The 56,203-nt window shown below is 62.7% G+C and carries 52 protein-coding genes and 2 tRNA genes (1 of these 54 cut by a window edge); 22 read left to right on the forward strand and 32 right to left on the reverse strand.

Annotated features, from left to right (window positions below; translation table 11 throughout):
• Positions 1 to 152: 152 nt before the first annotated feature.
• The 4 genes from AC1RRC_RS16070 to AC1RRC_RS16085 all read right to left on the reverse strand — a co-directional run bounded on the left by AC1RRC_RS16070 (position 153) and on the right by AC1RRC_RS16085 (position 2,808).
• Positions 153 to 656: a hypothetical protein gene (locus AC1RRC_RS16070; RefSeq protein ID WP_493056520.1), complete on the reverse strand. Its 504-nt coding sequence runs from the start codon at positions 654 to 656 to the stop codon at positions 153 to 155.
• Between the two features lie 67 nt (positions 657 to 723).
• Entirely contained in the window at positions 724 to 1,119 is a 396-nt protein-coding gene (locus tag AC1RRC_RS16075) for an ankyrin repeat domain-containing protein (protein ID WP_493056521.1), read from the reverse strand.
• A gap of 527 nt (positions 1,120 to 1,646) precedes the next feature.
• A complete protein-coding gene (locus AC1RRC_RS16080; RefSeq protein WP_493056522.1) occupies positions 1,647 to 1,991 on the reverse strand; it encodes a hypothetical protein in 345 nt (114 codons plus the stop codon).
• Positions 1,992 to 2,463: 472 nt separating this feature from the next.
• Positions 2,464 to 2,808 (reverse strand): hypothetical protein, encoded by a 345-nt coding sequence (locus AC1RRC_RS16085; RefSeq protein WP_493056523.1) that lies wholly within the window; start codon positions 2,806 to 2,808, stop codon positions 2,464 to 2,466.
• A 324-nt stretch (positions 2,809 to 3,132) separates the two neighbouring features.
• Here AC1RRC_RS16085 and AC1RRC_RS16090 point away from each other — a divergent pair, with 324 nt between their 5' ends.
• The gene (locus AC1RRC_RS16090; protein WP_493056524.1) at positions 3,133 to 3,288 is read left to right on the forward strand and encodes a hypothetical protein; all 156 of its coding nucleotides are present in this window, start codon (positions 3,133 to 3,135) and stop codon (positions 3,286 to 3,288) included.
• Between the two features lie 391 nt (positions 3,289 to 3,679).
• Here the strand turns inward: AC1RRC_RS16090 and AC1RRC_RS16095 are convergent, their stop codons facing one another.
• Positions 3,680 to 4,147 (reverse strand): hypothetical protein, encoded by a 468-nt coding sequence (locus tag AC1RRC_RS16095; RefSeq protein ID WP_493056525.1) that lies wholly within the window; start codon positions 4,145 to 4,147, stop codon positions 3,680 to 3,682.
• 453 nt (positions 4,148 to 4,600) lie between these two features.
• On the opposite strand from AC1RRC_RS16095, the gene AC1RRC_RS16100 reads away from it, so the two are divergent.
• The 3 genes from AC1RRC_RS16100 (at position 4,601) to leuA (ending at position 8,680) form a co-directional block, all read left to right on the forward strand.
• Positions 4,601 to 5,341, forward strand: a complete 741-nt coding sequence (locus AC1RRC_RS16100; protein ID WP_493056526.1) for a hypothetical protein — start codon at positions 4,601 to 4,603, stop codon at positions 5,339 to 5,341.
• Positions 5,342 to 5,542: 201 nt separating this feature from the next.
• Complete coding sequence (locus AC1RRC_RS16105; protein ID WP_493056527.1) at positions 5,543 to 6,538, forward strand: alpha/beta fold hydrolase; 996 nt, start codon at positions 5,543 to 5,545, stop codon at positions 6,536 to 6,538.
• Between the two features lie 444 nt (positions 6,539 to 6,982).
• Positions 6,983 to 8,680, forward strand: a complete 1,698-nt coding sequence (leuA, locus tag AC1RRC_RS16110; protein WP_493056528.1) for a 2-isopropylmalate synthase — start codon at positions 6,983 to 6,985, stop codon at positions 8,678 to 8,680.
• Positions 8,681 to 8,737: 57 nt separating this feature from the next.
• Here the strand turns inward: leuA and AC1RRC_RS16115 are convergent, their stop codons facing one another.
• Entirely contained in the window at positions 8,738 to 9,988 is a 1,251-nt protein-coding gene (locus AC1RRC_RS16115; protein WP_493056529.1) for an NADH:flavin oxidoreductase/NADH oxidase family protein, read from the reverse strand.
• 107 nt (positions 9,989 to 10,095) lie between these two features.
• On the opposite strand from AC1RRC_RS16115, the gene AC1RRC_RS16120 reads away from it, so the two are divergent.
• Positions 10,096 to 10,716 carry a TetR/AcrR family transcriptional regulator gene (locus tag AC1RRC_RS16120; RefSeq protein ID WP_493056530.1) on the forward strand — a complete coding sequence of 207 codons (621 nt, stop codon included), beginning with the start codon at positions 10,096 to 10,098 and terminating at the stop codon, positions 10,714 to 10,716.
• Between the two features lie 13 nt (positions 10,717 to 10,729).
• Here the strand turns inward: AC1RRC_RS16120 and egtB are convergent, their stop codons facing one another.
• Together egtB and egtD are read right to left on the reverse strand one after the other, a co-directional pair.
• A complete protein-coding gene (gene egtB / locus AC1RRC_RS16125) occupies positions 10,730 to 11,890 on the reverse strand; it encodes an ergothioneine biosynthesis protein EgtB (protein ID WP_493056531.1) in 1,161 nt (386 codons plus the stop codon).
• Positions 11,887 to 12,891 carry an L-histidine N(alpha)-methyltransferase gene (egtD, locus tag AC1RRC_RS16130; RefSeq protein ID WP_493056532.1) on the reverse strand — a complete coding sequence of 335 codons (1,005 nt, stop codon included), beginning with the start codon at positions 12,889 to 12,891 and terminating at the stop codon, positions 11,887 to 11,889. The genes egtB and egtD overlap by 4 nt, the downstream gene beginning before the upstream one ends.
• Positions 12,892 to 13,039: 148 nt before the next feature.
• Between egtD and AC1RRC_RS16135 the strand changes: the two genes are divergently transcribed.
• The 6 genes from AC1RRC_RS16135 to AC1RRC_RS16160 all read left to right on the forward strand — a co-directional run bounded on the left by AC1RRC_RS16135 (position 13,040) and on the right by AC1RRC_RS16160 (position 17,525).
• Positions 13,040 to 13,906, forward strand: a complete 867-nt coding sequence (locus AC1RRC_RS16135) for a putative selenate ABC transporter substrate-binding protein (RefSeq protein WP_493056533.1) — start codon at positions 13,040 to 13,042, stop codon at positions 13,904 to 13,906.
• The gene (locus tag AC1RRC_RS16140; RefSeq protein WP_493056534.1) at positions 13,907 to 14,728 is read left to right on the forward strand and encodes a phosphonate ABC transporter ATP-binding protein; all 822 of its coding nucleotides are present in this window, start codon (positions 13,907 to 13,909) and stop codon (positions 14,726 to 14,728) included. It begins immediately after the preceding gene.
• Between the two features lie 4 nt (positions 14,729 to 14,732).
• Positions 14,733 to 15,584, forward strand: a complete 852-nt coding sequence (locus AC1RRC_RS16145; protein ID WP_493056535.1) for a PhnE/PtxC family ABC transporter permease — start codon at positions 14,733 to 14,735, stop codon at positions 15,582 to 15,584.
• A complete protein-coding gene (gene phnE, locus AC1RRC_RS16150; RefSeq protein ID WP_493056536.1) occupies positions 15,581 to 16,369 on the forward strand; it encodes a phosphonate ABC transporter, permease protein PhnE in 789 nt (262 codons plus the stop codon). Before AC1RRC_RS16145 ends, phnE begins: the two co-directional genes overlap by 4 nt.
• A gap of 8 nt (positions 16,370 to 16,377) precedes the next feature.
• Positions 16,378 to 17,064, forward strand: a complete 687-nt coding sequence (locus tag AC1RRC_RS16155; protein ID WP_493056537.1) for an ABC transporter ATP-binding protein — start codon at positions 16,378 to 16,380, stop codon at positions 17,062 to 17,064.
• A 173-nt stretch (positions 17,065 to 17,237) separates the two neighbouring features.
• Entirely contained in the window at positions 17,238 to 17,525 is a 288-nt protein-coding gene (locus tag AC1RRC_RS16160) for a hypothetical protein (RefSeq protein ID WP_493056921.1), read from the forward strand.
• 152 nt (positions 17,526 to 17,677) lie between these two features.
• Here AC1RRC_RS16160 and AC1RRC_RS16165 read toward each other — a convergent pair whose 3' ends face one another.
• From AC1RRC_RS16165 to AC1RRC_RS16205, 9 genes are all read right to left on the reverse strand, one after another.
• Complete coding sequence (locus tag AC1RRC_RS16165) at positions 17,678 to 18,148, reverse strand: molybdopterin-binding protein (RefSeq protein WP_493056538.1); 471 nt, start codon at positions 18,146 to 18,148, stop codon at positions 17,678 to 17,680.
• A 63-nt stretch (positions 18,149 to 18,211) separates the two neighbouring features.
• Positions 18,212 to 18,982 carry a GNAT family N-acetyltransferase gene (locus AC1RRC_RS16170; protein ID WP_493056539.1) on the reverse strand — a complete coding sequence of 257 codons (771 nt, stop codon included), beginning with the start codon at positions 18,980 to 18,982 and terminating at the stop codon, positions 18,212 to 18,214.
• A gap of 105 nt (positions 18,983 to 19,087) precedes the next feature.
• Complete coding sequence (locus tag AC1RRC_RS16175) at positions 19,088 to 19,912, reverse strand: hypothetical protein (protein ID WP_493056540.1); 825 nt, start codon at positions 19,910 to 19,912, stop codon at positions 19,088 to 19,090.
• A gap of 60 nt (positions 19,913 to 19,972) precedes the next feature.
• Entirely contained in the window at positions 19,973 to 21,097 is a 1,125-nt protein-coding gene (locus AC1RRC_RS16180; protein WP_493056541.1) for a response regulator, read from the reverse strand.
• Positions 21,094 to 24,657 carry a response regulator gene (locus AC1RRC_RS16185; RefSeq protein WP_493056542.1) on the reverse strand — a complete coding sequence of 1,188 codons (3,564 nt, stop codon included), beginning with the start codon at positions 24,655 to 24,657 and terminating at the stop codon, positions 21,094 to 21,096. Before AC1RRC_RS16185 ends, AC1RRC_RS16180 begins: the two co-directional genes overlap by 4 nt.
• Positions 24,657 to 25,448 carry a substrate-binding periplasmic protein gene (locus tag AC1RRC_RS16190; RefSeq protein ID WP_493056543.1) on the reverse strand — a complete coding sequence of 264 codons (792 nt, stop codon included), beginning with the start codon at positions 25,446 to 25,448 and terminating at the stop codon, positions 24,657 to 24,659. The genes AC1RRC_RS16185 and AC1RRC_RS16190 overlap by 1 nt, the downstream gene beginning before the upstream one ends.
• Positions 25,449 to 25,542: 94 nt before the next feature.
• Positions 25,543 to 27,003 carry a Ppx/GppA phosphatase family protein gene (locus AC1RRC_RS16195; RefSeq protein WP_493056544.1) on the reverse strand — a complete coding sequence of 487 codons (1,461 nt, stop codon included), beginning with the start codon at positions 27,001 to 27,003 and terminating at the stop codon, positions 25,543 to 25,545.
• An 80-nt stretch (positions 27,004 to 27,083) separates the two neighbouring features.
• On the reverse strand, positions 27,084 to 28,274 hold the full coding sequence (locus tag AC1RRC_RS16200; protein ID WP_493056545.1) for a GGDEF domain-containing protein: 1,191 nt from the start codon (positions 28,272 to 28,274) through the stop codon (positions 27,084 to 27,086).
• A gap of 72 nt (positions 28,275 to 28,346) precedes the next feature.
• Positions 28,347 to 28,622 carry a hypothetical protein gene (locus tag AC1RRC_RS16205; RefSeq protein WP_493056546.1) on the reverse strand — a complete coding sequence of 92 codons (276 nt, stop codon included), beginning with the start codon at positions 28,620 to 28,622 and terminating at the stop codon, positions 28,347 to 28,349.
• A 165-nt stretch (positions 28,623 to 28,787) separates the two neighbouring features.
• On the opposite strand from AC1RRC_RS16205, the gene AC1RRC_RS16210 reads away from it, so the two are divergent.
• The 3 genes from AC1RRC_RS16210 (at position 28,788) to AC1RRC_RS16220 (ending at position 32,867) form a co-directional block, all read left to right on the forward strand.
• Positions 28,788 to 29,576, forward strand: coding sequence for a spermine/spermidine synthase domain-containing protein (locus tag AC1RRC_RS16210; RefSeq protein WP_493056922.1), 789 nt, complete (start codon positions 28,788 to 28,790; stop codon positions 29,574 to 29,576).
• Between the two features lie 186 nt (positions 29,577 to 29,762).
• Complete coding sequence (locus AC1RRC_RS16215) at positions 29,763 to 32,645, forward strand: bifunctional diguanylate cyclase/phosphodiesterase (protein WP_493056547.1); 2,883 nt, start codon at positions 29,763 to 29,765, stop codon at positions 32,643 to 32,645.
• A gap of 33 nt (positions 32,646 to 32,678) precedes the next feature.
• Positions 32,679 to 32,867: a hypothetical protein gene (locus AC1RRC_RS16220; protein ID WP_493056548.1), complete on the forward strand. Its 189-nt coding sequence runs from the start codon at positions 32,679 to 32,681 to the stop codon at positions 32,865 to 32,867.
• A gap of 137 nt (positions 32,868 to 33,004) precedes the next feature.
• On the opposite strand, the gene AC1RRC_RS16225 is transcribed toward AC1RRC_RS16220, so the two are convergent.
• The 4 genes from AC1RRC_RS16225 to AC1RRC_RS16240 all read right to left on the reverse strand — a co-directional run bounded on the left by AC1RRC_RS16225 (position 33,005) and on the right by AC1RRC_RS16240 (position 34,490).
• Entirely contained in the window at positions 33,005 to 33,484 is a 480-nt protein-coding gene (locus AC1RRC_RS16225; RefSeq protein WP_493056549.1) for an acyl-CoA thioesterase, read from the reverse strand.
• A 66-nt stretch (positions 33,485 to 33,550) separates the two neighbouring features.
• On the reverse strand, positions 33,551 to 33,913 hold the full coding sequence (locus AC1RRC_RS16230) for a hypothetical protein (RefSeq protein WP_493056550.1): 363 nt from the start codon (positions 33,911 to 33,913) through the stop codon (positions 33,551 to 33,553).
• A 132-nt stretch (positions 33,914 to 34,045) separates the two neighbouring features.
• Entirely contained in the window at positions 34,046 to 34,168 is a 123-nt protein-coding gene (locus AC1RRC_RS16235; RefSeq protein WP_493056551.1) for a hypothetical protein, read from the reverse strand.
• 175 nt (positions 34,169 to 34,343) lie between these two features.
• A complete protein-coding gene (locus tag AC1RRC_RS16240; protein WP_493056552.1) occupies positions 34,344 to 34,490 on the reverse strand; it encodes a hypothetical protein in 147 nt (48 codons plus the stop codon).
• 147 nt (positions 34,491 to 34,637) lie between these two features.
• Here AC1RRC_RS16240 and AC1RRC_RS16245 point away from each other — a divergent pair, with 147 nt between their 5' ends.
• Positions 34,638 to 35,486, forward strand: a complete 849-nt coding sequence (locus AC1RRC_RS16245; RefSeq protein WP_493056553.1) for an HpcH/HpaI aldolase/citrate lyase family protein — start codon at positions 34,638 to 34,640, stop codon at positions 35,484 to 35,486.
• Here AC1RRC_RS16245 and AC1RRC_RS16250 read toward each other — a convergent pair whose 3' ends face one another.
• The 5 genes from AC1RRC_RS16250 to AC1RRC_RS16270 all read right to left on the reverse strand — a co-directional run bounded on the left by AC1RRC_RS16250 (position 35,487) and on the right by AC1RRC_RS16270 (position 42,026).
• A complete protein-coding gene (locus tag AC1RRC_RS16250) occupies positions 35,487 to 37,127 on the reverse strand; it encodes a glycoside hydrolase family 30 protein (RefSeq protein ID WP_493056554.1) in 1,641 nt (546 codons plus the stop codon).
• An 8-nt stretch (positions 37,128 to 37,135) separates the two neighbouring features.
• A complete protein-coding gene (locus AC1RRC_RS16255) occupies positions 37,136 to 39,040 on the reverse strand; it encodes a sensor histidine kinase, YfiR-like protein-associated (protein WP_493056555.1) in 1,905 nt (634 codons plus the stop codon).
• Positions 39,040 to 39,684, reverse strand: a complete 645-nt coding sequence (locus tag AC1RRC_RS16260; protein WP_493056556.1) for a TOL_0243 family YfiR-like periplasmic protein — start codon at positions 39,682 to 39,684, stop codon at positions 39,040 to 39,042. Before AC1RRC_RS16260 ends, AC1RRC_RS16255 begins: the two co-directional genes overlap by 1 nt.
• Positions 39,672 to 41,579: a TOL_0244 family TonB-dependent receptor gene (locus AC1RRC_RS16265; RefSeq protein WP_493056557.1), complete on the reverse strand. Its 1,908-nt coding sequence runs from the start codon at positions 41,577 to 41,579 to the stop codon at positions 39,672 to 39,674. The genes AC1RRC_RS16260 and AC1RRC_RS16265 overlap by 13 nt, the downstream gene beginning before the upstream one ends.
• Before the next feature lie 357 nt (positions 41,580 to 41,936).
• Positions 41,937 to 42,026, reverse strand: a tRNA-Ser gene (locus AC1RRC_RS16270).
• 877 nt (positions 42,027 to 42,903) lie between these two features.
• Here AC1RRC_RS16270 and AC1RRC_RS16275 point away from each other — a divergent pair.
• The 6 genes from AC1RRC_RS16275 to AC1RRC_RS16300 all read left to right on the forward strand — a co-directional run bounded on the left by AC1RRC_RS16275 (position 42,904) and on the right by AC1RRC_RS16300 (position 48,474).
• Complete coding sequence (locus AC1RRC_RS16275; protein WP_493056558.1) at positions 42,904 to 44,547, forward strand: methyl-accepting chemotaxis protein; 1,644 nt, start codon at positions 42,904 to 42,906, stop codon at positions 44,545 to 44,547.
• Positions 44,548 to 44,549: 2 nt separating this feature from the next.
• On the forward strand, positions 44,550 to 45,392 hold the full coding sequence (locus AC1RRC_RS16280) for a CheR family methyltransferase (protein WP_493056924.1): 843 nt from the start codon (positions 44,550 to 44,552) through the stop codon (positions 45,390 to 45,392).
• Entirely contained in the window at positions 45,380 to 45,913 is a 534-nt protein-coding gene (locus AC1RRC_RS16285) for a chemotaxis protein CheD (protein WP_493056559.1), read from the forward strand. The genes AC1RRC_RS16280 and AC1RRC_RS16285 overlap by 13 nt, the downstream gene beginning before the upstream one ends.
• Positions 45,914 to 45,933: 20 nt before the next feature.
• Entirely contained in the window at positions 45,934 to 47,493 is a 1,560-nt protein-coding gene (locus AC1RRC_RS16290; RefSeq protein ID WP_493056560.1) for a chemotaxis protein CheW, read from the forward strand.
• 111 nt (positions 47,494 to 47,604) lie between these two features.
• A complete protein-coding gene (locus AC1RRC_RS16295) occupies positions 47,605 to 48,036 on the forward strand; it encodes a YeeE/YedE family protein (protein WP_493056561.1) in 432 nt (143 codons plus the stop codon).
• 9 nt (positions 48,037 to 48,045) lie between these two features.
• Entirely contained in the window at positions 48,046 to 48,474 is a 429-nt protein-coding gene (locus AC1RRC_RS16300) for a DUF6691 family protein (RefSeq protein ID WP_493056562.1), read from the forward strand.
• Between the two features lie 4 nt (positions 48,475 to 48,478).
• Here the strand turns inward: AC1RRC_RS16300 and AC1RRC_RS16305 are convergent, their stop codons facing one another.
• The 5 genes from AC1RRC_RS16305 to AC1RRC_RS16325 form a co-directional block, all read right to left on the reverse strand.
• Positions 48,479 to 51,049 (reverse strand): EAL domain-containing protein, encoded by a 2,571-nt coding sequence (locus tag AC1RRC_RS16305; protein WP_493056563.1) that lies wholly within the window; start codon positions 51,047 to 51,049, stop codon positions 48,479 to 48,481.
• 359 nt (positions 51,050 to 51,408) lie between these two features.
• A tRNA-Ser gene (locus tag AC1RRC_RS16310) sits at positions 51,409 to 51,499 on the reverse strand.
• A gap of 83 nt (positions 51,500 to 51,582) precedes the next feature.
• Positions 51,583 to 52,872 (reverse strand): serine--tRNA ligase, encoded by a 1,290-nt coding sequence (gene serS, locus AC1RRC_RS16315; RefSeq protein WP_493056564.1) that lies wholly within the window; start codon positions 52,870 to 52,872, stop codon positions 51,583 to 51,585.
• A gap of 200 nt (positions 52,873 to 53,072) precedes the next feature.
• Positions 53,073 to 53,276 (reverse strand): hypothetical protein, encoded by a 204-nt coding sequence (locus AC1RRC_RS16320; RefSeq protein ID WP_493056565.1) that lies wholly within the window; start codon positions 53,274 to 53,276, stop codon positions 53,073 to 53,075.
• A 187-nt stretch (positions 53,277 to 53,463) separates the two neighbouring features.
• Positions 53,464 to 54,894, reverse strand: coding sequence for an aminotransferase-like domain-containing protein (locus tag AC1RRC_RS16325; RefSeq protein WP_493056566.1), 1,431 nt, complete (start codon positions 54,892 to 54,894; stop codon positions 53,464 to 53,466).
• 198 nt (positions 54,895 to 55,092) lie between these two features.
• Here AC1RRC_RS16325 and AC1RRC_RS16330 point away from each other — a divergent pair, with 198 nt between their 5' ends.
• Positions 55,093 to 55,425, forward strand: a complete 333-nt coding sequence (locus tag AC1RRC_RS16330; protein WP_493056567.1) for a DUF2917 domain-containing protein — start codon at positions 55,093 to 55,095, stop codon at positions 55,423 to 55,425.
• A 198-nt stretch (positions 55,426 to 55,623) separates the two neighbouring features.
• On the opposite strand, the gene AC1RRC_RS16335 is transcribed toward AC1RRC_RS16330, so the two are convergent.
• Positions 55,624 to 56,203, reverse strand: the 3' portion of a protein-coding gene (locus tag AC1RRC_RS16335; protein WP_493056568.1) for an alpha/beta fold hydrolase. The gene runs 281 nt beyond the window's last position; only the last 580 of its 861 coding nucleotides appear in the window; its start codon lies beyond the right edge, outside the window; it ends in the stop codon at positions 55,624 to 55,626.

Consider the following 56,203-nt stretch of genomic DNA (forward strand, 5'->3'; position numbering starts at 1 on the left):
CATCGCCAAAGTGGCGAGCATGGCGCACAGGTAAGAAAAAATCGCAGATCGTCTAGATCGCATAAGTAAAAAATTCTGAATTCATTAGCTACCGTAAGAAAGCCCAACGTGAAAATTCAGCCGCGCCGTCAGGCGTCGGCTGCAATGCTTGGTTAAGCCTGACATCTCGGTCTCATTTCACGGCCGGTCGGATCAGTTTCAAGCACTGACTCATGTAAACCAGCAATTGGCTCGCCGTAAGGTGCATCCTCTTCGTTGACCCTAAACAGGCTCCACTGAATATGCTCCAGTCCAGGCTCCGGATAAGCAGGGCCATCAAGCAGATATCCAATATTAAACAGTGTTTGAGCTTGCAGGCAGCGACCGATCTCAGCGATGTCTTCGCGAGATACGCCAACGGCCAACATTCTTTTCAAAGCAAGACCTAGACCTGAATATGGTTCGGTTGGTCGAGCGTCGGCTCGTTCTATTTCTTCGTCGATCCAGGCGACTTCTCCTTCTCCTATGATTCGCTCCCAGGCTTGCTTAAGAAAAAGATACCTGGAAAGTTGAGGCTCAGGATCAGATACGAGATACGAAACCCACTGCGCAGGTGAATGTGCACCTAGCGACCGAAACAGCGCGGCGAGCTCTTCTTCAGAATCGGGATATGCCACGGTTTTCTCCTGCATGCTTAACGTGATTGTTCAGCGGGCGCCGAAGGCGATCCGCTGGAATAAGAGGTTAGGCGCCATTGATGCGCACCCATTCGGCCATCGACTCATGTTTCCATTCAAGCAGGTAAAGAACGATATCTTGGTCGTTCTCGTCGACGACGCGCAAATCAACGCCCTTCTCCACGAACCACGAGAACAGGTCCTTATACTCCAACGAGGCTACCTCAAAAATAACAGGCGTTCCGAATTCGTTCTTGGTATTTAGGTCGGCCCCGCGTGACCATAGCCAAGCCACAGCCTCAATGTCGTTTTCAACAGCGAGAAAATGAAGGGCAGTTTCTCCTATCCCATTCGTAAGATGCAACAACGACGGCTGTTCCTTCAACAGGGCCTCCGCCCGCGAAAAGTCCTTCGCGAAAAGTGCATTTCGAAACTGGTACCAAATTTCGGGAGTCGAACTCATCCAAGCCTAACGTTATTGAATTAACCGGTGCGCTTCAGTGCATCCGGTTGAATGAATTGTTCGGCGAGATAGTCCGTCTTCTATGGCTTTTGACCACTTCGAAACTCACTTATCAATGTCCAGGCTGTCATTACAATTGCTATAGCGGCTGAACTCGACACTACAGCCTTTCCGGCAACGATCATGCTAGTGAACGGCATTAGCTGGAGTACGCCATGCTTCAGGAGGCTAACTATCGGTCCGATCCCAAGAACTGCAATCACTGTCACGATCCCAAACACGAAGACGTAAAGCATCCAATTAATCAGGAAACTGAATAGCGCGAGTCGAATCCAAAAGGAAATCCCTCGAATCTCGTGATTAGTCAATTCCAAACTCGAAGATTTACGTAGTCTCATTCTCAGGCCGAACGTGTGCAATAACCGGCGGCTGGAGCGCGAAGCGTGTAAGCCGTCCGGTTGATTAAAAGGTTAGGTCGCCTTACGTGCAAAATAAGCGGTTTTTCGGGCATCGGACGGTATTAAATTTCACTTTGAATTTTTAGCTGGCGGACGCGAAAATTGCCGGCGAATCAGATCATTAGTTCCGGAAAGCTCAGAGATAATAATTGCAAGCGATAGAAGTAATCTATCTGCGTCCCAAAGCTTCTCAGCCTCAACGAGTTTTCCAAATTGATTCAACGAAGACTCCGCCACGTTGAAAAGGTTAATACGCTCAAGGGAACCTTTTGCCTGACCGAGCTCACGTTCGGCGTACTGTATTGCGGCTAACAGTTCGGTTGAGTCTTCCGATTGCTGTGCCGATGAGCAGAGCCCCATCAGATAGTCAAGTGTGCCGAGGAAATCTCGGACTGCCGCATTGCGTACTGCCATAGAGTGGAACTCCTATTGCTGCCTAACGTGAAAGCTCAGCGGCTGGCCGCCGAGAAATTAAAACTTGGACGGCGCAGCGTCCGGCCAGTCCGATGGAGCGCGCAGTTGGCGCGGACACACCGCAGACCAAGCGCACGCAAACTGCTGCCCGCGAAGCAAATGCCGCCAAGGCCGACAACGGACGCGACCAGGAGCGAAGCGACGCCGGAAAACCCGAGTGGCCAGCGCCGGAACGCCACTGCGAGCGAAGCGAGACCGCTGCGCCGGATTCGCCAGCGCAAAAAAAGCCAACCAGCATCATTGCCAGAAAGATACCACAGGCCAAAACATTTCCGGAAGCCACTACGCCTAAATGGCCACCAGCGCGCCGCGCCAAGCCTTGAGCAATTGCCCGCGTTCAGCGGCAAGCCACACGCCAACGTGAGAATTCAGCGGGCGCCGCAGGCGATCCGCTGGAATGAAAGGTTGGGCGTTATCCGATACATACCACCCCAGAATCGCCATAGGCTTGGGCGAGTTTCACAGCAATTGTAATGTTGTCTAGCCTGAGGCGCCAATAGTCCCCTTCTGCAGCAACCGGAAGGGATGTCTTCAGTTTTTCAATTTCAGTCTTCAATAACTCAAGATCAACTCCCTGAACCACCAACTCGGATTGATCCTTCAGCTTTGGCAGGAGTCGAAGTCCAAGTGCCAATGACCTTGCAGAACCATAAAAAGTGCGACGCGCAGTCTCGACTCCAGCCAGATCCGAGTCAAGCGGCAGATCATGTGATTGCCCCGTCGTATCACGGAAACATGCCGAGACGGAAAGTGTCATTACGCCCAACGTTGGAAGTCAGCGGGCGCCGTAGGCGATCCGCTGGAATGAAATGATGGGCACAGCGCCCGAACTGGCCGCGAATTCCCGGCCACCAGCTTGCCCGTGCCAGCGCCCACACGGACACCAGCATACCGGACCAGCCGGCGCTTGCCACAAGACGTCGCACCGCCAGCGACACAAACGCCAGCACTCGCCGCGCTGGCGAAACAGCCTGGGGCCAAAGAGCGGAGCGAAGTGCTCAACGCGTGATTCATTACCAGGATCAAGGCTGGGCCCATCGTGAGAATTCAGCGGGCGCCGTAGGCGATCCGCTGGAATAAAATGATGGGCACAGCGCATGAACTGGCCGCGAAGGACCTGCCGCCAGCTTGCCCGCGCAAGCGCCCACACGAACGCCAGCATACCGGACCAGTTGGCGCTTGCCGCAAGGCGCCGCACCGCCAGCGGCCCAAACGCCAGCACGCGCCGCGCTGGTGAAACAGCCAGCGGCCCGAGAGCGGAGCGAAGTGGTCGACGCGTGATTCATCAACAGGATCAAGGCTGGGCCCATCGTTGGAATTCAGCGGGCGCCGTAGGCGATCCGCTGGAATGAAATGATGGGCACAGCGCCTGAACTGGCCGCGAATGACCGGCCACAAGCTTACCCGCGCAAGCGCCCACACGGACGCCAGCATGCCGGACCAGCCGGCGCTTGCCACAAGACGTCGCACCGCCAGCGACACAAACGCCAGCACTCGCCGCGCTGGCGAAACAGCCTGCGGCCAAAGAGCGGAGCGAAGTGCTCAACGCGTGATTCATTAACAGGATCAAGGCTGGGCCCATCGTGCCAAATTCAGCCGCGCCGCAAGGCGTCGGCTGGAATGATTTGTTAAGCGCAACTTAGCGCTACCGCGAAGACGCGCTCGCCATCGTGGCCCCACCATGGAACTGAAATCGTTCCACCTAGTGCTTTCAGCTGTCGTAGAAGGCCAAACAGAGACCGAATTTGCGGGTATCCCCAAGCAGCCCCCATCCGGTAGTCGAGCGTGAAGCCGGTAGGATCAACGAATACACCTAAATCCGGTATCGAACAACCGCCGTATGCGATTTCACCCAGCACCACATGAAAAGGTTCCGCTTTGCCGGATATCACAAGATCGACATCACCTGCACCACAAAAAGGTTTCTCAGTTTGTGATGTCGTTTGCCAAACCTTTCCGCCACCAGCAGTCACGTCACGAGCTCCGCAAGAAAATAGGAATTCGAATGCGTGCCTCACGCTTAGCGAATCCACGAACGTCACGACGACCTCAGGCAGTGAACCATCATTAGTGTCAAAGTACTTGATCAGTTCCATGTGGCGCTTAACGTTAAGTAGCCGTCAAATTGACGTTTTAACAAATTTTACCACGCCCGTTTCCAACACCTTCAGCAAAGCCCCAAGCCCAATTCCCTGCCGCCCATGAGCATAAAACCTCCCAAGCCAAGAGCAAAAACATCATGCCAGCCAGAGCAACCCAAACTGCTGAAGCAAGTCCGCGCCTTGATTCGCACGATGCACTGCCGCATCCGCACAGAACAGATCGACGTCGATTGGACGCGGCAGGTACCTCCCCGATTTTTTCGATCTTACTAATTCGCGCGATCCGCTAATACCGGCCGCTTTCTGACTCCCTCCCGATCTTTCATCTTGGCGGGAACTTAATCCTGCGACGCCGGTCCAAGTTTTAGTAACCGTTATAGCGAAGCCGCGCGGCTTCATATTGGGTAGCAATCGATAGCGAAATCGGTTTTTGGGGAGGAGACCACCATGTCCTACATTCACCGCAATATTCACATGCCCACGGATTTGCTCATGGCATTCAGCAAGCACACCGGCCTGTTCTGGAGTGGGATTGAAATCGAGGGGGCGATTTGCGATGTGCTTGCCGCTGCGATGCAGCCGCAGCAGGCGCAGGCGCAGGATCGAACGCCGGAGGTCGACGTGGCCAACGGCTACCAATGGAAACAAGTCTTTCTGCCGGAGGGTACCGTACTGCGCGCCAGCTTCGGGCGTCAATCTTACTACGCCGCAGTGGAAGGAGCCGAGATCAAGTATGGCAAATTCAGCCTGTCGCCATCGGCCTTCGCCAACCTGCAAGGCAGTGGCAACCGCAACGCGTGGAAGGCGGTCTGGCTGCGTTTTCCAGGTTTTAAGGACTGGGTGCGCGCCGACGAATGCCGCGCCGTGCGGCGGACCTTGACGGCGCGGCTGTTCGAGCCGGATCAGCCGGCGGAATCAGGCGAACCGGAGGCAAAACCGGCTGTCCCGATCGGGCCGCACCAGCAACGCTACACTGAAAAGGCCCCGATGCAATACGAGGTCATTCCCCTTTTCCAGTTGCTTCGCGACTTCCCCGAAGACGAAACTGCCCCCACCGATCCGGTCCAGGCACGCGATGAACCCGGCCGACAAGCACCTCCTGCGCCGGACGCTTCCCATTCCAGCAAAAATCGCAGCAGGCGTCAGCGCAAGGCCGCAAGAACAGTGCGAAAAAGCGTCGCGGAATGACTCCCGACAATCCGCAATGAGCTTCGTAACGCCGCGTTACTTGGCAGTGCAAATGGCCGGGCGTGCAGGCCGGTGTCGCGGATGCCGGTGGTATTTGCATGCACGGCGGCTTCCGCTAACGCGGAAACCGCCCTACATTATTTACAAGTAAGCAACTAGCGGAGACAATGGCCGTCTTTGCCACGATCACGCGCCCCATTTATGAAATTGCTGCCCGCCGCCACCGCCGCCCTGCTCGCCCTGTCCACCGGCGCGGGTGCCGCGGAAACCCTGACGCAAGATGCTTACGCCCGCGCCCAGGTGATGGTCGACGTGGGCGGACGCCGGTTGAACCTGTTTTGCCTGGGCAGCGGTTCGCCCACTGTGGTGTTCGAAGCGGGCAGCGGCCGCGCGGGCTGGGACTGGTTCCAGGTGCAGCCGGAAGTCGCCAAGCGCACCCGTGCCTGCATCTACGACCGCGCCGGCATGGGCTTTTCCGATCCGATTACCCGCCCTGCCACAGCCGCCAACGCCGCCAAGGACTTGCACTTCCTGCTGAAAAACGGCCGCGTGCCCGGCCCCTATGTCCTGGTCGGCAATTCCTACGGCGCGATGGTGATCCAGCAATTCGCGCTGCGCCCGAAAGCCGACGTGGCCGGCCTGGTGCTGCTCGACGCCCAGCATGAAGATGAACTGACGCGCCTGGACAAGCTGACCAAGGGCGGCATGAGCCAGGGCTTTGCCGGCATCGTCGATATGGACCGCGCCTGCCTGGCCGCGGCGGAAAAAGGTTTTACGCCGGGGTCGGAGTTGGAACAGCAGTGCGTACTGGGTTCCGATGAACCGTTTGCCCCGAAACTGGCGGCGGCCGCCGCCGCCCTGAAACGCAAGCCGTCGTTCTGGCGCGCCAATGTCTCGGAAGCGGAAAACATCTTCACCACCAGCGCGCAGCAATTGCGCACAGCCCGCAAATCCTTTGGTGAGTTGCCGCTGGTCTCGCTGACGCGGGGAGTCAGCCCCTACCTGGTGCCGGGCCAGCCGCCCAGCGAGACCAACAAGGCGATCGAAGCGGAAAACAAGGCCATGCAAGATGAAGTGGCCGCGCTGTCGAAACGGGGCAGCAACCGCGTAGCCGAGGGAGCGGAGCATGCGATCCACCTGTCGAAACCGCAGGCGGTGGTGGAGGCGGTGATGCAGGTGCTGGACATGGTGAAATAAGCAGCCGCGCCGGGATTTGGCAGTTTCACGCACTTCCCGGCCACCCCGCCTAATATAATTTGCTTGACAACCGTAAATAGGTTCCCGTACATTTGAGGCCATGTTTACGCATCTGCACCTATCCACTTTCCTGCTACCGGCATCCAGCGCCCTATCGCTGACGCCGCGTCTACCAGCACGCGCCTGATTTACAGTTCGGTCCCGCGTCCCAGTCGTACCCTGCGCCGGCCATAAGCCGCGCGAAGTCCTCAAACAGGAAAGTTTGCAACGATGTCCACCAAGGCTATTACCACGCCACGCAGCATGTCCGCGCCACGCGCAGTGCTGCTGCTAATGCTACCGACCGGTTGACGGCCCACGAACCCCGTGGCAGGCCGCCAGCCCTTCGCGCCACATCGTTATGCCGACCAGGCTTTCCCCATTCTAGAGACCCAGGAGTACCCCATGATGTTGCAAAACCCAGCAGCGAAATACCGCGCCTTCCCACCCGTCCAATTGGCTGACCGTACCTGGCCGAACGCCGTCATCAGCAAGCCGCCGATCTGGATGAGCACCGACCTGCGCGACGGCAACCAGGCGTTGATCGAGCCGATGAGCCCGGAAAAGAAATTGCGCTTCTTCGATATGCTGGTCAAGATCGGCCTGAAGGAAATCGAAGTCGGCTTCCCTTCCGCTTCGCAAACCGATTTTGATTTTGTGCGCAAGCTGATTGAGGAAAACCGTATTCCGGACGACGTCACCATCATCGTGTTGACGCAATCGCGCGACGAATTGATCCGCCGTACCGTGGAAGCGGCGGCCGGCGCGAAGCGCGCGATCGTCCACTTGTATAACTCGGTGGCGCCGGTGTTCCGCAAGGTCGTGTTCAACATGTCCCGCGAAGAAATCGTCAACATCGCCACCACCGGCACCCAACTGGTGAAAGACCTGGTGGCGCAGCATCCGCAAACCCAGTGGGGCTTTGAATATTCGCCGGAATCGTTCTCCACCACGGAACTGGACTTTTCCAAGCAGATTTGCGACGCCGTGTCCGCCGTGTGGCAGCCGACGCCGGAAAACAAGATGATCTTCAACTTGCCATCGACCGTGGAATGCAGCACGCCGAACGTGTATGCGGACCAGATCGAATGGATGAGCCGCAACCTCGAGCGCCGCGACGCGCTGATCATTTCCGTCCACCCGCACAATGACCGCGGCACCGCCGTGGCATCCGCCGAACTGGCCGTGATGGCTGGCGCGGACCGCGTCGAAGGCTGCCTGTTCGGCAATGGCGAACGTACCGGCAACGTCGACCTGGTGACCCTCGCGCTGAATTTGTACACCCAAGGTGTGCACCCGGGCCTGGACTTTTCCGACATTGATTCGGTGCGCAAGCTGGTGGAGGAATGCAACCAGTTGCCGGTCCACCCGCGCCACCCGTACGTCGGCGACCTGGTCTTCACCGCGTTTTCCGGTTCGCACCAGGACGCGATCAAGAAAGGCTTCGCCAAGCAGCAGCCGGACGCGCATTGGGAAATCCCGTACTTGCCGATCGACCCGCAAGACCTGGGCCGCAGCTATGACGCGGTGATCCGCGTCAACAGCCAGTCGGGCAAAGGCGGCATGGCGTACTTGCTGGAACAGGATTACGGCCTGGTATTGCCGCGCCGCCTGCAAATTGAATTCTCGCGCGCGGTGCAGGCCGTCACCGACCAGACCGGCCTGGAAATCACGGCCGAAGGCATTTACAAGGTGTTTGAAGACGAATACCTGGCGCAGACTTCGCCGTACGCGTACAACGCCCATAAGCTGGTGGAAGACACCAGCAGCGATGAAACCGTGCAGATCGATATCGCCCTGACCCACCGTGGCGCCTCGATGGCCTTGCAGGGTGGCGGCAATGGTCCGATCGATGCGTTTGTCGATGCACTGGGCCTGGACATCAAATTGATGGATTACCACGAGCATTCGATCGGTTCCGGCGCCAATGCGAAAGCCGCGTGCTACGTGGAACTGCGCCTGGACAATGGCCCGACCCTGTTTGGCGCGGGCATCGACAGCAACATCGTGACGGCGTCGTTCAAGGCGGTGCTGAGCGCGGTGAACCGCCAGTTGAAGTCGCTGGAATCGGTGTCGGCAAGTAACGCAACCGCTACCGCATAATCTGTACGAAAGCATAAAGGCCGCCCTGCGCGAAGGCGCAGCGCGGCTTTTTTTACATCACGCGCGCCGCTTGGCAAACGCCATCGCACCCAGCGCCCACAGCGTGGACAACACACTGCGCCACGCATTCATGTTAGGCAGCGGCCGCTTGCCATCGCCGATGCGCGCCAGTTGGTGCTCATACCAGGTGATCGCCAGGAACGTCATGTGGTCCACCAGCTTGCTGCCGGTGGTCGGCATGGCCATGTCGATGCGGTAGCCGGGATCGTTGATCAGGTGCGACGCCATCGCCGGTTCCACCGCCAGCGGGCGCGCCAGGCCGATGACATCGGTGGCGCCACCGGCCAGCGCGGCTTCCACGCCGGCCGAAGAACGGAAGCCGCCCGTCACCATCAGCGGCGTCGCGACCAATTTGCGCACTTTTTCCGCATAGGCCAGGAAATAGGCTTCGCGCTGCTGTGTCGAGGCCTTGCCGGACGGCTGCGATGCAGCCCCCACCATGGCCGGGTTTTCATAGGTGCCGCCTGAAATTTCCACCATGTCGATGCCCTCGCGCCCCAGCGCCTGCGCCACTTCCATGGATTCGTCTTCGCTGAAACCGCCCTTCTGGAAATCGGCGGAATTGAGCTTGACCCCGATCGGGAACGCCGCGCCGACCAGGGCGCGGGTGGCGCGGTAGATTTCCACCACAAAGCGCAGCCGGTTTTCCAGCGAGCCGCCCCAGCGGTCGGTGCGCTGGTTATGCAGCGGCGACAGGAACTGGCTGACCAGGTAGCCGTGTGCGGCGTGGATTTGCACGCCCGTAAAACCCGCTTCCTTGGCCAGCAATGCGCTGCGGGCAAATTTGCTGATGAGGACCGTGATTTCCGCTTCATTCAGGGCACGCGGCGTGTTGAACGTCTGTTCCAGGCCGCCGCCCAGTGCAATCGCGGACGGCGCCACCGGTTCCTTGGTGAGGAATTTCGGCGTTTGCTTGCCTGGATGGTTCAGTTGCGCCCAGAAATGCGTGCCATGGGAACGGCCGGCTTCAGTCCAGCGGCGGAATGCCGCCAGGTCGCTGCGGTCGTCCAGCACGACATTCTTCGCTTCGCCCAGGTGTTCGCGGTCAATCATGATATTGCCGCTGATGAGCAAACCGATGTCGTTTTCCGCCCACACACGGTACAGGCGCTCCAGCCTGGCAGTCGGGTCTTGCCGGCCATCGGCCAGTTGTTCACTCATGGCGGCCTTGGCCAGGCGGTTTTTCAGTACAGCGCCATTGGCCAGGGTGAACGGCGCGCCGGCGCGGGCGGATACGGTGTGGTTCATGTCGATTCCCGAAAAAGTTGGCATTCGTTGCAATGTTCTGAAATTATGACAAACGTCATAATCGGAATTATAGACACGTTTATGCCAAATGTCATAATATTCGTCTCATGACTTCAGGAACCCGAGACAAAATGGTGGCCGGCGCGGTGGAATTGCTGAGCCGGCGCGGCATGCATGGCACCAGCCTGCGCGAAGTGGTGCGCCATACGGGCACGCCGCGCGGCTCGATCGGCTATCACTTCCCGGGCGGCAAAGCGCAACTGATCGGCGCCGCCGTGCAACTGGCGCAGCAAGACATCAGCGCCATCCTGGACCAGCTGCTGCGCGCCCATGGCGCCGTGGAGGGCGTGCGCGCCGCCTTCCGGCTGCGCGGCGCTGCGCTGCAGGACACCTGCTTTGAGGCGGGCTGCCCGGTGCTGGTGGTGGCGGTGGAACGGTATACCGACGATGCAAAAGAGGCGCCGGACGCCGGCACCCAGCAGCAATTGCTGGACGCGGCGCACCAGGCCTTTGTGGACTGGCAGGGCATCATTGCGGCGGAACTGGCGCGCGCCGGCGTGGACGCGGCGCGTGCGCAGCGGCTGGCGACGCTGGTGCTGTCGGCGATGGAAGGCGCGGTGGCGCTGTGCCGCGCGGCATTGAACTTGCAGGCGCTGGACGATGTGGGCGAGGAAGTCGCGTTGTTATTGCAGGCGGCGATCAACGACGCCCGGCACTCAAACGCGTAGAACACTGGTTGGCTCAGCGCGCCAACCGGATCCCCATCAGTTGCCACCGTGCGTGCGCCGGAAAGAAATTCCGGTAGCTGGCGCGCGCGTGCCCATCCGGCGTCGCCGACGATGAACCGCGCAACACGTACTGGTTCACCATGAACTTGCCGTTGTACTCCCCGATCGCGCCGGCGGCCGGCTTAAAACCCGGATACGGCGCGTAGCTGCTGGAAGTCCACTGCCAGCACGCGCCAAACATCTGTCGCAATCCGGGCAACGCCGCCGCCAGCTCCCATTCCGCCTCGGTCGGCAGGCGTGCGCCGCACCAGTGCGCATACGCGTCGGCTTCATACAGGGAAATGTGCGTGACCGGCGCGTGCGGATCCAGTGCCTGGCGGCCGTGCAAGGTGAAGTCACTCCACTGCCCGTCATCACCGCGCCGCCAGTACAAGGGATGCGCCCAGCCTTCCGCACGCACCCGATCCCACCCTTCCGCCAGCCACAGCGATGGATCGGCATAGCCGCCCGCTTCGATAAACGCCAGGTATTCGCCATTGGTCACCAGCCGTGACGCCAGCTCATACGGCGCGAGATAGGCGCGGTGGCGCGGCAATTCATTGTCGAAGCAAAAGCCGTCGCCGGCATGGCCGAACTCGGCAACGCCGCCATTGAAGGCCAGCCATTCCAGCGGACCGGCAACCGGCGCCGGCGCGGCGGCGCCGCCCGCATAGGCCGGCTGCAGCGGATTTTGCGCCAGCAAATGCTTCATGTCCGTGACGATCAATTCCTGGTGCTGCTGTTCATGCTGCAAGCCCAGTGCCACCAGGCTTGCCAGCGCCGCGTCGGCGCGCTCGATCAGGCCCGCCATGCGCGCGTCCACGTCATGACGGTAGGCGCGCACTTCCGCCATCGAAGGCCGCGTCAGCAAGCCGCGTTGCGGACGCGGATGCTTGTCCCCGACGCCGTTGTAATAGGAATTGAACAGCACGCGGAAGGCCGGGTGAAAGGGCTGGAAGCCGGCTTCGCAGCGCTCCAGGATGAAGGTTTCAAAAAACCACGTGGTGTGCGCCAGGTGCCATTTGACGGGACTCGCGTCCGGCATCGACTGCGCGCAGCAATCCTCATCCGACAACGGTTGCGCCAGCGCCGCGGTGTGGCGCCGCACCGCCCGGTATTGCTCGAGCAAGGTCATGCCAGCCCCATCGCGCGCGCATGCACGACCGCGAACCAGCCCGCCTCGTCGGTCCAGGTACGGGTCGCGGCAAACCCCGCTTCGCGCAATAGTTCGACAAAGGTGCGCGGCGTGTATTTATAGCTGTCTTCCGTGTGGATCCGTTCGCCCCGGGCAAAGTGCCGCTCGCCGTCCGGCCAGGTCGCTTCCAGCGCTTCGCGCGCTTCCAGGTGCATTTCAATGCGCCCTTCTTCCGCATTGAAGAAAGCGCGGTGCTGCCACTGCGCCACGTCGAAATCCGAGCCGATCAGGTAATTCACATGCCGCAGCATGTTCAGATTGAAGGCCGCCGTGACGCCGATCGCATCATCGTAGGCCGCGTCGAGCGTGGCACTGTCCTTGACGAGGTCGACGCCGATCAGCAGGCTGCACTCCCCCGCGCTGCTGGCGCGCAGGCGGCGCAGGAAGGCAACCGCTTCATGCGGCGCGAAATTGCCGATCGAGGAACCGGGATAAAAGAACACGCGGCCAGCCTGGCGCACCGTGTCCGGCAAGGCAAAGGCGCGCGAAAAATCCAGCGCCAGCGCCGTCATGTCGATCGCGGGAAAACGTTGCCGCAGCCGCAGCACGGCGTCGTTGAGGAAGTCACGCGAAATGTCGATCGGCACATATTGCGCCGGGCGCAGCAGCGGGAACAGGCTGGCCGCCTTGGCGCAATTGCCAGCCCCCAGGTCGATCAAGGTACAACCGGCGCCGACGGCACGGGCGATATCGGCGCCATGGCGTTCAAAGATCGCCGCTTCGGTGCGGGTCGGGTAATATTCGGGCAATTCACAGATGGCTTCAAACAGGCGCGACCCCAGGCTGTCATAAAGGTACTTGGGCGAGATCGCGGCGCGCTGGGCCAGCAGCCCCGCACTGATTTCTGCAATGGTGGCGCCGCTGCCATGGGGAATGCCAACGGGACGGCTGGAAACATCAGGCGGAATCACGCGGATCGCCGCGGTACGGGACATATGCATAGTGTGCTCTTTGTGACGTTGATGGGCGCCACCGGCGGGCCGCTGCCGATGCATGGTTTTGATATCATAGCCGAATATAAAAATGACGTAGCCGTATATGCAACATTCGTGCGGCCACCCCCTCCCCTAGAAAAACAAGGATCCCCCGATGAAAATTTCCGCCCTGCGCACGGTCCAGTCGCTGTTTGCCGCTTCCCTGCTGTTGGCCGCCGCCCACGCGCCGGCCCAGCAAGTCTTGCGGGTCTCCGCGATCCCGGATGAAAAGCCGACGGAGTTGCAGCGCAAGTTCAAGCCGCTGGGCGAATACCTGGAAAAGAAACTGGCGATGAAGGTGGAATTCACGCCGGTCACGGATTACGCGGCGTCGGTGGAAGGCCTGGTGGCCGGCAAGCTGGACATGGTATGGTTCGGCGGCTTCACGTTCGTGCAGGCCAAGGAGCGCAGCAAGGGCCAGGTGGTGCCGCTGGTGCAGCGCGCCGAGGATGAAAAATTCCGCTCGGTGTTCATCACCACGCACAAGGACATCAACCAGCTCTCCGACTTGAAGGGGCGCACGCTGTCGTTCGGTTCGGAAAGCTCGACGTCCGGCCACCTGATGCCGCGCTCGTTCCTGCTGGCCGCGAAAATCAATCCGGACACCGACCTCAAACGCATCGCGTTTTCCGGCGCCCATGACGCCACCATAGCCGCGGTGGCCGGCGGCAAGGTCGATGCGGGCGCCCTGAATATCTCGGTCTGGGAAAAGCAGGTCGAAGAGAAAAAAGTCGATCCCGCCACCGTGCGCGTGTTTTACACCACGCCGGGCTACTACGATTACAACTGGACCGTGCGCGCCGACATGCCGGCCGCGCTGAAGAAAAAAATCGCCGATGCGTTCCTGGCGCTCGATGCGAAGAACCCGCAAGACAAGGAAATCCTGGACTTGCAGCGCGCCTCGAAATTCCTGCCAACCAAAGCGGAAAACTATGGCGCCATCGAAGCGGCGGCCATCAATGCGGGGCTGCTGAAGAAGTAAATGCCGAACCCCTTGTATGCATTGCGCGGCCTGACGGTGCGGCACGCCGCCGCCGGCCGCGCGCCGGCGCTGGAGAACATCGACCTGCATATCGCGGCAGGTGAGCAGGTGGCCGTGATCGGCCCGTCCGGCGCCGGCAAAACCACGTTGCTGGCGACACTGGCGTGTAATCACCGGCCCGGCGCCGGCGCGTTCAGCGCCTTTGGCGCCGACCCGTGGGCGCTGGACAACCGTGCCCGCCACCAGCTGCGTGCGCGCCTGTTCCTCGCGCCGCAAACGCCGCCCTTGCCGGCGCGCCAGCGCGTGGTGACCGCCGTGCTGGCGGCGCGGCTGCCGCAATGGAGCCTGTGGCGCGCGGCCGCGTCGCTGTTCAAACCGGCCGATCCGGAAGCGGCGTTCCGCGCACTGGCCCGCTTCAACCTGGGCGACAAGCTGTATAGCCGCGTCGACCGCCTGTCCGGCGGCGAACGGCAGCGCTGCGCGCTGGCGCGCATGCTGCTGTCCGATGCGCAAGTGCTGCTGGTGGACGAACCGCTGTCGGCGCTGGACCCCGCGCTGTCGCAACTGACCCTGGCCACCTTGCAGCAGGAAGCGGCCAGCCGCCAGGCGGCGCTGGTGTGCAGCCTGCACCAGGTCGACCTGGCGCTGGCGCACTTCCCCCGCATTGTCGCGCTCAAGCAGGGGCGCATCGTCTTCGACCTGCCGCGCGAGGCCGTCACCGACGCCATGATCGCGGAGCTGTACCTGGGTGAAATGCCGCCCGCGAATTCTCCGCATGCGTCCGAAGCGCCCACTCCCCTGGCGGGCGGCGCGTGCCTGTAACCGCATGAAGTTGCTGAACATCCCCGCCGTCGCTTACAGCGACCGCCATCCCGACCCCGCCACGCGCGGACGCATACTGGCCATCGCGCTGCTCGCTCTCATGCTGTGGCCGATGCTGGTGGCCAGCGAATTCCAGCCGTGGATCTTGTTCGATGCGCAAAGCCTGGGCGCGGCCTGGCAATTCCTGGCGACGTTTTTCCCGCCGGCGCACGATGCCGAATTCCTCGCCATGGTGGCGCGCGAAACGTGGAAGACGGTGGCGATTGCCACGGCCGGCCTGTCGCTGGCGCTGCTGGGCGCGATTCCCGCCACCTTGCTGGTGACAGAACGCCTGTCGCTGTCGCGCATCGGTACCGGCCGCATGGCGCCGCTGTCGTATGCGATCCGCCAGGCGGTGCGCTGGCTGCTGGTGCTGTTGCGCTCCGTACCGGAACTGGTGTGGGCGCTGCTGCTGGTGCGGGTGGTGGGACTGGGCCCGACCGCCGGCGTACTGGCCATTGCCCTGACCTATTGCGGCATGCTGGGCAAGGTCTACGCGGAAATCCTGGAATCGTCGGAAACCCATGCCGCCGATACCCTGCTGGCCAATGGCGCGGGACGGCTCACCGCCCTGCTGTATGGCGCGCTGCCGGATGCGGCGTCGGAACTGGTGTCGTATACCGTGTACCGCTGGGAATGCGCGATCCGCGGGTCCGTCATCATGGGCTTTGTCGGCGCGGGCGGGCTGGGACAGCGCATGGAGGAATCCATGAAAATGCTGGCCGGCGGCGAAGTCAGCACCATGCTGCTGGTGTTCGTGGGCCTGGTGGCGGCGGCCGACCAGGTCTCGAAGTGGCTGCGCCGGAGGCTGGCATGAGCATGATGCCCCCCGCCCCGCCCCGCAGCTGGACCGGCTGGCTGATGGCGCTGCTGCTGGCGGCGCTGGTGGCGGCCAGCTTTATCAGCCTGGAATTGAAGTGGGCGGAATTTGCCACGCCGGGCGCGCTGGCATCGATGGCGGAATTCCTGGGCGGCTTCACGCCGCCAGAGCTCGCTACGCCGTTCCTGCTGAAAACCGCCAACGGCGCGCTGGAAACGCTGGCCATGTCGGCGGTCGGCACCCTGCTGGCGGTGGCGGCCGGCTTGCTGCTGGCGATCCCCGGCGCGGGACGGCTGGGGCTGCCGCTGCGCGCCGTGGTGCGCGTGCTGCTCAATGTGCTACGCTCGATTCCGGAACTGGTGTGGGCGTCGATCTTGCTGATTGCCGCCGGGCTGGGTCCGTTTGCCGGCACCCTGGCGCTGGCGGCGCACACCGCCGGCGTGCTGGGCCGCCTGTTTGCCGATGCGCTGGAAAACGCGCCGCTGCATGCGGAACACAGCCTGCGCACCAATGGCGCGCCGGCGCTGGCGGCGTTCCTGTATGCGACCTTGCCGCAAACGTTGCCGCAGATGCTGTCGTACACACTGTACCGCTGGGAAAACAATATCCGCGCGGCCGCCGTGCTGGGCGTGGTGGGCGCCGGCGGGCTGGGACAAATGCTGAAATACCATTTGTCGCTGTTCCAGATGCCGCCGGCGGCCACCGTGATCATCGCCATGCTGGCGCTGGTGGCGCTGGTCGATGCCGCCAGTTTTGCCACCCGGCGCTGGCTCACCAACTGAGGATACGAATGCTTGTTCTGAACAACCTGTCCAAGACCTACACACCGGGCCACCCGGTGCTGGCCAATTTGAACTGGGAATTCAAGGCGGGCGAATTTGTCGCCATCATGGGCGAATCCGGGGTCGGCAAGTCCACCCTGCTCAACCTGATCGCCGGCCTGGACCAGCCGGACGCCACCAGCGTCCCGCCGATCATGCTCGATGGCGCCGCCATGTCGGCACTGGACGACGATGCCGCCACGCGGCTGCGGCGCCAGAAAATGGGCTTTATTTTTCAGGCGTTCCACGTGCTGCCGCACCTGACCTTGCACCAGAACGTGGCCCTGCCACTGCTGTTGAACGGCATGAGCCGGCACCGCGCCAATGAAATGCTGGACGCCGTGGGCTTGCGCGGACGGGCCGACGATTATCCGCACCAGTTGTCGGGCGGCCAGTTGCAGCGGGTGGCGATTGCCCGCGCGCTGGTGCACCGCCCCGGCCTGGTACTGGCCGACGAGCCGACCGGCAACCTCGATCCGGAGACCGCGCACAGCATATTGATGTTGTTACGCAACGAAATTAAAGCCAGTGGCGCCTGCACGATCATGGTCACGCACTCGCATGCCGCGGCGGAAATGGCGGACCGCACTCTGATACTGACGAGGTCGGGACTACAAGTTGCAAAAACCGTCAATCCTATTGCACAAGAAAAATAATAATTTTTTTGTTAAAACGTTCCATTTATTTTCTGTTGCAGTATCATACATACAACTTGCTTGGTTATTAATAGCAGAGTCGATTCGCCATGTTGTTGAAAACGCCATCATGGCGGTATGACACAAGCCAGGGACGCCGACCTATCCACGTTATTGACTACAAGGAGGAAAAAATGAGCGTGCGGCAAAAGAAACTGGAATTGATCGAGGCCATGAATCGAGCCAGGGCCATGGAACCGTCCAGTTTTGTACCCAACAAGTTGCTCGATACGCTGATAGAAAAGTTGAACCTGAAAAATGACGCGGAGCTGTGCCGCGTCCTGGAAGTTCAGCCTCCCATCATCAGTAAAATCCGGCACCGGAAACTCGCTGTCGGCGCGACCATCCTGCTGCGCATGCATGAAAAATCGGATATCAGTATCCGTGAATTGAAAGACCTGTCTTCCGCATCGATGCACTGATACGCGCCAGCGACAAGCAGCGCCGGCAAACCCGGCGCCAGCAACAGCCCAAACCCCGCTGTTCGACTTTCTCCTTCGCCCCGATCCCTGCCGAACCGCCTTCAACCCCGCACTTCGCGGCTTGAAGGCGCATGTCCGTCGTATTCGTCGAATCAACCAAACACCGGCGTTACCAGTTGCGGCGCAATGATCTTGTCCCAGGCCAGCGCGCAGGCCCCGGTCGCCCCCGGCAAACAAAAGACCAGCGTTTTATTCGCATAGCCCGCCAGTGCGCGCTGGTTGACCAGCGACGTGCCGACTTCCGCAAAAAACAGGTTATGCAGCAAACTGCCGAAGCCGCGCACTTCCTGTTCCAGCAAGCCGGTGGCCACCTCGAACATGGTATTGCGGCGCGCGAACCCGGCGCCGCCAGCCGCCAGCACCACCTGGATGCCGGGATCGGCCAGGCATTCCGCCAGCACGCGGCGCATGCTGGCGGCATCATCGGCCAGGCAGTCGCGGCGCACCACTTCATGGCCGGCCGTCCTGGCGCGCGCAGCCAGCAAATCCCCTGCGCCATCGCGCACCGTGTGGCTTGCCGCCACGCTGAGGACTGCGCAGCGCAGCCTCAGTGCTTCCATCATGCCCACAAAGCCTCCCTGTGATTCAACAACGGGTGCCGGGCCTTCAGGCCGGGCATCCTCAAATTAAGATGCCACGCCGTAATGCCTGGCGTAGCGTGCATCCAGGTTCGCCAGCGGCATCAGCAGGAACAGGTCGGCGCTTTCGAAATCAGGATCCCAGGCCGGCTCGCCGCAAATCCACGCGCCGGAACGCATGTACCCCTTCAGCAGCGCGGGCACTTGCGCATGTTGTGCCGGGTCCAGTTTGGTGTACGGGAAAGGCAGGTGCGGCGTGACGCGGTATTCCGAAGGCGCCAGGTGACGGTTGACCAGCTGGTGATACACCGCCACCGCATTGTGGCCGCCGTCGGCCAGGCTGATACTGGCGCAGCCGGCCAGGAAGTCGCACCGTTCACGGCGCATGTATTCCGCCAGGCCGGACCACAGCAGCATGATCACGCTGCCGCCCCGGTAGTCAGGGTGGATGCAGGCGCGCCCCGCTTCCACGATGCGGGAGCGGATCACGTTCAGGCGCGACAAGTCGAATTCGCCTTCCGAATACATACGGCCCAGCTTGTGGGCGCGCGCGGCGCTCAGCAGGCGGTATGTGCCCACCACTTCCAGGGAGTTGCTGTCACGAACGATCAAGTGATCGCAGTGTTCGTCGAATTCGTCGCAATCGAGGCCGTCTTCGCGCTTCAGCGCGCTCAGGCCCATGGTCTCAATGAACACCTTGTAGCGCAGGCGCTGCACTTCGCGCAATTCCTCGGGCGTGCTGGCCATGCTGAGGGCCAGCTTGCCCTGGGTGGTGCGCAGGTCGGCCTGTGCGTGTAACAGTTGCGGTTGCTGTTGCATGCTTGTTCCTTGTTGGTTGAGACAAGGCAAGCGTAGCGACGGATTGCTTCAGGAAAATGACAAACCAGTGTCATTTTGATTACATAACAACACTGGCCGGATGCATCAACCTTTCTTCGGACGGCCCGTTTTCAGTTGCGGCAACGATGCCAGCACGGCTTTCAGGGCGGCCATGTCCAGCTTGCTGATCAGCGACACGCCGACGCGCAGCAATTCGCTTTTCTTGATTTCAAAGCCGGCTTTCAGCGCGGCTTTCTTCACGGCGCTCAGTTGCGCGTATTCATCTTCCGGCATCGTGAAGCTGTCGCGCACCAGTTTTTCCTTGGCGGCCTTGGCTGGCGCATCGGCAGATTTCGCCGCCGCTTTCGGCGCCGGCTTCACGGCTGGCTTTGCGGTTGGCTTTGCGGCTGCTTTGGCGGTTTTCGCTGGTTTGGCGTCTTTTGCCGGTTTGGCTGCCTTGACCGGCTTGGCGGCCTTGGCTTCGACCTTGGTATCGGCCTTGGCGGCTGGCTTGGCCGCTGGCGCGGCGGCTTTGACGGCTTTGACGGCTTTCGCGGCCGGCGCCGCCGGCGCTGCTTTGACGGCGGTTTTGGCCGGGGCTTTTGCCGGTGCTTTGGCTGGTGCTTTAGCTGGGGCCTTTGCCGCCACCTTCACCGCATTCGCCGCATTCGCTACTTTGGCCGGCTTGGCTTCCGCCGCCTTGACGGGTTTAACCGCGCCCACGGCTTTGGCGGCTTTGGCAGCCTTGACTGGCTCCGCTTTCACTTCGACAGCTTTCACGGCCTTGGCAGGCTTGGCGGAAGCGCGCGATGCAGGCTTGGCGGCCTTGGCCGGCGCCTCGGCCACCGTGGCGGCTGGCACCTTGGTGGTGTCGTCGGCGGCGGAAGCGGTTGCCGGGGCCGTGGCCTCGCTGGTGGCTGGTTTGTTCATGCTGGACTCCTGGAATGATTGAATAATATAAACAGTATATACTATTCACTACCAAAACGCTCAATCCAGTCCGCAATCCTTGTCGGCATCCCCATATTCCAAGGCAATCTTCGCGAACTCCCCTTCAATTTCCAGGAACGCATCGAGAATGTCCGGATCGAAATGCTTGCCCCGTCCATCCCTCATGACGGCCACCGCATCGGCATGGGTGAAGGGCGGCTTGTACACGCGTTTGGAAATCAGGGCATCGTAGACATCGGCCACGGCCATCAGGCGCGCCGACAGCGGGATCGCCTCGCCCTTCAACTGGTCCGGATAACCGGAACCATCCCATTTTTCCTGGTGCGAGTGGGCAATTTCCCGCGCATACGTCAGGAAGCCATTGCTGCCGCCCACGTATTGCTCGACCTGGCGGATGGTGTCGCGGCCGAATTCCGCGTGCCGTTTCATGATTTCAAATTCTTCCGAATCGAGCTTGCCCGGCTTCAGCAAGATATGATCGGGAATGCCAACCTTGCCAATGTCGTGCAGCGGCGCGGATTTGTACAGCAGCTTGATATTGTCATCCGTGAGTTCGGCGGCAAAACGCGGATGCGACTGCAAATGCCTGGCCAGGGCGGCGATGTAATTTTGCGTGCGGCGGATATGGTTGCCGGTCTCGCAGTCGCGTGTTTCCGCCATGGTCGCCATCGCCATGATGGTGGCGTCCTGCATCAGCGACAGTTGCCCGGTGCGCTCCTGCACCAGCGTTTCCAGGTTGCGGTTTTCCGTCTTGAGCTGCGTGCGCGCATTTTTCAGCGACAAATGCGTGGCCACGCGGGCAAATAAAATCGGTGGGCTGATCGGCTTGGTCAGGTAATCGACGGCGCCCAGGCGCAAGCCCATCGCCTCATCTTCCGGCTGGCTTTTCGCGGTCAGGAAAATCACCGGCACATCGGCCGTCAGCGGATTCTCCTTCAGGCGGCGGCAGGTTTCATAGCCATCCATGTCCGGCATCATCACATCCAGCAGCACCAGGTCAACGCCGCCGCCCGCAACAATCTGCAGCGCGGTGGCGCCGTTGGTGGCCACCTTGGTATTGTATTTTTCCTTGAGCAGGCTCGAGAGCAAGGTGATGTTGTCCGGCGTATCGTCCACGATCAGGATCGTTTGGCGGGGGCCGTGGTTGTTGTTTCGCATAATCATAGTGGCTCTGCCTCTTTGCTGACGGCGGCCAGCAATCGGCTGGCCGCTTCAAATTCATAATTGTTCATGTGGGCCGCCAGCCGCTCGATGTCGGCGGCGGGCAACAGCGTGGCCAATGGCTGGCGCACGCTGTCAAAGTAATCGGTGCTGTCGCCGGAATATTCGGCCAGCAAGACGCGCAACTGCGCCAGCGCTTCGGCCGGGGCCACGTCCAGCATATTGGCGTCCGCCACCGGCGGCGCATGGTCAAAATGGCGATCCAACGCCGCCAGCACCGTGGCCAGGGCGCTGCGCAGCCCCGCCAGCGGGGCAAACAACGGCGCCGCCGGCCCCGGCGCGGATGGCGCCTGCACGTGCAGCGGCGCCAGCGCGTCCTGTTCCGCGCCGCAGGCCGGCTCACCGGGCGCTTCGCCGCCAAGGCAGTCCAGCGGCATGCCGTCGCGCACCTGCCGCTGCATGCGGTCCAGCGCCAGTTCCACCACTTGCGCCGCCTGTTCCACGGCTGTCGCGCCCACACCGCCGGCCACGCCACGCAAGGTGTGGGCGCAGCGCCCGGCCAGCACCAGGTCACCCTGCGCCAGCGCCGCGTCGATCTCGTCCGCCGCACTGCGCTGCATCAGGCGGAAGCGGTCCAGCAGCTGCACATACAGTTGCGTATTGCCCGCCACGTGGCGCAAGCCCCGCTCGCTGTCGATGCCGTCGATCCGCACGTCGGCATCGCCATATGACACCGTGCGCAACACCGCCGTGCGCGGCATTTCCCGGCCCGGCTGAGGCAGTGTCGCATGCACCAGCCAGCGCGACAACATGGCATACAGGCGCTCGGGCTCGATCGGCTTGGTCAGGTAATCCTGCATGCCTTCGGCCAGGCAGCGTTCGCGGATATCGGACAGGACGTGCGCCGTCATGGCGATCACCGGCAGCGCATCGAATTCACTGTCGAGGCGCAGCTGGCGCGTCGCCTCGTGGCCATCCATTTCCGGCATTTCCAGGTCCATCAGCACCAGGCTGTAGGCATCCGGTCCCGCCTGGCGCAAGCGTTCCAGCGCCAGCTGGCCGTTTTCCGCCACATCGACGCAAATCCCCAGGGTCGCCATCAATTCCGAGGCGATTTCCTGATTGACGGAATTATCTTCCACCAGCAGCACGCGCGCAGCGAAGCGCTGGCCCGGCATGGCTTCATCGGCAATGCGCAGGCTCCCCGCGCTGGAACGCTGCGGCGCCACCAGCGCCACCAGGGTATCGACCAGCGCCGACTGGCCGATCGGCTTGAACAGGAAGCCGGTGATGCCGGCCGTCTCCGCGCCGCGCTGCACTTCTTCGCGCCCGAACGCGGTCACCAGCACGATCGCCGGGCGCACCGCCAGGGCGCCATCGTCCTTGACTTTACTGGCCAGCGCGATGCCATCCATGCCCGGCATTTGCCAGTCCGTCAGCACAATCCGGTACGGGTCGCCCGCCGCGTCGGCTTGCGTGATGGCGGCCAGCGCCTGCGCGCCGCTGCTGGCGGTATCGACCCGCACCGGCAGCGGTTGCAGCGATTCGGTCAGGATATCAAGCGCCATCGGGCTGTCATCGACCAGCAGCAGGCGGGCGCCGTTCAGCGCTTCCGGCATCACCGGCGCATGTTCCGGCAAGCCGGACAAGGCGAACTCCAGGTCGAATTGGAAGGTGGAACCGTGTTCCGGCCGGCTGTCCACGCGGATCAGGCCACCCATCAATTGCACCAGCCGCTGGGAAATCGACAAGCCCAGCCCGGTGCCGCCATATTGGCGCGTGGTCGAGCCATTCGCCTGGGAAAAAGCGCGGAAGAGGCGCGCCACCTGGTCTTCCGTCATGCCGATGCCGGTATCGCGCACGGAAAAACGCAGCATGACCTTGCCGGGCTGATTGCCGGGGTTGCGGTCCGGCAGGCGCGTACATGCCAGCTCCAGCTCGCCGTTCGGCGTGAATTTGACAGCGTTGTTGACCAGGTTGATCAGCACCTGCCCCAGCCGCAAAGGATCGCCCACCAGGTGGCGTGGAATCGACGGCGGCACGTGGAACAGGTATTCCAGCTGCTTGTCAGCCGCGCGCTGGCTGGTCACGCTGGCGACATTGGCCAGCACGTCGTCGAGGAAGAATGGCACCTGCTCCAGGTCGAGACGGCCGGCTTCGATTTTCGAAAAGTCCAGGATGTCATTGATGATGCCCAGCAGCGACAGCGCCGCGCGGTGGATCTTGCTGACGTAATCGTGCTGCTTCGGGTTCAGGCCGGTGCGCAGGGCCAGGTACGCCATGCCGATGATCGCGCTCATCGGCGTGCGGATTTCATGACTCATATTGGCCAGGAACTCCGACTTGGCAATATTGGCCGCTTCCGCCATCACATTGGCTTGCACCAGTTTTTGTTCGCGCTCGCGCCGTTCGCTGATATCGCGGATGAAGCCGCAAAACTCGTACGCTTCCTGGTCATCGAGCCGGATGCGGGTAATCGCCAGGTCGATCGGGAATTCGCGGCCATCCTTGTGCAACGCGTGCAATTCCACCCTGCGGTCCAGCACCGCGCCCTTGCCTGTGCTGATATAGCGCTGCATGCCCTTGCGGTGGTCCAGCCGGTAGCGTGGCGGGATGATGGTGCTGTCCAGCGGCATGCCGAGCGCTTCTTCGCGGCGCCAGCCGAAAATGGTTTCAGCCTGGCTGTTCCAGCCGACGATGCGGCCTTGCATGTCCATCCGCACCACGGCGTCCAGCGCGGTATCGACGATGGCTTGCAGTTTTTTCTGGCTTTCACGCGCCACCTGCGCCACTTGCGTGACTTCCGCCGTGCGCTCGGCGATCTTGCGTTCCAGGTCGCTGTTCAATTCGCGCAATTCGAATTCCACCTGGCGCAGGCGCGTCAGGGTGTCGCGGAAGCTGTAGACGGCATCGGACAGTTTGCCAACCTGGTCGGAACGCCCCTTGCCGGACAGTTCGATATCGACTTCGCCCCAGGTCAGTTTTTCCAGCGCGTCCTGGATATCGGCAAACGGCCGGATGACTTTGCGCCCCACCAGGAAAATCGACACCACAATGGCCAGCGCCAGCAGCAAGATCGCCGTCACCGTGTGGCTGATCTGGCGCCGCAGCAGCGTGTCCACTTCATGGCGGGAAAACGCCAGGTCCAGGGTGCCGACCGGGTACGTCTTGCGGCCATCCTGGTAGCGGATGTCGCGCCGCACCCGGACCGTGGCGGCCGGGTCGATGTTTTCCACCGCGTAGCTGGCCAGTTCTTCGCCGGACGGCGATTGCACGCGCAGCATCATGACTTCGCTCGAGGCCTGCATCGCATCGACCGCGCTCGACACCGCCGCGTTATTGATGTCGAACAGCGGCCGCGCCAGCGCCTGCGCCAGCACCGTGGCCAGGCGGTCGGCCCGCTCCTTGAGCTGGTGTTCCGCTTCCGCGCGCAGGGTGCGCGCCGCGTAGGTGGTGTAAATCGCGGTCGACAGCGCCACCGCCACGAAGATGCCGACGGCCAGGCGCAGCAGGATGTCTTCGCGCCATGCCTGCAGCAATCCCCGACGCGGCGGCGCGGCCATCAGCGGCCCGCCTCGTCTTGGGCGGCGCGCTCGAGCTTTTTATAGGCCGGGCTGTTGCGCGCCTGCTCCATCGCGGCCCAGATGCGCTGCGCCAGCTCCGGGCGCCGGGCCACCATGCCATGCGACAGGATCAGGAAATACGGTTTTTCAATCAGCGGCAACGGCAGCATTTCCAGCTGCGCGCCAAGCGCGCCGTGCATCACGTTGCTGGCGTCGGAACCGCCCAATGCGGCCGCGCCCAGGCGGCCCGCAATCAGCTTGCGCGCCAGTTCGTCGGCGCGCTGGCTGCCCTCATCGGTTTCCACCTCCAGCTTTTTCAAGACGTCGCCGACCGAATAGCCAAGCTGGAACCCCACCGGGCCCTCGACATGGCGCAGGGCTTTGCCATCCCATTCGACTTTGCTGCCCTTGCGCTTCAACAGCACATAACTGTCGACGTGCATGCGCTTGCTGTTGTCGATCGCGCCGCCGCCCGGGAACACGCCCAGCTCGCGCCGGTCCGGCTTGTAGCTGACGGCAAAGGCGCCGTCATAGGCGTTGGCCTGCAATTGCTGCAGGCAGCGCTTCCATGGCACGCTCTGGAAATCAAACTGGATATTGAGGCGCTGGCCGACCAGCTTGAGCAACTCGAAATTCAAGCCGCCGCCCTGCTGGGTGCGCCAGGGTTTGACATCCTGGCGCTCGAAACACAGGGTCACGGTTTCCTGCGCCGCGGCACTGCCTGGCAGCATCCATGCCGCCATCGCCAGCGCTGCGGAGGCAGCACACTTACAGGCGCGAAAGCAGGTCATGATGGAATGATCTCCAGTGTCTTACAAGTTTCCTATTGTAATCAAATTTGCAAGAAATTGTTTGACAGTGGAAATTTTTTAACACCCCGGCGGCCTAGGCCGTCCCTTTGATGCTGAAATCCACGCCCACGTCATCCCACTGTTCCTGCTCTTTTTCCATCCAGTAAGATGCGGTCGGATGGTCGGCCACCCACACCCGCTTGATTTCCAGTTCGATCCGGTTTTTCATGCGCAGCTTCAATTCCTTGAAGTCCGGCTCGATGCGGGAATGCATGAACAGGATGGCCAGGCGCAGCGCCACCACGGCCTTGGCGAAATCCGCGTCCGCCAGCGATTCGCTGATTTTGCGTAAATTCCCTTTTTGCGCCAGGATCAGGCGCGCCATGGTTTTTTGTTCGCGCGTGGTGAAGCCGGGCATGTCCGCGTTTTCCACCATGTAGCTGGCATGCTTGTGGTATCCGGTCTGCGACACCACCATCCCCACTTCATGCAGCAGCGCGCTCCAGACCAGCAGGCGCTGGTAAGCATCGGTCGACGGTTTCATTTGCGCATACAGCGCGCCCGCGTATTCCGCCACGCGCCCGGCGCGCTCCTCGTCGACGTGGAATTTCTGCAGGAAGCCGCGGACCGACTGGTCACGGCGGTCGCGCTTGGTCGAACGCAGGTACAGGTCCCACATCACCCCGACCCGCAACCCCGCCTCGATCGGCTCCAGCCGGTCGATTCCCAGTTCGTGGAACAGGGCGATCAGCACCGCCAGGCCGCCGATAATGGTGGCGGCGCGGTCCGGGCGCAGGCCCGGCATATCGATTTTCGAGGTGTGGCCCAGTTCAATGAAGCGGCGCTTCAGCGCTTCCAGCGACGCGGCGGTGACACCCCCGCCATCACCCAGCTTGTTCTTGTCGATGATGTCGGCAATGGCGCGGATGGTGCCGGACGAACCGTAGCAGCGGGTCCAGTATTGCGGATGATACGGCGGCGCGCCGTCTTCGAAATGGCTGCGCGCCGACAGGATGGCGGCATCGAAGGATGGGGCGTCGACCCGGCCATTGATAAAGAACGACAGGCTTTGCTTGACGCTGCCGATGGAAAACGATTCAACCCGTTCGATATCGGCGCCGCGCCCCAGGATCAATTCGGTCGAACCGCCGCCGATGTCGATCACCAGGCGCCGCTCGCCGGGCAGGTTGAGGGCGTTGCACACGCCCATGTAAATCAGGCGGCCTTCCTCTTCGCCGGAAATGATTTCAATCGGATGGCCCAGCGCCTGTTCGGCGGCGGGCAGGAACGCGGCGGAATTTTTTGCCAGGCGCAGGGTGGACGTGGCCACCACGCGCAGCGCTTCCAGCTGGTAGCCGGCCAGCACGGCGCGGAAATTGGCCAGGCACGCCAGGGCGGCCTGCTGCGCCGCGTCGGTCAGGTTGCCCGAGGCATCCAGGCCGGCCGCCAGGCGGATTGGTTCGCGCGCGGTTTTCAACACGCGGATGGCGTCGCCGTCATGTTTGCCGATGGCAAGGCGGAAACTGTTGGAGCCCAGGTCAACTGCTGCGTACATACCTTCCTCGTGTTTGGGTTCCCAGATACCATTCATACTGTTTATACGATTATACGGAAACCAGACACGTTACGCCGCCTTTATGACGAGATAATGACATCTCCGTGTTCGATTTCCGCAAACGTCGCGTCCGGCGCCTCCGCCACGCGATTGCTGCCGGCCAGCATGGCCGACTGCAGCGCATTGTCCGCGCGCTTGAACAGGGTGACCGTGCTGTCGTCGGCGCGGATCACGGTCACGCCCATGCTGACCGTGACATTGATGATGGCCTTGTCGGCCCGCAGCTGCAGCGCCTCGATGGCGGCGCGGATGCGTTCGGCCACCAGCACCGCGCCCGGCTGCTCGGTGCGGGGCAGCAGCAGCGCGAATTCCGGCCCGCCCAGGCGGCCCATCTGATCGCTGTCGCGCAGTTGTTTTTTGCACACATCGACCAGCGCTTTCAGCACCAGGTCGCCCGTGGTGTGGCCATAACTGTCGTTGACGCGCTTGAACTGGTCCAGGCTCAGCAGGATCACCGAGGTGCCCTGCCCCGGGCGGCGCGCCAGCGCCATCCATGGCGCCAGCGCCTGGTAAAAGCCGCGCCGGTTCGGCACATCCGTCAGCAAGTCGATGACTTCCAGGCGCGCCAGTTCGGCCTGCAGTTTTTCACGCGACAGCAGCAGGTAGCCGAAGGCATTGGTCAGCATCATCAGGTACAGCGCGCTAAAGCCCACCCCTTGCAGCACGGCGGCCGAGACCCACGACCAGCCGTCCGGCAGCACGGCCGCCAGCACGCCGCGCCCCGCCACCAGCAGCGACAGGGCCGCCATCGTCACGACAAGGTAGCGGCGCAGCATGGTGCCGTGGCGCCAGACTTGCGCCAGCGCGGCCACACCGGCCAGGAAGAAAGCCGCAACGATCAGGAAACCCGCCGCCGCCCGCACGCCCGCATCGACATCGAGCACGTGGCAGGCCAGGTAAACAAAGGAAGCCGCCGCCAGCGAAGGCAGCAGCAGCTTGCGCCAGCCGGAACGGCCGGCCGCTTCCCACAGGGCGCCGGCATCAAGCGCCATGCCGGCGAACAGCAGCACATTGGCCAGCGGGCCGGTCAGCATATCCGGCAGCACGCCGCGGAAATACAACAGGAACCAGGCGCCGGCCTGGGCCTGCTTGGCGAGCGCCCACGCCGACAGGCTGAGCGACTTCCTGTTTTCGTATTCAAAGAAGAACAGCGCCGCGCACAGGCTCAGATTGCCCAGCGCAAGCGCCAATACCAGGGTTTTTATATCCATCTTTAATAAGTGCCTGATACCGCGGTGTCAGGCACTTCAAATATCCTGCCGGGGCGCAGCGCCGCCGGCGTATCAGACTTCGTGTTCGACGTTGGTGCTGCCGTCGCCGATCTTGCTGGCCCAGGCCTTGCTGAAGAATTCTTTTTCATCTTCAGTCGGCGCATCGTGCCAGAACACGATCAGCGTGCCCTTGTGGTCGTGGATTTGCGAGAATTTTTCAATGAAGGTGCCTTTGCCAGCCATGTCGGCCAGCGCCGCCACATAGCCATACACACGGCCCAGGCGTTCAATACGGTCCGGCTCCGTGAAGCTGTTGGTGGCGGTAATTGTCGGATGATCTAAAAACATGGTCTACTCTCTCCATCTCCACTGTGGCCGCTGCCTATGTTGGCAATGTACCGATAAAATATCTGCCTGTAAACGAAACCTGCGCGTGTCCGCTGCTGCTTCCGGAGTCCCGGGAGCTTAACAGAACTTCATCGTTGCCAACAAGTTAGCCGCTCTTTCTTGCCCATGCCTGCCGACAGCGACCAACACCCGCCTGGCGCCCCGCCCCTGGTACGGACCCGGGGACGGGTGCGCACGCTGGAATTCATTCCCGGTGAAATCCAGAGTGAAATGCGCCTCGATGCGCCGCACCGCATTACGCTGGACTACGTGCGCGCCATGCTGTGCTTCGTGCTGTTCCAGCCACGCCCGGCCCATATCGTCATGATCGGCCTGGGCGGCGGCTCGCTGGCCAAGTTTTGCCACCAGTACCTGCCGCACAGCCGCATCACCGTGGTCGAATTGCGCGCCGACGTCATTGCCCTGCGCAACCAGTTCGCGATTCCGCCCGACAGCGACCGTTTCCAGGTGGTGCAAGGCGACGGCGCCGCCTATCTCGCCGCCATGGCCCAGGACCGGAGCCGGCGCGCCGATGTGCTGCTGGTCGATGGTTTCGACCGTGACGGCTTGCCCGAAGCGCTGTGCAGCGAGGTCTTTTATAATGATTGCCGCCGGGCGCTGCGCCATGGCGGCGTGCTGGTGGCCAATGTGTTCAGCTATGATCCGCAATACCCGGTGACGGTGGCGCGGCTGCAGCGCTGCTTCCCGCAGCGCGTCTGTTCCCTGCACGGCATCGCCGGCAACAACCGCATCCAGTTTGCCGTCAAGGCGGTGGCCGGCGGGCCCGCCACGCCATCGCTGGACATGCTGGCCCGCATCCGCCGCCTGGGCGGGCGCGGACTGGCCTGGGCCATGCTGCACCGGTTGCTGGCGCACTGGATGGTGTTGCGGACCCAATGGCTGGCGCGGCGCTGATCGATTCGATGCTCAATTCCATGCTCAATTCGATGATGCATTCGATAACACAATGCGGCTTATGAAATAGTCATTATTGTTGTCGTGTGGAATTTAATTTTTCCGAACGTCAACACTTTTTCCGCATTCTGTGACACACTAATGGCGGCCCTACCCCCGCCATTTTTATACGTGCACAGGACAGCAATGATCAATCGCCGCCAATTCAAGCTTACCGCAGCGGCGGCGTACACCCTCGGCGCGGGACTGAGCATCACGGCGGCGCTGTTCGGCGCGGTCGGCGCCCTCGAGTACAGCAAACTGCAGCTGGCCTTCGAACAGCGGGCCGACCAGCGTACCGCCGCGCTGCAAAGCGGCCTGAATGACGCGGTCGAAGTGCTGGCCGTGACCAACCAGTTATTTGTCGCCAACGCCCAGGTCTCGCGCAGCCAGTTCCATACGTTTACCGAACCGCTGCTGCAGCGCTATCCCTTCATCCAGGCCTTCAATTACCACCGCCTGCTGGAAGATAGCGCGCGTCCGGCCTTCGAGGCGCAGATGCGGCGCGAATTCCCCGGCTATACCATCACGGAAATGGCGGACGGACGCCCCGTCAGCGCACCGCGCAAGGCGCACTACAGCGTGGTCGATTACCTGGAACCGCTGGCCGGCAATGAACGGGCGTTCGGCCTCGATGCCGGCTACCGGCCGGAAATCCGCGAAGCCATGGAAGAAATCCTGCGCACCGGGAAACCGGCATCGACCGGCCTGCTGCCGCTGGCGCAAGCCACGGGCAAGGAATATGGCCTGATCATGCTGATGCCGGTGTACCAGCCCGGCATGCCGGTGGACGATTATGGCCAGCGCCAGGCCGCCTGGCAGGGCGACACCGCCCTCGTGATCCGCGCCACCAACCTGGTGCGCAAGATCCTGGAAGCGGATGGCCTGCTGCACGATTATGACGCCCTGCTGCAGGTGCGCGTGGCCGATGGCCTGGTCTTCAGCCACGGCGCCGCGCCGGCGGCCACCCACTCCACGCCGGCGCGCTGGCTGGCATGGCAGCAGCGCAGCGAATACCGCAAGCACTTCACGGTGCTGGGCAAGGAGTGGGAAGTGCGCATCAGCGCCCAGCCCCGCCCTTTCCTGGCCGATCACCTGGGCTCGATATCGACCCTGGCCGGCGGCATCCTGTCGTCGCTGCTGATGGCCGCCTTCGTGCAATCGCTGGTACTGCGCTCGCGCCGGGTGCAAATGCTGGTCGACGCGCGCACGGCGGAGCTGCGCCAGTCCAACGAACGCCTGAATGCCGACGTGCTGGCCCGCAAACGCACCGAGCGCGCGCTGCTCGACAGCGAACAGCGCTTCCGCCGCCTGCTGGCGCTGTCGTCGGACTGGTACTGGGAACAGGATACCCACCTGCGTTTCACCAGCATCACCGGCGGCTTCTTCGACAAGGGCCACATCCGCCCGGAACGCTTCATCGGCAAGACGCGCTGGGACGCCACGCCGGAAATGGCGGCCACGCGCTGGGGCCGCGACCACATGGCGCGGCTGGAAGCCCGCCTGCCGTTCTCGCACTTTGAATATGCGATCGAGGGCGACGACGGCGTGCTGCGCTGGTACAGCACCAGCGGCGAACCGGTATATGACGCCAAAGGGGACTTCAAGGGCTACCGGGGCACCGGCGCGGAAATCACGGAACGCAAACTGTCGGAGCAGCGCATCCGCCACATCGCGCACCACGATGCGCTGACGGGGCTGCCGAACCGGATGCTGCTGCAAGACCGCCTGGCGCAGGCGATTGCCTACGCCAACCGCAGCGGCCACCACATGTGGGTGCTGCTGATCGACCTGGACCGCTTTAAATTCGTCAACGACAGCCTGGGCCACAAGGCCGGCGACATCTTGCTGAAAACCGTGGCCCAGCGCCTGTCGGGCAGCGTGCGCGAAAGCGACACGGTGGCGCGCCTGTCGGGCGACGAATTTGTCGCCATCCTCAGCGAATCGAACGACGCGCCGCTGGCGCCGGAGGTGGTGCAGCGCGTGATGAACGCGGTGGCGCAGCCGATCATGCTGGAAGGGAAAGAGTTCCTCGTCACCTGCAGCATCGGCGTGGCCGCCTATGACGGCAGCGTCGGCGACGAGGCGCAGCACCTGATCGAACATGCGGACATCGCCATGTATGCGGCGAAAAAGCAGGGCCGCAACGGTTTCCGCTTTTACCTGCCGTGCATGAATGAAGAAGCGCTGGAGCGGCTGCGGATTGAAAACGCGCTGCGCAAGGCGCTCGAACGCAGTGAATTCATGCTGCACTACCAGCCGCAAGTCGACCTTGGCGACGGCGTCATCACCGGCGTGGAAGCGCTGCTGCGCTGGCAACATCCGGAAATGGGCGTGGTCGCGCCGGACCGCTTTATCGGGCTGGCCGAAGAAACCGGCCTGATCGTCCCGATCGGCATGTGGGCGCTGAAGTCGGCCTGCGCGCAGGGCAAGGCCTGGAATGACTGGCGCGCCGCGCACGCCCAGCCGCCGCTGCGCATGGCCGTCAACCTGTCGGCGCGCCAGTTCACGCAACCGGACCTGGTCGCGCAAGTGGCGCGGGTGCTGGAGGAAACCGGCTTGCCGCCGGCCTGCCTGGAGCTGGAGCTGACCGAATCGGTATTCATGGATGACGTCACGCAGGCGGTCGGGCTGCTGCATGACTTGAAAGCGCTGGGCGTGACCTTGTCGATCGACGATTTCGGCACCGGCTATTCCAGCCTGTCGTACCTGCGCAGCTTCCCGATCGACGTGCTGAAAATCGACCGCTCCTTCGTCAACGATATCGCCACCGACGAAGACGATGAAGCCATCGTGGTGTCGATCATCGCGCTGGCCCACAATTTGAAATTGCGCGTGGTGGCCGAAGGGGTAGAATCGCGGGAGCAGCTGGAGTATTTACGCCGGCACGATTGCGACCAGATCCAGGGCTATTACTTCAGCCGTCCCGTCGCTCCGCTGCAATTCGAGCAAATGCTGCGTGAAAACAAGCATCTGGGTTGGGCAGAACTCGCGCCGTTGGCATGGGTGGAGGCCGGCACGGCTGCATAATTGACGATCTGTAATTCAGGAGACCTGTGCAACATGACTACCCCAGCCGAGCACCCAAAACACATCCGAACCGACATGTGGACCCGCGAAGTGGTCGATCAGGCCATTGCCGCGATGCCGGCCATCGGCTTGCGCCAGGCGGCTGAATTCCTGTCCGCGATGAAAGTGCCGCCGGACATTGCGGTGCGCACGCTGGTCTATCCGCAGCGCCGCCGCAATTAATGCCTGATGCCAGATTCCCGTAGGGTGGTAAGCCGCAGGCTTGCCGCCATGCGTGCGGCGCGGCGACGTGTTACATCGCCGCTATGCATGCATGGCGGCTTGCGCTGCGCGCAAACCGCCCTACGAGATATGCAGTGTTACGGCGCTTTGCGCTTTGGCGCCAGCGCCAGCTTGGCCGCCTTGCGCAACTTGGCCTGTTCCCAGCGGGCCTTTTGTTCTTCCGTTTCCGGCACCAGTTCAGGAATCGCCACCGGTTTGCGGTCCTTGTCCACCGCCACCATCGTGAAATAGCAGCTGTTGGCATGGCGCACCAGGCGCTGCGTGATGTTTTCCGTCACCACGCGGATCCCCACTTCCATCGACGTCTTGCCGGTGTAATTGATCGACGCCAGGAACGTCACCAGCTCGCCCACGTGGATCGGCTGCAAAAACATCACCTGGTCGACCGACAGGGTCACGGCATACGTGCCGGAATAACGGCTGGCGCAGGCATACGCCACGCCATCGAGCAATTTCAGGATCGCGCCGCCGTGCACATTGCCGGAAAAATTGGCCATGTCCGGCGTCATCAAAACCGTCATTGTCAGCTCGTGGGCCGACCAGTGTGGTGCTTCCATCTCAGTTCCTTGGTATGGCGGATCGTGTGAAGACGCGGCATGCGGGGCCGCGCGCCCGCAGCGGGATCAGAAGCCCTGCGCCTCGATATCGGCCAGCGACTCCCTGCCCTTGTCGGTGATGTCGAAACCACCGTCGCGCGGCACGATATGGGATTTTTTGCCGAGGAAGTTGGCGACCTCGTCATCGAGCGCGACATCGCCGCCGGCGGCGACCGCGCGCAGGGCCAGGATGCAGCGGCGCAGGAACAGGGCTTGCTGGCCCGCTTCCGTCAGCGAGATGCGGCCATTGCGGGCCACGCTGATCAGCTTGAGGCCGGACAGTTTTTTCGTGTTGCGCCCCACGCAGGCGCTCGGGCGGTCGCCCTTGATACCGCGGCGCACCTCTTCCAGCGCGTCATATTCGTCCACGGTGAGTTTTTGATTCTTCATTGCGATTGTTCCAAGAGTTGCCATTCGGCCACCATGGTACGCGCCCCCGCTTGCGGAGGCAAGGAATCACGACTCACCGCCGGGCGGCATGCCGCCCCGCTGACTGCGCGCCGACCGGACGCGTACAGGCGCTTACTGGACGATGTACCAGGCCAGCGCAGCCCCCGCCATCATAGTCAGGAACAGCGCCAGCTGGACATGCTTGACGCTCAGGCGGCGCCCCAGGTAGATCTTGTTGTGCAGTGAGTTGCCCATGTTCGCCTCCGTCAAGTGAAACTAAAGCCGTTGACTCATTATATGAATACTTTGGTGACGGCCTCATTACAGCGGACGTAATAATGCCTATTCATTTGGCAGCTGTAGCTATGGAGCAACGCTGACGCGCGGTACGGCGCGCCGCGCCCGCCACACCCCTGATAGGCTGGGCGCCTCACGCTTTCATTGGCGGCGGTTTGGGTTCAGGCTCTTCAATCGGCGAGGGTGACGGCGTAGGGTTGTCGTCCGGCGGCGGATCTTTTTCCGGCTCCGGCGGCGGCGATTCCGGATCCGGCGTAATGTGCGCATAGTATCGGTGCATGGCAATCTCCTGCAAACGGTTGCTGCCGCCAGACTAGCCGCTCAGCGCCAGCGATGGCGCACCCTTGCCGCACTGCCATGCCTCGCGTGTACCGAACCGCTGTCAAACCTTTAGTCGGTCGCTTTTTTCGGAAAGGAGCGTTGCACAATGAGTACCGCGATACAGGCTACCCCACCCGATGCCAGGCTGGCCCTGGCCCATACATTCCTGATGGTCCCCGGCGACCGCCCCGGCCAGTTTGCCCAGGCTTGCGCCTCCGGCGCGGATGCCGTCGTGATCGACCTGGAGGACGCGGTCGCCCCCGCCGCCAAAGGCGCGGCGCGCGATGCCTTGGCCAATTGGCTCGATAGCGCCGCCGGCCGGGCGCCCCACGTTCCGGTGCTGGTGCGGGTCAATTGCGTGAACTCCGGCTGTTTCGGCGACGACCTGGTGCTGTGCCACCGCCCGGGCATCGCCGGCATCGTGCTGCCCAAGACGGAGCGGGTCAACGATGTGGCCAGCGCATCGTCCACCGCGCCGCTGTTCCCCATGATCGAAACCGCGCTGGGCTTTTCGCGGCTGCCAGAAATCGCTTCGGCGCCACGCGTACAACGGCTGCTCTTTGGCGCGGCGGATTTCCGGGTGGACCTGGGCATCATGGACGATGATGAAGCCTTGCTGCATTTCCGTTCGCAGATTGTGCTGGCGTCGCGACTGGCCGGCTTGCACCGCCCGATCGATGGCGGCACGCTCGACACCGGCGAAGACGGCGCGGCGGCCTCGGCGGCGCGGCGGGCATACCGGCTGGGCTTTGGCGGCAAGCTGTGCCTGCATGCCGGGCAAGTCGACGCGGTCTCCCGCGGCTTTGCGCCCTCCGATGAAGACGTGGCCTGGGCGCGCCGGGTGCTGGCGGCGGCCGTCGACGCGCACAAGCCGATGCTTGACGGACAAGTGCTGGACAAGTCCATGATCTTGCTGGCGCGGCTGATCAGTGCGGATGCTCGGCGCTATCAGTAATCACATGCGCCACGCCAGGGTCGCCACGCTGCCGGCTGGCAGCGTGTAGCCAAACCCGCGCGCGCCCGCGCTGACCGTCACGGCGCGGGGCGCCAGTGCGCTATTTACCAGCAACAGCACGACGGTCCCATCCGGATTCATAAACGCCGCCTGCTCCACGCCGTCGCGCCCGTCCCCGGCTGGCAGCGCCCGCGCGCCCGGCAACACCCAGCGGCTGGCATGGGCCAGCGCATAATATTCCGGATTGCGCACCACGCCGCCCGGGGTAATCGTGACGACGCCACGGCAGCCACGGCAGCCGCCCGTGCGCGGCCCGCCCTGTTCATCGAGCGCCAGGTTTCCCAGCGCGATGCCGCGCGCGCCATGGCGTACGCCACCGGCCAGCACCTGTGCGAAATACAGCAAGTTATCGCCCCAGGCCGGCGCCCAGCTCCCTCCGCTGCATTCGGTGATGTACGCTTCGCTGCCCGGCCACTCGGCGCGCAGCACGCCCTGCTCGCCTGGGGTGCCACCGTGGCAATGCCACGCCACCCCGGCCAGGTAAGCGCTGGCGGCTTTGTCCGCCATGACCTTGCGCACGCTGGCCACGCCATCCCAGTCGCCATCCCACTCCAGCAGGCGCGGGCCGCCTTCCTGGAATAGCGGCCCGAGGTGTTTGGCCGCCAATTCCGCCCGCGCCTTCGCGTCGAGCCGCATGCCGGGCGCATCGGCGGGGGCATTGGCGGGTGCGTCGGCGGGTGCGTCAGCGGATGCATTGGCGGGGACATTGGCGGTTCGTGGCTGCGGGTCGTTTTGCATGGTCAGCGCATACAGTGGAATGCCCTCTTCCAGGTACAGGTCGACAACGCGCCGCAGGTAGCGCGCATACGCCCCGTAGGCGTCCGGCTTCAGCGCGCCCTGCACCACGCTGCCGCTGGTTTTCATCCATCCCGGCGCACTGGTGGGCGAACCGACGAATTCCAGCGCGGGATTGCGCGCCAGTGCTTCCAGCGCCATGGGTATCACATGCTCCCGGTCCGGCGCCAGGCTGACCTGCGCCAGGCCGGGATCGTCAACACCCTCGGCGCTATCGCCATAACTGTAGCGGCTGCGCGCAAACTCCGACGCGCCCAGGTACAGGCGCATGAAGCCCAACCCCAGGCCCTGGCCTTTGCGGCTGAACAGTTCATCGAGCAGGGCGCCACGGCTGGCGGGATCGAGCCGCTGCAGCAGCAGCCAGGCCGATGCCGCGCTCAGGGTGGCGCCAAAACCCAGCACCGGCTGGCCAGGCCGGGCCACGTCGATGGTGATGGCATGGGGTCCGGCAGGCAGCGGACCGGCGGTTTCCACGCCGGGCGACCACGGCGTCAATGCCTTGACTGGCGCGCCCAGCGCCACGTCCGGCTGGCGGACCAGCACGGCGGAACGGTCCGCGGTGGTGAGCCAGACCCCGGCAACGCCGGCCTTCACCGCCTCGCCAGCGATGGCCGCCGGACGCGCGGCCCCATCCTGCGGCTGCGCCGCCACCGCTTGCGGCTGCTCGGCTTGCGCCGGCTGCAACGCCAGCACCATGGCCAGCTGCGCCGTGCGCACCATCGCCAGGCGGGCCAACCCGCCAGCGCCGCCGGCGCCCGCCAGCAAACTCCCGCCGCGCCACTTCATGCCAGACTTCATGCCGGCCGCTGCAACATGCCTTCGCGGCTGCCGCCCATGATCGCCAGGATCTGGTCCACCGCCACCGGTTTCACGAGGTGCGCCGTAAAGCCCGCCTCCAGCGCCAGCATGCGGTCTTTTTGCTGGCCCCACCCCGTCACCGCCACCAGGACGGTCTGGCGCAGGCCCGGCAACTTGCGCAACCCCCGCGCCAGGTCGTAACCATTCACGCGCGGCAGGCCGATGTCGAGGAAAGCGTAGTCGGGCTGGAAGGCATCGGCCGCCTCCAGCGCCTGCGCGCCGTCGTGGCACACCCGCACCGTGTGGCCGGCGCCGCGCAGCAGCACGGCGATGCTGTCCACGAAGTCCACGTTGTCGTCCGCCAGCAAGACGCGCAGGCGCCGCCCGGCCGGTCCGGCCGGCAATTGCGCATCCAGTGCCGCATCCGGCGCCGCCATCATGGGCAGGGTCACGGTCATGGTGCTGCCCTGCCCGATCCCCGGGCTTTCCGCCACGATCGTGCCGCCATGCAGTTCCGCCAGCCGGCGCGCCAGCGACAGGCCCACACCGAGGCCCGCCGTACTGCGTTCCAGCGATGTGTCGGCCTGCACGAACATTTCAAAGATTTCGCCCAGCATGTGCGGCGCCACGCCAATGCCGTTATCGCTGACCCGGATCACCAGCCGGCCCTGTTCGACCATGGCGCGCAACCCCAGTTCGCCACCCCGGTTGGTGTATTTGGCGGCATTGTTAAGCAGGTTCGACAACACTTGCGCCAGCCGCGTCGCGTCGCCCAGCACGTACACCGGGTGTTGTGGCAATTCCACCTGCAAGCGGTGTTCCTGCGCTTCCAGGAAGGGCCGCACCAGTTCCAGCGCATCGCTCACCACCGATTGCAGCGCCACCGGTTCGCGCTTGATGGCCAGTTTGCCGGTATTGATGCGCGAAACGTCGAGCAAATCGTCCACCAGCCGCACCATTTGCCGCAACTGCCGCTCCATGATGCCGCGCGCCCGGTCGCAGGCCACCTTGTCGTCGCCGGCCAGGCGCAGGATGTCGAGGCCGGTGCGGATCGGCGCCAGCGGGTTGCGCAACTCATGCGCCAGGGTTGCCAGGAATTCATCCTTGCGGCGGTCCGCTTGCAGCAAGGCGCGCTCGGCATCCTGGCGCACCGTCATTTCGTACTGCAGCGTGCGGTTGGTATCCTGTAATGCCTGGGCGCGCCGGCCCACTTCGGCCAGCATGTCATTGAACGCATACACCAGCGTGGCAATTTCGCCGCTGGCCATGGGGGAACGCACGCGCAGGCTGAAATCGCGCTTTTCCATCACCTCGCGCGCCACGCCGGTCACGGCTGCCAGCGGCAACGTAATGTCTTTTTGCAGGCGGGCCGCCACCAGCGCCGCCATCAGCAGGCTGAGCAACATGACACCGCCCATGATGGCGGCGTAGGTGCGGATGCGCTCGACCAGCCCATAGCGGGCGATCAGGTAGACCGTGCCGATCGCTTCGCCGTTTTCCAGCACAGGGTGGTACACCACCAGGTGGCCGCCCTGGATGGCGTGGCCCGCCCTGCCGGGACGGGACGGGAACACCGGCGTCTCCTGTGACGATTGCGCATAGGCGGCAAACATGGCGCCACGGGCATCGTAGACCGCGCCGGCCAGGATATGGGGCCGCACGCGCAGCATGCCGAGGTTTTGCCGCGCCGCGCTGGGATCGTTGAAACTCAGGGCTGGCGTACTGACCACGGCAATGATTTCCGCCTGGGTCGTCATGTCGTCCACCCAGTACTGCTGGTAGGAATCGAGGTCATACAACAGCATGCCGGCCGCGGACGTCATCAGCGCCACAAAGGTGGTCGCCAGGGCCATCATCACCAGCTTGCCCCGCACGGTGGCAGGACGCAGCCACGCCCACATCACTGACTGCCCTTAAGGACGTGATAGGCCACCGACAACAAGCGCGAACTGAGTTTCAGGCCGTTTTTTTCCGCGGCAGGCAGCGATACTTCAAAGCGCACCCGCTCTTCCACCAGGCGGAAATTGATGACACTACCCTGCTGGAGGCCATTGTCCGACTCCGTCACGGTCAGCACCCCCTGCTGCTGGGCTGCGCGCAGCAGTGCCGCGCTGCGCTGCGCATCGGCGCCGACAAACAGCATGTGCAATCCTGTCAACGCATCGGCATCGCGCAGCACGCGTACCGTGACCGCACGGCCGCCAACGTTGCGTCCGGTGGTGATGCGCGCCAGTTCGGCGCCGATATCGTCGGCCCCCAACACCCCCACCACCAGCGGGCCGGCGTCTTGCGGATATTCGACATAGCCCAGGAATTTATACAGGAAAGCGGCCTTGACGCCCCGTTCCACGCCATTGGCCGCCGGCGCATCGGCGCCCACGGCCATGCAGGACAGCGCCACCATCAAGGTCGCGCACAGCAGCGCCAGCATGGCCAGCACGCTGCGCTGCAGACTGCGCGGCGCGGCGCCGGCCGCGACGGTGCGTGGCGCCGGCAGCAGCAGGTTCGGTCCGGCAGTATTCAGGGGAGCGCTCAATATCGCCATGTCACTTTCACCAGCGCAGTGCGCTCATAGGAACTGCGTCCATTCGGCCCACCAAATTCGATGTGGCTGCGATGCAGCAGGTTCTGGCCGATCAGCGCCACATCCACATTTGGGCGCAGCTTCCACAGCCAATGCATATCCATCTCATAGTACGCCGGGATCGCGGGATTGGGCAACCGGCCGTTGTAACGCAACGTAAAGTCCAACTGTTGCCAGTCGCCGATGTCAAAGGATGAACGCAGCACGCCATGCAGGCGCGGATCATTGGCGCCCAGCGAGGTGCCAGCGGCGCCGTCGCGGCTGCCCGGCTTGACACCGATATTGATCATCTGCCGCACCAGCCCGCCACTGAGGCGCCAGTATGGCGCCACTTGCCAGCGGCCCCACAGTTCCAGGCCACGGGTGGTGGCCTTGCCCAGGTTCTTGAATTCGAAGCCAAACACAGGCGCGGGTTCCTGCGTGCGCAACTTGTCATAATCGGCATAGAACAGTGTCGCAGAATAGCTCAGCCGCTCGGTCGGTTGCGCACGATAGCCGATTTCCGCCACGTTGGCGACTTCCGACTCGAAGGACGGCCCGCCATTGATCAGGCGCACCGGTTTGCCGGCCACGATGACCGGCTTGGTCGGCGCCAGGAAGTCCTTGTCGATCCGGGATGGCGCCCGCACCGTGCGCGCCAGGCTGCCCCACACCAGTTCATTGGGCCCCGGATTCCACGCCAGGCGCAGGCTGGGCAGGTATTCCGCGCCGGTGTAGTGGTTGTGCTCGACTTTGGCGCCGGCCGTGAAGCGCAGGCTGGGCGTCAGGGTAATTTCATCCTGGGCGAACACGTTCCCCCAGTGCATATCGAAATTTTCCGGTGCAAACGTAAAGCCGATCGGCGTGATGCGGTCCTTGCTCTGGCGGTAGCCGCCGCCCCAGGCCACGTTGTGCGCGCCGAAGCGCACGCCGTGCTGCGCTTCGATTTCCACCGTGTCGAGGCGTTCGATAAAATTGTTCGGCTGGTTGCGCTCGACGTGATCGAGCACCAGTTGCACGCGCAAGTCGGAATCGTCGGTCAGCTTGCGCGTATAGCGGGCGATGGCGTTGCCGCCGGAGACCAGGATGTCGCGCGTGGTGGTCTGGTGCAGCTCGCCTTCATAAACGTCGCCTGACACCATCAGCGCGCCTTGCAGCAACGGCAGGTCGGCGCGGAAACCGCCCTGGCGGCGCTGCATGCCGGTCGGGTTCTGGGGGAGGCGCGGTGAATAATCAACATCTTCGGTATGCCAGTAACGGGCGTACAGGCGGTAATGGCCGCCGTTCGGCAACGCGCCGCCATAGCGCGCCGTGCCATCTTTTTCCTTGGAGCCGCTGGCCACGCTGGCCAGCATGCCCAGGCTATCCTTGGCCGACTTGGTAATAATGTTAATCACGCCATTGACGGCATTCACGCCCCAGATCGACGCCCCCGGTCCGCTGATCACTTCGATGCGCTCGATGTCTTCCATGACCACGTCATGCACGTCCCAGAAGGCGCCGGAAAACAGGGGCGAATAAATACTGCGGCCATCGATCAGCACCAGCATCTTGTTGGCGAACACACCGGCAAAGCCGCGCGCGGCCACCGCATAATTACGCGCATCCTGGCGCGCCACCATCAGGTTGGGCGCCAGCCGCAATGCTTCCGGCAAGGTGCGCACACCGCTGCGGCGGATGTCGCCGGCACTGATGATGTACAGCGACGCGGCGGCGTTACCGAGCTTTTCCTCCTGGCGCGAAACCGACGTGATGACGATGTTGCTGAGCTGTTCGATCGAAAGGTCGGCCAGGTCAGAATCGGCTTCGGTCGCCTGCGCCGTCGTGGCTGCCAGCAGAAGGCCTAAAACAAGGGCGCGTTGCGTTCGGGGTGTCATGGGGTCCTTATGCACGGGGTTGAGGTGCTGTGGAAAGAATTATAAGGATATTATGGTTGATTTGATTGAAATTTGGCTTGGGGAAAATGTTTGGGATGGGCACTGATCGTTATAAAACAGTGGCTTGCAATGCTGAGGGTGATTGGGGGGTGTGGTTTTTTTTGCCGCAGGGCTGCGGCTTATGAGGAGTCAGGGGGGACGACGCGCGCCCTCGGCGCGCGGGGCTGTTTTGCGCTGGCGCAAAACAGCAAAGTGGCGATTCGAAGAGCCTCGCGCTGGCAGGCGCTCGTCTTCGAATCCCTCCCTCTCCGTCCACAAATAAAAAAAGCTCCCGTTGGGAGCTCTTTTTATTTGTACTGGCGGAGAGGGAGGGATTCGAACCCTCGGAAGGCTCGCACCTTCGCTTGATTTCGAGTCAAGTACAATCGACCACTCTGCCACCTCTCCGTACCTCGCGTTGGCGAGCCAGCATTATAGCCATCCGCATTTCAAATTACTAGTGCCAAATGCAATTAATTTCTAAGCGGCATAACCGGTGGCAGATCACATGGCGGGGACGTGTTTACATTCGCCCTTCCCGCCTCCCATCGCTGGCTGACAGTTGCGTCAGGCCCCAGCCCAGCTGGCGGCGGATTTCCGGGATGGACGGCGGCGGACATTGTTGGGTTTGCCGTGCTTCCATGTAAAGCCGAACTTGCTCTTTGGTCGGCTGGGTCTGCTGAGTCATTTCTATGCTCCAGATCGTCAACGGTACGGGTACGGGGTACGTTTCTGCAGCCGTGTTGATCGCCTGATTGCATACTTACTTGCAAAGGTCTAGCTGCTGATGCCCATGTTATGAGCAATTGCCAATTCAATCCAATTCTCAAATTGCATAAACTTATATGGATTTGGCATAGTTCCGGATCAACATTTCATCGCCCCGGTTGGCGCGGCAGGGTCGGGCTGCCGGGGTTGTCCAGGGCATGGATCACACCGCCTTGGCGTCGGCGCCACAGCGGCTGAATTACTCTTGCAGTGAATATAACGGTTCGCAGCCCGTCAGCCTGCAAACACGCCTTATCGCGCGCAATCGTGACAATGTGTGAGAATGTTCCCAAAAAAAATCGCCATTATTGAATGAAGAAATGCGGCGCCCTGCATTGCGTTTCCTCAATATCAAGTCGCTTTTATCTTAATGCCTGAAAGTTACAAAGCGATAAAGACGAAGCATTGGTATCCCTGTCAATTTGATATCCCCCTTAACTATCTCGGTAAAAGCGAGTCGATAATGAATGCTCCCGCTGGTGAAGTCAGTTCGCAGGATTTGGAACTGCAGGCTGTAATGAGCGCATTGAATTGCGTGCAGGCAGTGATCGAATTCAATCTCGATGGCACCATCCTGCACGCCAACAACAATTTCCTGCAAGCCATGGGCTACACCCTGGAGGAAGTCCAGGGGCAACACCACTCGATGTTTTGCGAACCCGAGTACGTGCGCAGTCCCGCCTACAAGCAATTCTGGGCGCGCCTGCGCAATGGCGAGTTCGACCGGGGGGAATACAAACGCCTGGGGAAAGGCGACCGGGAAGTCTGGATCAACGCGTCGTACACGCCGATCCTGGACAAGGATGGCAAGCCCTACAAGGTGGTCAAGTTCGCCACCGATGTCACGGAGAGCAAGCGGCGCAACGCCGAGTACGAAGGCAAGGTCAGCGCCATCGGCAAAGCCCTGGCGGTGATTGAATTCGACATGCAGGGCCATGTATTGAATGCCAATGATAATTTCTTGTCAGTTATGAACTATACGCTGGAAGATATTGTCGGCGAACATCACCGGATGTTTTGTGAAACCGATTATGCCAATAGTTCGGAATATAAGCGTTTCTGGCAAAAATTAAACCGGGGTGAATTCGACAGCGGACGCTATCACCGTGTTGGCAATGACAAGAAAGAAGTTTGGATTCAAGCAACTTATAATCCGATTTTTGATTTAAATGGCAAGCCGTATAAGATCGTCAAATATGCCAGCGATATTACCGAGCAGGTGGCGCTGGAAAATGCCGTCAAAACACAAGCCGCCACCGACAAGGCAAAAATCAGCCGTCTGCTGGAGTCGGTCGAGAAGGCGGCGCACGGCGACCTGACCAGCCAGATCGCCGTGGAAGGCGAGGAAGCCCTCGACCACCTGGCGGGCGGCATCCGGAAAATGATCGGCGACTTGCGGCAAGTCATCGGCGAAGTGGTCAATGCCGCCAATGGCCTCGGTTCCGCATCGACCTCGATCGCCGAGCGCTCGTCCGGCGTCGCGCTCGGCACCCAGGCCCTGGGCGCCACGGTGGAAGAAATGAATGCGTCGGTGGATGGCTTGACCACGTCGATCGACACCATTGCCAACAGTACCCGCAATGCCGACCAGTTGGCCAAGGCCACCCAGCAGGAAGCCGAAGCCGGCGCGAAAGCGGTGGCCAAGTCGATGGAAGCGATGGACTTGATCAACCGCTCATCGGAAGATATCGGTGAAATCGTCAAGGTCATCAGTGAGATCGCCAGCCAGACCAATATGCTGGCCTTCAATGCCGCGATCGAAGCTGCGCGCGCCGGCGAACATGGGCTGGGCTTTTCCGTGGTGGCCGATGAAGTACGCAAGCTGGCCGAGCGTTCGTCGCAAGCGACCAAGGAAATCTCCAAGCTGATCAACGAATCGGTCAAGCGGGCCTCGGCCGGCAGCGACATTTCACGCCAGGCCGGCGAAGCATTCGACAAGATCGCGGCGGGCGTCGCCAATACCACGCTCGCCATCTCGGACATTTCCAAGGCCGCCCACGAACAATCGCTGACGGCGCGCGAAGTCAGTACCGCGATCGGCTACATCGCTGAGGAATCCGAAAAATCCGCCGCGTCATGCGACAGCATCGCCCGCTCCATCGAAGGCCTGAACCAGCAGGCTGGCGACTTGAAAAAGACCGTTTCAGGTTTCGTCGTGTGACCATGTTCAGCGCGCCGGAACTGGACCAGGCCACGCTGGCGGCGCTGATTGCGCTGGTGCGCAAGCATACCGGCATCACCATGTGCGAACGCAAACGCAACCTGCTGGAACGGCGGCTGCGTCCGCGCATGGAGGCGCTGGATCTGGCCGATTACCGCGCCTACCTGGAGCGGGTGGAGCGCAACAGCGAAGAAGTCCCCCACTTCATCGACCTGGTCACTACCAACGACACGCTGTTTTTCCGCACACCGCACGTGTGGACTTACCTGGAACTGGAATTCCTCCCGGCGTGGTGGGCGGCACACCGGGGCAAGCGCCTCGATATCTGGTCGGCCGCCGCCGCCAGCGGAGAGGAACTGTATTCGATGGCCATGCTGTGCGAAGAATTCCTGGCCAGGCACCCGGGCTTCCACTACCGCATCGTCGGCACCGATATTTCGCGCCAGATGCTGGACCTGGCGCGCACCGGCTGCTATTCCGGCCGCTCCGTCGAGCGCTTGCGCGAAGCCCATCCGGCCCGCCTGGCCAGTTACTTCCGGCCATCGCCGCGCGGCTGCGTGCAAGTTTCCGACAGCTTGCGCCAGCACGTCGAACTGCGTTGCCACAATTTGCTGCACCCATTGCGCCAGCCGGAGCAGTTCGACCTGATCCTGCTGCGCAATGTCCTGATTTATTTTGACTTGCCACACCAGCATGCCGTGCTGGAACAGGCCCGCCACAGCATGGCGCCGCACGCGGTGATGATCATCGGTGAATCGGAATCCATCAGCCGCCTCGATACCGCCTATACGCTGCAACGCCCCATGATTTATCACGTGAAAGCCGCATCGCCATGCAAGCCCTGACTCCCGCCGCCACCTGCCAGCAAGTGGGCATCGGCCAATTGAAGATCGGCGCCAGCGCCGGCCAGCTGGAAGCGGTGCTGGGATCGTGTGTCGGCATTGCCCTGATCTGGAAGGCGGCGGGCCGTTGCGGCCTCGCCCACTGCCTGTTGCCGGAAGCGCCGGAAGCGCCGGCACGGCAGCCGGTCCGCTGCATCGATGCACTGGAAAGCGCCCGCTATGTCAGCCAGGCGGTTCCCGCCCTGCTGCGCCTGATGGGTGCGCACGAGGAAGATTACCCCCATATCGAAGCCGTGCTGGCCGGCGGCGCCAGCATGCTGGACGGACGCTTGCAACGCCAGCAAGTGGGCCAGCAAAACGCGGCGGCGGCGCGCAAATACCTGCGCCAGCGCGGCCTCAATGTCAGCACCTGCCGCCTGGGCGGCACCTATGGCCGCACCATGCGCATCGATTGCGCAACCCAGAACGTCGTGGTGCGCGATCTCGTGCGCAATCCTGCGCGCGACGGCGCGCCCCAGCCTTGATCAACCGGAGTCCGTCAGCCATGTCACACCAGGAATCACACCAGGAGTCGCGCCAGGAGATAAGCCACGACGCCGGCGCCACCGAACTGTTTGGCTCATTCGTGCTGGGCGACGATGAATTCGCCCTGCCCGCCAGCAGCATCCGTGAAGTGGTGAACTTCCCCGACAAGATCAGCGCCCTGCCGCTGGCGCCCCCCTTCCTTGAAGGCATGTTCACGTTGCGTGGCAGCGTGATCCCGGTCGTCAACCTGGGCCGGGTATTCCAGCCCGATGCGCCGCGTGCGGACAAAAGCCACAAGATCGCCATCGTCGATTTCCAGCAAGTGCAAGTCGGCATCCTGTTTCACGCCACCGGCGAAGTGCTGCGGGTGCGCCCGGACCAGCGTTCCACCCTGAGCTACGCCAGTGGCAGCAGCCAGGGTGTAATCGCCGGCACCATCTTGCTGGACCAGGGCGAACGCCTGATCCAGGTCTTGAATCCCGCCGCCCTGATCAGCATTGAAAATGTCCCGCACGTGCTGGCCATGCAGGCGGCCTGCCAGAAACAGCAGCGGCAGCAGTTCCAGAGCCAGGCCGCGCGCCGCCGCTGCGTCAGTTTCCATGCAGGGGCGGCCGCATTCGCCTTTGACATGAGCGCCATCCAGGAAATCATCGGCGTGCCGGAAATTCATGGTTCCCTGCTCAACAACCGGCTGTGCCTGGGACGCATCAACTTCCGCGGCAGTCCCGTGGGCGTGGTGGACTTTACCCAACTGCTCTCGGAAACAACTGCGGCCACCACGGCGGCTGGCGCCGGACAGCGCATCATCATCGTCCGCATCGACCACACCACGGTCGGCTTCCTGGTCGACTCGGTCGACAATGTGATCCACTTTGCCGACGACGACATCATGCCAATTCCGGTGCTGAGCAAAGCGCGCGCCGACATGTTCACGGGCTGTATTTCACGGCCGGAACTGGGTGACGTCATCCTGCTCGACCACCGCCGCATCCTGTCGCACGGTGAAATCGTCGCCATGTGCAAAGGACACGCCAACCTGTACCCCGATGAAGGGAAACCGGCCGGCGCCGGGCATCATGGCGCCCAGCGCAAATCCGGCCGCCAGGTGTACATCACCTTCGTGCTCGATGCGGCCTACGCGGTGGAAATCCGGCAGGTGCGCGAGATCATCGACTTCAGCGACGCCATCTCGTGCCCGCCAGGCATGCCGGACTACATGCGCGGCATGCTCAACCTGCGCCAGCAAATGATCACGCTGGTCGACTTGCGCCGCCTGTATGACATGCCGGCGCTGGACCCTGCGCAGCCGCCCAAGATCCTCATCATCGAACGCGGCGCCGATTGCTACGGGCTGATCGTGGACGCGGTCGAGAGCATCATGACGATCGAGGACAGCAAGCGCTTTGCCGCCCCCAGCCTGATGCGCAAGCAGCCGGCGGACAACGCCTTGCATCCGGAGTCCGACGAAGTCATCGATATCAACGACGCCCCCGAAGGGAGCCGCAAGACGCTGCGCGTGTTTGATTGCGCCCGGGTGCTGCAAGCCCTGCAACCCGCGCCGCAGCCCCAGGCGGCCTGACGCAACCAAGCCCGGGCCAAGGCCGCGCCGGGCCCCGGCGGGTTGCCGCAACCGCCCCATGGTTGACCGCCAAGTGCTACTGTAGCGACTTGAGGATACCAGGGAGCGGCCATGACCATCGACTGGAACCACTTTACGCCGTATGCCGCGCTGGCGGGCGGCGCCCTGATCGGCGCCGCCGTGGCGCTGCTGCTGTTATTGAATGGCCGCATTGCCGGCATCAGCGGCATCGTGGGTGGTTTGCTGCGGCCGGTCGGCGGCGATGTCGCGTGGCGTATTGCCTTCGTGGCCGGGCTGATGGCCGCACCGGCGCTCTATTTGCTGTTCCATCCGACGCCGGCCATCGAGGTGGATGCCGGCCCCGGCGCCCTGATCGCGGCCGGCTTATTGGTCGGGATCGGCACGCGCTACGCATCGGGCTGCACCAGCGGCCATGGCGTCTGCGGCCTGTCGCGCCTGTCGCCCCGCTCGCTGGCGGCCACCGCCACCTTCATGGCGGCGGGCTTTATCACGGTGTACCTGGTGCGCCACGTGGTGCGGTAAGGAGGCGCCATGCTGATCGTAACCGCACTGTTCGCCGGCCTGGTGTTTGGCATCGGCCTGATTGTTTCCGGCATGGCCAATCCCGCCAAGGTATTGGGCTTCCTGGACCTGGCCGGGATGTGGGACCCGTCGCTGATGGGTGTCATGGGTGGCGCCATTGCCATCGGCACGGTCGCCTTTGCGCTGGCCCGGCGCCGCACCACGTCCTTCCTGGGCGAATCGTTGCGGCTCCCCACCAGCCGCGAACTCGACCGCCGCCTGGTGCTGGGCAGCGTGCTGTTCGGCATGGGCTGGGGGCTGGCCGGCTTTTGCCCCGGCCCGGCCCTGGTGGCGCTCGGCGCCGGCAACCGGCAAGCCTTGCTGTTTGTCGGGGCGATGCTGGCCGGGATGGGCTTGTTCGAACTGCTGGAGCGGCGAAAACGGGTTGCCGCCACGTGAAAAACTAGCCCCGGTCGTGCAGCGACAATGCGGGCAAGATGGCGAAGCCGTCTTCGAAATCCGCATCGTTGCCCGGTGCACTGTCGCCGTAGCCATACAGCGCCGACTGGTGGCGGAACGCATCGCGCAAATTGTCCCGCAATTTGCGTTCATCCCAAGGTTTGCTGCAGAAGCGGTACGCCGTGCCCCGGTTGATGGCGTCCAGCACGGCGTCGAGGTCGCGGTGTTCCGACAACAGGATGCGGATGGTTTCCGGGCACATTTTTTTGACCCGCTCCAGCAGCGCCGTGCCGCTCATGACCGGCAGGCGCAGCGCGCACAGGATGACGTGCACCTGGTGCATCGCCAGCAACTCGAACGCGTGTTCGGGCGTGGTGGCGCTGAGGATCTGGTAGCCCTCGCCGCGCAGCATGCCAGACAGCGACGCGATGACGTCCGCGCTGTCGTGCACCAGCAGCAGGGTCTGGCGCTGGCCGGCCTGGTTGACCACCGCCGGCAGGCAGCGCCGGTCGCGCAGCAGGGTCGTCATGGAGTCCGCATCAAGCGGCTTGCTGAAGAAGTAGCCCTGGATCGCGTCGCATTTGCTGCGCCGTAAAAAGCTCAACTGGGCCAGCGTCTCCACCCCTTCCGCCACGGTTTTCATGTTCAGCGATTGCGCCATCAACACGATGGTGCGGGTCAACGACGCGTCTTCCGCATCGGCCGCCAGGTCCTGGATAAAGGAGCGGTCGATTTTCAAGACATCGATCGGGAACCGTTTCAGATACGACAGGCTGGAATAGCCGGTGCCGAAATCATCGAGCGCCAGGGTCACGCCAATGGCTTTCAGTTGCAGCAGCGCGTCGCGCACGCCGGTGCCATCGCTCATCAGGATGCTTTCCGTCAGTTCCAGTTCCAGCGCCCGCGCCGGCAGGCCGCTGTCGGCCAGCGCGCCGCGCACCAGCGCCGGCACATCCTGGCGCACGAACTGCCGTGGCGACAGGTTCACCGCCATCGTCAATTGCGTATAGCCCAGGTCATGCCAGCACCGCAACTGTTTACAGGCGGTGCGCAACACCCACTCGCCGATGGCGACAATGGCGCCGGTTTCTTCCGCCACCGGAATGAATTCCGCCGGCGACACCACGCCATGGCCCGGCCGGCGCCAGCGCAACAGCGCTTCCATGCCAAACACTTGCCCGCCCCGCAACGCCACCTTGGGCTGGTAATCCAGTTCAAATTCGCCGCGCTCGAGCGCCGTGCGCATGGCGTTTTCCAGCAGCATATGGCGCTCGGCATCGACACCCATCTTGTGCGTATAAAACTCGACGCAATTGCGCCCGCGCCCCTTGGCCATATGCAGCGCCGCATCGGCGCAGCGCAGCAAGCCATCGCCGCTGTTGCTGTCTTGCGGGAACACGCTGATGCCGATGCTGACGGTCACGTAGATATCCTGCCCGTCGACGACAAACGGCGCCAGGAACTGGTTCAGGATCTTCCGGGTCAGCGCCCCCAGCGGCGCGTCATGGTCGACCCCATGCAACACCACGATGAATTCGCCGCCACCGAGCCGCCCCACCGTATCGCACTCGCGCACCGCATCGGTCAGGCGCAACGCCACCATGCGCAACAGCATGTCGCCGGCCGCATAGCCGAAACTGTTGTTGATGAACTTAAAACCATCGAGATCCAGGCAGCACATCACCACCTGCTGGCCGGCGCGCTGCGCGTGCGCGATCGCCTGCGTCACACGGTCATTCAACAGGTTGCGGTTGGGGACCTCGGTCAGCACGTCGTAATTGGCGCTTTTCAGCAGGCGCGCTTCCTGCAGCTTGCGCTCGCTGATATCCTGCACCGTGCCGTACATCCGCAGTGGCTGGCGCGACGGCGCCATGACCACCTCGCACTTGCCCTGCACGAAGCGCAACGCGCCATCGGCGCCCAGCAGCCGGTACTCGATGTCATAGGGCAGGCCGAGCCGCCAGGCATTTTGCAAGGCCAGTTCCACCATCGGCTTGTCTTCCGGATGCACGTGACGCAGCAGCACGCCGCAATTGCCGTCCACCACGTCGTCGCGCGTGTCATGCAGGCGGCGCATTTCGTCCGACATCTGGATGTGCCCTTCCAGGATATCCCAGTGCCAGCTGCCCACCGCGGCGATGCTTTGCGCCTTGACCAGCTGCGCCTCGCTGGCCGCCAGCACGTGCAGGCAGCGCCGGCTGTCGAGCATGTAGCGCACGCGGCGCCGCAGCACGGTGCCGCACACGGGCAGCCCCAGGCAATCGGTGGCGCCGGCATCATAAGCCCGTTCGAAAGCGCGGCTGTCGTCACTGTCCAGCAGCGCCAGCACCGGCACCGACTGCCCGTGCGGCAGCTTGCGGATGGTTTGGCAGACGGTATAGCCATCGGGATCGCGCAGGCTCATGTCCACCAGGACAATGTCCGGGGTCATGGCCTCGAACAGCGCCAGGCCATCGAGGCTGTCGCCAGCCTCTTCCACCTGCGCCCCCAATTGCTCCAGGAGCAGCCGGTTGCGCGCCCGTGAGGGGGCGTTTGATTCGATTAACAGTGCAGTGGGGGGAAGAAGAACAGCCATGGTCGATTCCCTTACTGGTGAGGCTACCCGCATGGAATCTTCGTATTGTGCGCCCTCAATTCGACCAACATGCTCACACATTTCCACAAATGGTGTGTTTGCAACGGTTATTTCCGGGTGTACAAAAACCTTAGTCAGTTGATTCGAATAGCCTCGCCCCCCCCTTTCGGGGGCTCCGTCTTCGAATCCCACCCTCTTCCGTCGGGCACAATGAAAAAAGGACTCCGGTACGGAAACCTTAGTCAGTTGATTCGAATAGCCTCGCCCCCTTTAGGGGGCTCCGTCTTCGAATCCCACCCTCTTCCGTCCAAACACAATGAAAAAAGGCTCCCGCAGGGGAGCCTTTTTTCATTGTGTTCTGGCGGAGAGGGTGGGATTCGAACCCACGGTAGGGGGAAACCCTACGCCTGATTTCGAGTCAGGTACATTCGACCACTCTGCCACCTCTCCAGGTGCTGCAACTTAACGGTGGTCGCCGTTGAGAGCCAAGATTATAGCAGCCCATCCGGAAAAAGGAAGGGCTATTTTAAAAATTACGCAACCAGCTTCGTCAAACCACCCATATACGGCTGCAGCGCGGCTGGGATCTCCACCGAACCATCAGCTTGCTGGTAGTTTTCCAGGATGGCCACCAAGGTGCGGCCCACGGCCAGGCCGGAACCGTTCAGGGTGTGCAGCAATTCCGTCTTGCCTTGCGCATTGCGGAAGCGCGCCTGCATGCGGCGGGCCTGGAACGCTTCGCAGTTCGACAGCGACGAGATTTCACGGTACGTGTTTTGCGCCGGCAGCCACACTTCCAGGTCGTAGGTCTTGGTCGCGCCAAAGCCCATGTCGCCGGTACACAGCGACATCACGCGGTACGGCAAGCCCAGCGCCTGCAGGATTTTCTCGGCGTGGCCGACCATTTGCTCCAGCACCTCGTACGAGGTGTCCGGATGCACCACCTGCACCAACTCGACCTTGTCGAACTGGTGCTGGCGGATCATGCCCCGCGTGTCGCGGCCGGCGCTGCCGGCTTCGGAACGGAAGCATGGGGTGTGCGCCGTCATCTTGATCGGCAGCGCGTCCAGCGCCACGATTTCGTCGCGCACCGTGTTGGTCAGCGATACTTCCGAAGTCGGGATCAGGTAGAAGTTCTGGCCTTCGCCCTCGATGCCGCCCTTTTTCACGGAGAACAGGTCCGCTTCGAATTTCGGCAACTGGCCGGTGCCGCGCAGGCTCTCAGCGTTGACCATGTACGGCGTGTAGCATTCGGTGTAGCCATGCTCGCCGGTGTGGGTGTCCAGCATAAATTGCGCCAATGCGCGGTGCAACCGGGCCATGCCGCCTTTCATGACGGAGAAGCGCGAACCGGTCAGCTTGGTGGCGGTGTCAAAGTCCAGGCCCAGCGCGGAACCAACGTCCACGTGGTCTTTCACTTCAAATTCAAAGGTGCGTGGCGTACCGACTTTGCGCACTTCCACGTTGCCGGTTTCGTCGATGCCTTCCGGCACGGATTCGTGCGGCAGGTTCGGTACGGCTTCCAGGAAGGTCGACATCCTGGCTTGTACCACATTCAAATTCTGTTCATTGGCTTTCAGCTCATCGCCGAGGCCAGCCACTTCCGCCATCACGGCCGAGGTGTCTTCCCCTTTGTCTTTCAACATACCGATCTGCTTGGACAGCGAATTACGCTTGCTCTGCAGTTCTTCAGTACGCATCTGGATCGCCTTGCGCTCACCTTCCAGGGCATTGAAGGCTGCGACGTCCAGTTGAAACTTGCGCGCCGCCAGGCGGGCTGCGACGGTGTCGATGTCTTTACGGAGAAGTTGGATGTCTATCATGGGGAATTGCCGCAAATATTCGGAAAGGGGCAATTGTACCAACTTGATGCGATCCAACGCGAGTTTTCAGCCCTCCGGCCTAAAAACCGTCCCTCAGACTGAGGCTGTTTCAAAATGCTCGCAGCTAGGCGCGGCGACGAAGACAGTGCGATTGCACGGCGAGGAGCCGCAACAACGCTGCGGGCTTTTTGAAGCGGCCTTCACAGGGCGGCTTTCTCTGCCGCGGTCAGGCGTTTGGCTGCCACCACGATCACTGGCACATTCGCTTCGACCGCTTCCACTGCCACGATACCGGCATCGGCGGCCACCGTGATCACGGGTTCGCTGGCGGTCGCGTAGCTGGTGGCGGCGCCCAGGGCGGCGGCGAATACGAAGATGATTTCCATGTTTTTGAGGGCGTTCATGATGTTCTCCTGGTTGGTCTGCGGTGGATTAATACTGCTTCGATGGCTTTACTGTAGCCGCAGGCACCGCGCCTCACCATCGGTGTGCGACGAAGCGTCAAAAACAGGGGATGAAACGCAAGAGCGCTGCAGGTAAAGGAGTTATGACAAGCATCCCAGACTGGGCCAGGCGGGGATCGGACACCAATCAGGCCGCGCGCTGGCCCGCTGCGCGATAAACCAGCGCCCCCAGCTTGGCCACGGCCGCATCGATTTCCGGACTCCACGCATTGCCGCAGTTGAGCCGCAGGCAGTTGCCGAACTTGCCCGTTGCGGAGAACAACTGGCCCGGCATGAACGCCACGCCCTGCGCCACCGCCAGCGCGTGCAGCGACAAGGCGTCGACTTGCGGCGGCATCTGCACCCACAGCACGAAGCCGCCCTGCGGTTCGGAAATCAGGCACTCATGGGGGAATGACGCGGCCACCGCGTCGGACATGCGCGCAATCCGCTGCGACAGCACGCGCCGCATCTTGCGCACCTGCGCTTCGTAGGCGGAACCGGTGAGGAAGTCGGCCAGGACCGCCTGGAAGAACTGGCTGGTCGAGCCGCTCGACACCATTTTTAATAACGTCACCTGCTGGGTCCAGCGCCCCGCCGCCACAAAGCCCACGCGCGAGGCCGGTGTCACGGCCTTGGAAAAGGACGAGCACAGCAAGACATACCCCGCCGTGTCATACGCTTTCACGGGCCAGGGCCGCTCATGGGTAAAACACAGGTCGCCATAGACATCGTCTTCCACCAGCGCCACCTGGTGCTGCGCCAGCAAGGCCGCCAGCCGCTTCTTGTTTTCCTCGGGCATGATGCAGCCGAGCGGGTTGTTCGCGTTCGGCACGAACAGGCACGCTTTCACCAGGCCCGCGCTGAACGCCACTTCCAGCGCATCGATCGATGGCCCGGTCTTCGGGTGGGTGGGAATTTCCAGCGCCTTCATGCCCAGGCTTTCTATCAATTGCAGCAGCACGAAGTAAGTCGCGGATTCCACCGCGATGGTGTCGCCCGGCTGCGCCACGGCGCGCAAACTTAAACTGATGGCTTCGGTGCAGGAACTGGTGACCACCACTTCATGCGGGTCCAGCGAGCCCCAGTCCAGCGCGCGCCGCACCACCTGGCGCACGAACTCCGGTTCATTGGTTTCATAACAGCTGACCCGGGCCAGCAAGGCAGGATCGCGCCGCGCCACGCTGCTGACCGCCTTTTGCACGCGGCGGATCGGCAGTAACTCATCCGGCGGCCAGGCCGAGCCCAGGTGCGCCAGTCCCGGCCCCTCGTTGGCTTTCAATACCCGCATCAGCAGGTTGTTGATGCCGACATAGGCCGCTTCGGCCAGCGGCTCGCTAGGCGCGGCCACCGCCAGCACACGGGGCCGGTGCCGCACGTAGTACCCGGCCTGCGGACGCGCTTCGATCAGCCCGCGGTCTTCCAGCAGGCGCAGCGCCTGCAGCACGGTACTGACCGAGACATGCTTGTGCTGCGCCAGGTGGCGGATCGAGGGCAGCTTGTCGCCGGGCGCAAAGACGCGGCTGGCGATGTGCGCGCCCAGTTCATTGGCCAGTTGTTCGTAAAGATTCGGTTGCATCGGCATCCTTCCATTGTGGCCTGCCCGGCCACCGCCGCACAGGTACAGTGGCGTTCAGTTTTGACCAGCACAGTGGCGCAATTTTGCCACTGTATTCATCACAATTGCGGTTTGCTGCATCTGTTATGGTTGCGCCCGCACCGGTAAGCTGTATCCATGCAAGCCGTACCCCTTACGGCACACCACCGGGAGTCCACCATGTCCATCCAGCCATCCGCCGAATACAAACTCAGCAGCGATCAACCGCTGCGGCTCGAAGATGCCGGTGGTCGCGTGGTGGAAGGCGTGTCGGGTATGACATGGATTACCGCGTATGGCCAGCACATGGATTTCATCCTGCGTCCGGGCCAGCGCTTCGTGGTGCCGAACGATGGTTTGACACTGGTTGAGGCACTGGGCTGCAGCCGCATCAGGGTGGCTGCGCCCATCGCCCAAAGCTGGCCCCGCCGCGTGCGGCGTGAAGCGGCGGCGCGCTGGCAGGAAACCATGCAGCGGCTGCGGCAAAGCTTGCAGCCGGCGCAGGGAACGTAGCGGGCCCGCACCGGCGGCGTGGCACTGGCTGCCTGGAACTGGACGCTCCGGACCTGCCTCCTGGCCCGCCGCTTGGCCTGCCGCTTGGCGCAGGCAGCATGGCTCGGGCAACCCTGGCACCGGCGGCGTGGCATGCCGGCGCACGCCAGGCGCACAGGTTCAGCCCATCGCATCGCGTGCAAGGTGCAGGGCTCAGGCTCAGACCGTGCGTACAGGCTCCGCCTGCACCGCTACCATACTTCCCGCCTTCTCCGCCTTGCCGGCGCGCCCCGCCGCCAGCCAGTTCAACACTTCCGCGTTGAACGCATCGGCGTGGGTGCGCATCATCCAGTGCCCCGCTTCCATCGCCACCACCCTGCTGCCCGGCTGCCGGTGCAACGTGTTCAGCCAGCCCTGCGTGTGAAACATGAACGGCTTCCCGGCGCCGTAGATGTACAAGGTGCGGCACGGCGCCTGCCCCGGCGCGGCCAGCCGGTACGAGCCATAGGCGCCGAACCACGTGATGTAATACGGGTAATTCATCTGGCTGGCGATCATGGCCGGATCGGTCGGGCAGCGCATCTTGCCCGCCATGTAGCGCGACATGCGGTCGCCCAGTTTGCCGCCGATGCGCCATGCCAGCGCCAGCCACATCTGATAACCGAACACCATGGCTTTCGAGCGCGCGCCCAGCTGTTCGGCGTAGTCCGGCGACAGCGCATCGCCGACATCCACGCACACGATGCGCGACACCAGTTGCGGATGGCGCAGCGCGAACTGGTTGCCAAAGATGCTGCCC

The sequence above is a fragment of the Pseudoduganella sp. GW821-FHT12E03 genome, assembly GCF_058807115.1.

Coding starts and splice junctions, on each gene's coding strand:
- AC1RRC_RS16265 (WP_493056557.1), bottom strand. CDS start 41,579: ATGACACCCCGAACGCAACGCGCCCTTGTTTTAGGCCTTCTGCTGGCA.
- serS (WP_493056564.1), bottom strand. CDS start 52,872: ATGATAGACATCCAACTTCTCCGTAAAGACATCGACACCGTCGCAGCC.
- AC1RRC_RS16170 (WP_493056539.1), bottom strand. CDS start 18,982: ATGCAACAGCAACCGCAACTGTTACACGCACAGGCCGACCTGCGCACC.
- AC1RRC_RS16320 (WP_493056565.1), bottom strand. CDS start 53,276: ATGAACGCCCTCAAAAACATGGAAATCATCTTCGTATTCGCCGCCGCC.
- AC1RRC_RS16290 (WP_493056560.1), top strand. CDS start 45,934: ATGTCACACCAGGAATCACACCAGGAGTCGCGCCAGGAGATAAGCCAC.
- AC1RRC_RS16230 (WP_493056550.1), bottom strand. CDS start 33,913: ATGAAGAATCAAAAACTCACCGTGGACGAATATGACGCGCTGGAAGAG.
- AC1RRC_RS16330 (WP_493056567.1), top strand. CDS start 55,093: ATGTCCATCCAGCCATCCGCCGAATACAAACTCAGCAGCGATCAACCG.
- AC1RRC_RS16220 (WP_493056548.1), top strand. CDS start 32,679: ATGACTACCCCAGCCGAGCACCCAAAACACATCCGAACCGACATGTGG.
- AC1RRC_RS16215 (WP_493056547.1), top strand. CDS start 29,763: ATGATCAATCGCCGCCAATTCAAGCTTACCGCAGCGGCGGCGTACACC.
- AC1RRC_RS16085 (WP_493056523.1), bottom strand. CDS start 2,808: ATGACACTTTCCGTCTCGGCATGTTTCCGTGATACGACGGGGCAATCA.
- AC1RRC_RS16195 (WP_493056544.1), bottom strand. CDS start 27,003: ATGTACGCAGCAGTTGACCTGGGCTCCAACAGTTTCCGCCTTGCCATC.
- leuA (WP_493056528.1), top strand. CDS start 6,983: ATGATGTTGCAAAACCCAGCAGCGAAATACCGCGCCTTCCCACCCGTC.
- AC1RRC_RS16295 (WP_493056561.1), top strand. CDS start 47,605: ATGACCATCGACTGGAACCACTTTACGCCGTATGCCGCGCTGGCGGGC.
- AC1RRC_RS16135 (WP_493056533.1), top strand. CDS start 13,040: ATGAAAATTTCCGCCCTGCGCACGGTCCAGTCGCTGTTTGCCGCTTCC.
- AC1RRC_RS16285 (WP_493056559.1), top strand. CDS start 45,380: ATGCAAGCCCTGACTCCCGCCGCCACCTGCCAGCAAGTGGGCATCGGC.
- AC1RRC_RS16275 (WP_493056558.1), top strand. CDS start 42,904: ATGAGCGCATTGAATTGCGTGCAGGCAGTGATCGAATTCAATCTCGAT.
- AC1RRC_RS16155 (WP_493056537.1), top strand. CDS start 16,378: ATGCTTGTTCTGAACAACCTGTCCAAGACCTACACACCGGGCCACCCG.
- AC1RRC_RS16165 (WP_493056538.1), bottom strand. CDS start 18,148: ATGATGGAAGCACTGAGGCTGCGCTGCGCAGTCCTCAGCGTGGCGGCA.
- AC1RRC_RS16305 (WP_493056563.1), bottom strand. CDS start 51,049: ATGGCTGTTCTTCTTCCCCCCACTGCACTGTTAATCGAATCAAACGCC.
- AC1RRC_RS16300 (WP_493056562.1), top strand. CDS start 48,046: ATGCTGATCGTAACCGCACTGTTCGCCGGCCTGGTGTTTGGCATCGGC.
- AC1RRC_RS16075 (WP_493056521.1), bottom strand. CDS start 1,119: ATGAGTTCGACTCCCGAAATTTGGTACCAGTTTCGAAATGCACTTTTC.
- AC1RRC_RS16105 (WP_493056527.1), top strand. CDS start 5,543: ATGAAATTGCTGCCCGCCGCCACCGCCGCCCTGCTCGCCCTGTCCACC.
- AC1RRC_RS16115 (WP_493056529.1), bottom strand. CDS start 9,988: ATGAACCACACCGTATCCGCCCGCGCCGGCGCGCCGTTCACCCTGGCC.
- AC1RRC_RS16090 (WP_493056524.1), top strand. CDS start 3,133: ATGATGGGCACAGCGCATGAACTGGCCGCGAAGGACCTGCCGCCAGCT.
- AC1RRC_RS16180 (WP_493056541.1), bottom strand. CDS start 21,097: ATGATTATGCGAAACAACAACCACGGCCCCCGCCAAACGATCCTGATC.
- AC1RRC_RS16235 (WP_493056551.1), bottom strand. CDS start 34,168: ATGGGCAACTCACTGCACAACAAGATCTACCTGGGGCGCCGCCTGAGC.
- AC1RRC_RS16145 (WP_493056535.1), top strand. CDS start 14,733: ATGAAGTTGCTGAACATCCCCGCCGTCGCTTACAGCGACCGCCATCCC.
- AC1RRC_RS16175 (WP_493056540.1), bottom strand. CDS start 19,912: ATGAACAAACCAGCCACCAGCGAGGCCACGGCCCCGGCAACCGCTTCC.
- AC1RRC_RS16280 (WP_493056924.1), top strand. CDS start 44,550: ATGTTCAGCGCGCCGGAACTGGACCAGGCCACGCTGGCGGCGCTGATT.
- AC1RRC_RS16140 (WP_493056534.1), top strand. CDS start 13,907: ATGCCGAACCCCTTGTATGCATTGCGCGGCCTGACGGTGCGGCACGCC.
- AC1RRC_RS16160 (WP_493056921.1), top strand. CDS start 17,238: ATGAGCGTGCGGCAAAAGAAACTGGAATTGATCGAGGCCATGAATCGA.
- AC1RRC_RS16255 (WP_493056555.1), bottom strand. CDS start 39,040: ATGTGGGCGTGGCTGCGTCCTGCCACCGTGCGGGGCAAGCTGGTGATG.
- AC1RRC_RS16205 (WP_493056546.1), bottom strand. CDS start 28,622: ATGTTTTTAGATCATCCGACAATTACCGCCACCAACAGCTTCACGGAG.
- AC1RRC_RS16095 (WP_493056525.1), bottom strand. CDS start 4,147: ATGGAACTGATCAAGTACTTTGACACTAATGATGGTTCACTGCCTGAG.
- egtB (WP_493056531.1), bottom strand. CDS start 11,890: ATGACCTTGCTCGAGCAATACCGGGCGGTGCGGCGCCACACCGCGGCG.
- AC1RRC_RS16100 (WP_493056526.1), top strand. CDS start 4,601: ATGTCCTACATTCACCGCAATATTCACATGCCCACGGATTTGCTCATG.
- AC1RRC_RS16245 (WP_493056553.1), top strand. CDS start 34,638: ATGAGTACCGCGATACAGGCTACCCCACCCGATGCCAGGCTGGCCCTG.
- AC1RRC_RS16200 (WP_493056545.1), bottom strand. CDS start 28,274: ATGGATATAAAAACCCTGGTATTGGCGCTTGCGCTGGGCAATCTGAGC.
- AC1RRC_RS16250 (WP_493056554.1), bottom strand. CDS start 37,127: ATGAAGTGGCGCGGCGGGAGTTTGCTGGCGGGCGCCGGCGGCGCTGGC.
- AC1RRC_RS16120 (WP_493056530.1), top strand. CDS start 10,096: ATGACTTCAGGAACCCGAGACAAAATGGTGGCCGGCGCGGTGGAATTG.
- AC1RRC_RS16240 (WP_493056552.1), bottom strand. CDS start 34,490: ATGCACCGATACTATGCGCACATTACGCCGGATCCGGAATCGCCGCCG.
- phnE (WP_493056536.1), top strand. CDS start 15,581: ATGAGCATGATGCCCCCCGCCCCGCCCCGCAGCTGGACCGGCTGGCTG.
- AC1RRC_RS16210 (WP_493056922.1), top strand. CDS start 28,788: ATGCCTGCCGACAGCGACCAACACCCGCCTGGCGCCCCGCCCCTGGTA.
- AC1RRC_RS16185 (WP_493056542.1), bottom strand. CDS start 24,657: ATGGCCGCGCCGCCGCGTCGGGGATTGCTGCAGGCATGGCGCGAAGAC.
- AC1RRC_RS16190 (WP_493056543.1), bottom strand. CDS start 25,448: ATGACCTGCTTTCGCGCCTGTAAGTGTGCTGCCTCCGCAGCGCTGGCG.
- AC1RRC_RS16225 (WP_493056549.1), bottom strand. CDS start 33,484: ATGGAAGCACCACACTGGTCGGCCCACGAGCTGACAATGACGGTTTTG.
- AC1RRC_RS16260 (WP_493056556.1), bottom strand. CDS start 39,684: ATGGCGATATTGAGCGCTCCCCTGAATACTGCCGGACCGAACCTGCTG.
- egtD (WP_493056532.1), bottom strand. CDS start 12,891: ATGCATATGTCCCGTACCGCGGCGATCCGCGTGATTCCGCCTGATGTT.
- AC1RRC_RS16080 (WP_493056522.1), bottom strand. CDS start 1,991: ATGGCAGTACGCAATGCGGCAGTCCGAGATTTCCTCGGCACACTTGAC.
- AC1RRC_RS16325 (WP_493056566.1), bottom strand. CDS start 54,894: ATGCAACCGAATCTTTACGAACAACTGGCCAATGAACTGGGCGCGCAC.